Source organism: Acinetobacter haemolyticus (assembly GCF_003323815.1).
GTDB lineage: Bacteria > Pseudomonadota > Gammaproteobacteria > Pseudomonadales > Moraxellaceae > Acinetobacter > Acinetobacter haemolyticus.
Genome location: NZ_CP030880.1, coordinates 2,479,868 through 2,537,538, shown reverse-complemented (window position 1 = coordinate 2,537,538; position 57,671 = coordinate 2,479,868). Strand labels below are relative to the sequence as shown.

Sequence of the window (57,671 nt, the reverse complement as noted above, 5' to 3'; positions counted from 1 at the left end):
AGGCCATTACCATCTCAGCCAATCATGTATTTATGATTCTGGCTATTGTGTTTGCATTTGCCAGTATTTTGATTTGGTTAAGTCCTAAACCGAAACAAATGACTGGCGGACCAGCACCGCATTAATGTAGGTGAGATTTTATATTACTTGGATTAATTAATGTCATGCAGCGAAGCAATCTAACGGTTTGGTTGTCTATTAATAAAAATTCAAGTCGGGTACTAGATATGTTTGCGGCATTTTACGGACAATAAAAAAGCCACTTTAGTAAGTGGCTTTTTTATTTACGGTATTTTGGTGGAGGTGGCGGGAGTCGAACCCGCGTCCGCCAGCACTACACTCGAGAATACTACATGCTTAGATATCGTCTATTGTTTTAACACCTAGTGACCCGACGAACAGGGTACAAAGTGCGATCCTCTAAGTTTGGTATAAAGCCCCGAGGCTTGACTCTATACGGACTTGTGTGCGTGCGCTTCGGTCGGGTTCCTAGACCACAAGTATTCTAGGAAGCGGACAAGCTGCCCTTAGGCAGCTAGAGCGTAAGTTTCGTCGTTTGCGACTATTAAAATGCAAATTTTATTTACGAGAGAAAATGCGCTCTCGGCATGCATCTATGAGTTTCATCACCAGCGTCGAAGCCAGAGACACCCCCAAAGTACAGCGCAATCATAGCATAGATCATTAAAATTTAAATCTTAATTTCTAACCATCGAGCAAAATATGCGCTTATACCTCTATATTGTTCCTGTGTTTTATTTTTCAAGTCGCAATGCTAAATTTAGATTAGGTTTGTTGCTCAACATACAGACTCGGTTGAGTTGATTTATACTTATGTCTTCTCTAGTGGTTAGAAATGGCGTTATGGTGTTTGCTTCCGAAATTGAATAGGGGACATACCACTCCATTTTTTAAAGGCACGGGCAAAATTAGCAGGTTGGATATATCCTAAATACAGCGCAATTTCTTGTATTTCCATATCACTGCTCAGTAAAAGTCTTGTCGCTTCTTTATATTTTACTTCATCTAACAAACTGAGATAAGAAGCGCCAATCTCGTTGAGATGTCTTCTTAATGTCCGATTAGACATATGCAAACGTTGTGCAACCAAATCTAAAGATGGATAGCCTTTATGAGGTGTCAGTACTAATTCTGCTCGGACGCGCAAAGCAATATCTTGAATTCGTGCTGAAAAGCGGATTTGTTCAGCTTCGCACTGGGCTAGTGCCGATAGAAATGCACTTTGATCCGCCATTTTTGTAGGCAAATCTATGGTCTCAGAAGAATAACAAATTTGGTTTTTTTCTTGATTAAAACGTACTTTGGGTAATTGTGATAAGAAATCTTGATGATAAATAGGTTCAGACCAGTCAACCTGAAGTTCCACATTAGATAAATCATGTTCAGCTAAGGCTTGAGCAGTTTGAACAACACCAATCATCAAACATTCATAGAAAAAGCGTCTTAATATTTCAGCTTGTTCAGGATGTTGGCTTACAACTGGGTGGGTTTGTTGTATTTCAATAATTGATTTTTGGTTTTCTTCATAAAAATCAATTTTATAGTCTTTTAATCGCATATTAAAAAACTGGGTTGCAAGTTCTATGGCATTGCGCAATGACGAACTACTCATCAATGCATATCCCATTGGGCCATGTGCAGTCAGTCTAAGTTTTAATCCATATTCGTATCCTAAACCCAGATCTTTCGCTAGTGTCAGACTGACCCATGCCAGTTTTGACCATTGCATAGGTGTGATGCGAGCATCTAATTGCTTGAGTAGCGTTACAGGTATTTTACTGAGATGTAAAATCTCGGATGCAGAAAACCCTTTTTCGACCATGATCTCGAGTAATAAATGGGCATAAGAAATAGGGATACTGGCTTTTGATAGTCCATATGGATCTTTCATTTCTATTTATTCGTTGGCCGAAAATGATTGGTAGTATGTCTGAACTGCATCTCACGCTCAAGTTTTATCTCTTGGATACTCAGATCATTGTATTGATTTGAGTATTGCTAATGAGCTTACCTCATCCATTAAAAGATTCTCCTGTAGTGATTACGGGTGCTTCATCTGGAATCGGTGAAGAACTTGCCAAGCAATTCGCAGCACGTGGTTATTCATTAATTTTAGTTGCAAGACGAGTGGATAAATTAGAGCTACTTGCGACGGCTTTGCGCGAAAAATATCAAGTAGAAGTCAACTTACGACCATGTGATCTAGCTGATCGTGAACAAAGAACTATCTTTCGAAAAGAATTAGAAAAAATGGATATTTCCATTCTCTGTAATAACGCAGGGTTTGCCACTTTTGGTCGATTGCATGAATTGGATGCTGATCGTGAACGAGAGGAAACCGAGGTGAATGTCGTTGCCGTACAGGATTTAACATTGGCTGTACTTCCTCACATGATTCAACGCCGAAGTGGGGCGATTCTGATTGTTGGTTCTACCTCAGGTCATCAACCAACGCCTGCAAATGCAACGTATGCAGCGACAAAAGCCTTTGCAAATTCATTTGCTGAATCTTTACATAGCGAGTTAAACGGAACAGGTGTGACTTGTACATTGTTAGCTCCGGGTCCCACGATCACAGGGTTCAATGAGGTTGCAGGTATCTCAAACATTGATGGTATAGGCGGAAGTCTAGTATGGGTGACAGCAGAGCGTGTTGCCAAAGAAGCGATTCAAGGGATGGCATGTAATCGAAGAATTGTGATTCCGGGATTGATTGCCCAAGCACAAACTTTGGGAGGCCGATATACGCCACGCATCATTTTATTACCGATATTAAAACAAGTATTTTCGAGGTTAAAAGCATGAGACAACTAATCCATGATTTGAGTACACCGATTGGTTTGGCAAACCTCGGCAAAAAACTCTATCACAATGCCCAATACCTGACGGCTGTCGTGGAAGTTGATCAAAAGAAAATGGCACGCTGGCTGCCATCAGGTATGAAATTGGCACAACCTGCCAGAGCAGATTTGTTCTGTGCTTACTTTCCAGAAAATGTATATACAGGGGCTTACCATGAAGCAGGTTTATTCGTACATATTCAGGTGGGTAATAAAATAGGCATTTTTTGCCCGTGGATGATTTTGAATGATGATCGCGCCATGATTATCGGACGTGAGCTATTGGGTTATCCCAAAAAAATAGGCGAAATTGCTTGGGAAAATGATGGCACTCGTATTCTCGCAAAAGCCTCTCGTCGTGGTACGACACTCATTGAAATGAATGCAAAGCTTGGAGATGTTATTGCTCATGCGCCACCGATTTTAGGCTTGCCTCATCGTAATATCACGGGCGGTTTGGGTTTGGCATTACCTAGAGAAGTTCGATTCACACCTAAAGAGCATCCGATTGAGGTACGCCGAGTCGAAATGAAGTTACGCTATACAGGTACAGAGCACGATCCATTGCATGAAATGGGCTTGGGTGAGGTCGTTGACGCACGTATTCACCGTTGTGATTTATCGGGTGGTTTGATTCCACCAATTCAACTTCCACGTTTTAGAACACCACTTTTTCTGATGCGTCAGTTTAATCCACGTGTTTTATAGAGTGAGGATCAGCGATGTTTACAAATACGATCAATCCTAGAGGCTTAAAACCAACGCCTCAGCAGATTTCGGCAAGTATCGACTTTCCAGTTAGGCGTTTAGATTTAACTTTCTCAGATGAAATTCCAGAGTTTTGGTTTGCAAACAATGCATTTTTAACCTGCTTTTTAGCGGCTTTGTCCAGTGCTTTTCCAGATGGAGAGCGGCAATTCATTCATAGTGTACGTAATTATCAATCGCAGATTGAAGATCCAATTTTATCAAAACAGGTCAGGGCATTTATTGGTCAGGAAGCACATCACGGCAAAGAGCATGATCAGTTAAATGATTTGATGCGAAAACGTGGTTATCCGATTGATCGAATTTATAAACGTTTCAAGAAAATGAATAAGATGATGCAACAGACTTTTAGTCCTGCACATCAATTGGCTTCAACCGTATGTATGGAACATCTCACTGCAATAATGGCGGATTACTTTATCAGTAAAAATACTCAAGATTTAGATAAATTTGATCTGGGTTTACGCAAAATTTGGGCATGGCATGCCATTGAGGAAACTGAGCACAAAGCAGTGGCTTTTGATGTTTATCAATCCTTGGTCAATCGTCCTTATTTTTTAAGATTGGTCATGCTTGAAACTACATTTTTCTTTATGTTCATTACCAGTAGGGGCACGCTAGAGTTATTGAAGCATTCTGGACAAAGCACAAATTTGAAAAATTGGAATGTAGGTTTACGTTTTTTATTTGGGCGAAACGGACTTGTACGTCAAATCAGCCAAGATTATTTCGATTTTTTTGCGCTCGACTTCCATCCATGGCAACACGATAACCGAGTGATGGCTGAACAGTTAAAACGCAAATATCAAATTATTTAAGCTTAGTCATCATTTTATAAATAGGTCTATTCGATGAAAAAATCACAAACGCAAACGCTTAGCCCTTTGCAACAACCACTTAAATTGGCGTGTGGTATCAGCATTCCAAACCGAATTGCAAAATCAGCGATGAGTGAACAGTTGGCTGATCGACATGGTTCGCCAACCATTGACCTGCAACAACTTTATGCTGCATGGGCGAGAGGTGGTACAGGGCTGTTAATCACAGGCAATGTCATGATCGATGATCGTGCCTTTGTTGAGCCTAGAAATGTGGTCCTCGAAGATGAAAGATTCTTACAGGCAAACACATTATGGGCGCAAGCTGCACAGGCGAATGGCAGCAAGATCATTATGCAAATTAATCATCCTGGTCGAGTTGCCGTTTTACCCTTGCTAAAAAAACCGATCGCACCCTCCGCAGTTGGATTGGATTTACCCATGATGAGGCTGCTTCGTATGCCGCGTGCAATGAGTGAAACAGAAATTTTGGAGCAGATTCAACGTTTTGCCAATACCGCTGCATTAGCAATAAAAGCAGGTTTTGATGGCGTGCAAATCCATGCCGCACATGGCTACTTGTTATCACAATTTTTATCACCTTTATCCAACGTTCGTACTGATCAATGGGGTGGAAATCCTGAAAACAGACGACGAATGTTAATTGAAACTGTTCGCGCTGTGCGAGCTGCAATTGGTAAAAATAAAATCTTAAGTGTCAAATTAAACTCGGCTGATTTTCAAAAAGGCGGTTTGACTCAAGAGGAATCATTACAAATCGCCTTGGCATTAGAGGCAGAAGCAATTGATTTACTCGAAGTTTCAGGAGGTAACTACGAATCGCCTGCGCAACTTGGTTATGCACCAGAACGCCAAGCACAAAGAGATGCCTACTTTCTTGATTATGCAACTGCATTACGTAAAAACAGTCAATTGCCTTTGATGCTCACAGGTGGATTACGCAATGTTGAATTGATGAATAGGATTGTGGCAGAAGGGACAGTGGATTTGATTGGTTTGGCACGACCATTTGCGTTGCAACCCGATTTAGCCAAACAACTATTGGCAGGAAAGTCTGTAAAAGAACCAGCAATAATTCCCCATCTTGGCTATAAACCTGTAGATGCCTATCTACAACTGGCTTGGCATGCGGCTCAATTTCGCCGTATTAGCAGTGGTCAGCAACCTAAAGCCATTAAAGGATTAATTAAAACACTGGTCGCGTTTGGCCCACGTATGGGATGGAATATATTGACACAGGATTAGTGGATCGGTGGTTTATTACAAAAGCTTTTAGTCTTTTATCTTTTGAGGAATGAGACTGTCATTTCAGGACAAGTTGCTTGTTTAAGATATGAACGACATTGACAAGATCACACTACGTAGCTATTTTGCCTTATAAGTTCTTTTTTGGAACTTGTTGAATTTAGCTAAAACTGTTGAGGTGAACAGCAATGTCGTCAGTGTTGAAAGAAAAATCAAAGCAAAAAACACCTGCATCATTTCCAGTACGTCGTATGGACTATGAGTTTCAGGATATGCCTAAGTATTGGTGTAATAACGAGCCAACTTTTACGCATTATTTCACTGGCTTATCTACGCTATTTCCAGAAGGTGAGTCTTATTTCGTCCGTTCAGTTCGAGCTTTAAGAGCTGAGGTTAAAAATAATGAGCAGCTTGATCGTGATATTGGAGCTTTCATTGGTCAGGAAGCGATGCATTCCAAAGAGCATCATGCCTTTCATCAGAGTGCGCAGCAATATGGTTTAGACCCTGAATCATTAGAAAAAATGACAGGTATTGTTCTAAAAGCGATTGAACGTACTTTTCCTAAAAAGTGGAATTTATTGGTCACCGTTGGTCTAGAACACTACACCGCCGTTTTGGTGGTGGAAATGATGAAAGACGTGAACGAATTAATGACAGATGAAACCATCCGCAATTTATGGTTATGGCATAGTGTCGAAGAAACTGAACATAAAGCAGTTGCCTATGATATGTATGAATATCTGTATGGTAAGGGCTTAGATGCTTATATTCCTCGTATTGCTATTTTTACCTTTAGTTTAGCCATGATTACGGTGATGTCGACGCTATATCAGGTGGTACTTTTAAAACGTGATCGTCAATTATTTAATTTAAATTCTTGGCGTAAATTTATGCATCATGGTAGAGAAAAATATAAAGTTTTTATTCCAAAATTTTTAGATTATTACCGCTTTGATTTTCATCCGAATGATACAGATGAATCTGAAATCGTGGCGCAAACCAAAATAAAAATTGGTTTGTCTCCAGAACAATCGACCTTTATTCATTAAAAAAAATCTTTAGTTTTTTCATCAGATAGGTAACAGGTATGAATCCATCAAATATGACTGGTTTAGAACTTATGCAAGCATTTCAGCAAGGCTTAGTGCCAGCTCCGGGTATTGCGAAAACCATGGGGATGGACGGTGTTGGGGAGGTTGAGTTTGGTCGTATCGTTTTTGTTGCGACGGCAGATGAGCGTCATACCAATCCACTAGGTGGTGTGCATGGTGGTTTTGCTGCGACAGTACTCGATTCTGTCACAGGATGCGCGTGCTATACCGTATTGGCAGCAGGTGAAGGATACGGCACGACTGATTTAGCAATCAAAATGTGTCGCCCAATGCCGTTTAATAAGAAACTCATCGCTGAAGGGAAAGTGATCAATTTTGGGCGTAACTTAGTCATTTCAGAGGGCTATCTTCGAGATGAAGAAGGTAAATTGTATGCCCATGCAACAGCGACTAATATGATTATTCGTCAAAAATAATCAATTAAAAAAGAAGGTGTAAAAACCTTCTTTTTTCAATTTAGCAATTCAATTGTTAAAAGATAAATAAAGCGTTTTTGATGAATTGAGAATAAAAATGATGTCTAAACAAATTCAATCACATATTCCAGTTACGATTACAGGGCGAATGCTGCCAAATAGTCGTAAAACTAATCGTGGGTTTAAAGATCATGCCATCGGTTTATTGACAAAGGGTTTAGGGCGAATCATGGGTGTTGCTCGTCCGAATCAAAATATTCCGTACCCGAGCCCAGATTTTTATCAAGCCATTAATAATCCTTTTCCATTTAAAGGCACTCATTTTGGCATCATGATTGCTGATTTGCCTGCACCACATTATTTTCTAAGTTTTGCTTCAATTCTTGGCATGCTTGGATTAAAAGTGGTAGATGCTGATGCTTTCGTTGATCCCAAAGATGGACCACTCAATACAGCAGTTTTGGTCCATGGTACGGCTTTAGCAAATAAAAATGCGTTTTCGAGCTATTCGATCCAGCATGATATGCAATTCGATCCACAACATAATTTAATTAGATTTGGTGAGAATGCAGAAATATCAGGACAGTATCCTCATTTTCGATTGATAAGTCGTAGGGAGGATTTTGCTGTTGATTTAAAGCTTACAGCTACAGGTGCCAATTCTTGGTTTGCTCACAGTGCGATTTACCAGCACATGAGTCTGTTGATGAATTATCAGGGTGAAATTACCTATCAGGATCAGACGCAACAGGTATCAGGTTTAGCCACGTGGGAACATTGGAAAGCACCTTCATTGGCTTATCCATTGAATAAAACCATTCCAAAATGGTTGAAGATCCCAGCAGATTTTTTTACCTATCAAGTTTTGACAATTGATGCAACCACACAGCTCTTATTGGGTTACGTGACTGTTTTAGACCACTCGATTGCAGCATTTGCGATGTTAAGACAAGCAGATGGAACAGCAGTTCATTTAGATGCAGACGTACATTTTGAAGTCTTGAGTTTACAAGCCGAAGTCGCTCAGGGACAAGATGGCAGTTTAATGAGTTTACCTGAAACATTTAGATGGCAAGTCATCGATAAGCATAAAAACTTACTTTTCGATATCCAAGCTACTGTCGATACGCCAATGCTTTTTGGTCTAGCGACTGGTTATGTTGGTGGATATCACTGGCATGGTAGTAGATCAGGAGTTGCTACGCAGGGACGTGGTTATATTGAGTATATTGATCGGCGTGACTAATCTGATCGTGATTAAAACATCAACCCAAAGGAAAGAAAAATAATGGTTACTTTACATCAGTGGGAAATTTCACCTTTTTGTCAAAAAGTAGCAAGAATGTTGAAATTTAAAGGGATTGAATTTGAAACCATCAATTATAACGGTGTGTTGGGGGCTAAAGTGCCAATGTTGAGTAAGGTCGGAAAAGTGCCAGTACTCGATATTAATGGACAGCGTATTCAAGACAGTACCCGTATCGCACGTTATCTAGATGAAGCTTATCCTGACTTACCACTTCTTTATCCGCTAGATCCGATACAAAAAGCTTATGCTGAGTTGTGGGAAGACTGGGCAGATGAATTATTGTATTTCTATGAGATCCACTTTCGAGTGAGTGATGCCGATGCTTTAGATCATGCTGTAGCAATCAGTGCGCAAGGTCGTCCGAAGCATGAAGTGATTTTAATGAAACCTTTGTTGAAGTCCGCACTCAGTTTTCAACTGAAAATGCAAGGCACAGGACGTATGGCAAAAGCCGATATTGAAGCAGAGTTTATTCGTCATTTAGAACGTATAGAGCTGGTGCTGAGTGCTAAGGGTTGGTTAGTCGGGGAGCAAAAAACAGTGGCCGATATTGCAGTTGCTTCACAGCTTTTAGAGATTGTTCGAACCAGTAAAGTGTGGGGAGCAAAAATTAACAGCTATTCAAATATTTCTGCTTGGATAAAACAGATATGAGTACGCGAGTCGCTGTTGTCGTTGGAGTCGGGGCAGAACAAGGGATAGGCGCTGCTGTATCACGACGTTTTGCTCAATCTAGTCTAAAGGTTTATGTGGTAGGACGAACGCTCAATAAATTACAAGCAGTGACTCAAACGATTGCTGAGCAAGGCGGGAGTGCTGTCGCTTATTGTTTAGATGCCGAAAATGATCAACAGATTCAATCTCTATTTGACATGATCATTGCAAATAATGAACAGCTAGAAGTTGTTGCTCATAATGTGGGTGGCAATATTCCATCTTTGTTTTTAAAAACGCAGTTATCCTTTTTCTCAAAAATGTGGCGCTCGACTTTTTTGTCTGCTTATTTGGTTTCGCAGTCTTGTTTGAAGATTTTTGAACAGCAACAAAAAGGAACTCTGATTTTCACAGGTGCGAGCGCATCGATGCGCGGCAAACCGTTTTTTGCTGCATTTACCATGGGTAAATCGGCATTACGTGCTTATGCACTTAATTTAGCAAGTCTATATAGGTCGAAAAATATACATATTGCACATGTTGTGGTGGATGGCATGGTCGATGGTGATCGCGTTAATAAAGCCTTATTTGGACTTGGACGTTTAGCAAGATTAACGCGTGGTACAGGCGGATTAAATATCGAGGCAATTGCAGATAATTATTTAATGTTATATCAGCAGAGCAATGATTTATGGACACATGAATTAGATTTACGTCCGTATCAGGAGCGCTTCTAAGATGAATAAGTTAGGACGATTATTTAAATCATCACAAAATGCTCAACCCTGTATGGTAGTCTTTGGTGAAAATATTGAGTTGTTGAGCCAAGCCTTTATCAATCTTGATTCAGATCATCCACTGCATATTTTTCAAGTGACACATGATCCATCTCAGCACGATTTAAAAATTATCAGTTCTGAAAATCAAAGCACTATTATTCGATTGAATGTCTTGCTGAGTGGCTCATTAAAAAGTTTAGTCAAATGTATTCAACAACAGGGCTATAAGATTGAATTATGTATTATCCAGCCGAAGTTTGGGTGTACTGATCATATCAATACTGTATCTTCTGAAATGATTGAAAACTATTGGCAAGTTACAGGTCTAAATGCAGTCAGTATTTCGCAAGCTATGATTGCAAACATGCTTAAACAGCAACATGGAACAGTGATTTTCCTTGGTGCAAGATCAATGGGTGCGGAAAAGAAAGCAGATTTATTGACGATGAGTATGTTTGCCAGTATTCGAGCCTTATCACAGTCATTGGCAAGAGAGTTTCATCCTAAAGGAATTCATGTGGCTTACTGCACATTAGAAAAATGGGATGATCAGGATCAAAAGTTGATGCAATCGATTGCTCAAGTGTGTTGGCATCTACATCAACAGCCGAAATCAACTTGGTCACAGGAACTCAGTTTGACCAGTTAATTGGCGGCGAAAATTATAATTGACCTATGAAAAGAGCAAATGTGAAATAACATTTGCTCTTTTTTTGAGGAATGAAATGGATAATTAGAAGAATCCAGCAGGTTTGGTTGAGTAGCTCACCAAAAGATTCTTGGTTTGTTGATAATGATCTAACATCATGCGGTGGTTTTCACGACCAATGCCTGATTTTTTATATCCACCAAATGCCGCATGTGCAGGATAAATATGATAGCAGTTGGTCCATACACGACCTGCTTCTACCGCGCGACCTGCACGATATGATGTATGCGCAGAACGAGCCCAAACACCTGCACCCAGACCATAGATAGTTTCATTTGCGATTTGAATCGCTTCATCAAAGTCTTTAAATGTCGTTACTGACAGCACAGGACCAAAAATTTCTTCTTGGAAAATTTGCATGCTGTTATGACCTTTAAACACTGTTGGTTCGATATAGAAACCTTCACCAACTTCTTGTCTCGCACTACCGCCTGTCAACAGCTCAGCACCTTCTTCACGCCCTGTACTGATGCAGCGTAAAATTTTCTCTTGTTGTTCAAGGGAAGCTTGAGCACCAATCATGGTTTCAGTATCTAAAGGATGTCCTACCTTGATTCGCTTGACGCGCTCAATGGCTTTTTCTAAAAATGCATCTGCAATGCTTTCTTGAACCAAGGCACGAGATGGGCAGGTACATACTTCACCTTGGTTTAAGGCAAACATGGCAAAGCCTTCTAGCGCTTTATTTAGGAAATCATCTTCTTTATCCATAATATCTTCAAAGAAAATGTTCGGAGATTTACCACCCAGTTCGAGTGTGACGGGAATAATATTTTCTGTCGCATATTGCATAATCAACTGTCCAACTTGGGTTGAACCTGTAAATGCAATTTTAGCGATACGTGGACTGGTTGCGAGAGGACGACCGACTTCAGCACCATAGCCATTGATGACGTTCAACACACCTGCTGGTAAAAGATCTTGAATGAGTTCGAGAACCAATAAAATTCCAACTGGAGTTTGTTCAGCCGGTTTTAAAACCACGCAATTTCCTGCCGCAAGCGCAGGAGCAAGTTTCCAAGCTGCCATCAAAATCGGGAAGTTCCATGGGATAATTTGGCCGACCACACCCAACGGCTCATGGAAATGATAGGCAATGGTATCTTCATCAATTTCTGAAATGCCGCCTTCTTGTGCGCGGATACACCCTGCAAAGTAACGGAAATGGTCAATTGCCAATGGAATATCCGCTGCTAAGGTTTCACGAACAGGTTTTCCATTGTCCCAAGTCTCTGCCACCGCAAGCATTTCAAGGTTTGCTTCCATGCGATCAGCAATTTTAAGTAAGATATTTGAACGGAATGTTGGAGAGCTTTTATTCCATTCTGCTTTAGCTTTGTGTGCTGCATCTAGTGCCAGTTCAATGTCTTCGACAGAAGAACGCGGTATCTTTGTAAACACTTTGCCATCGACAGGCGAAACGTTATCGAAGTATTCTCCTCTAGTAGGAGCGACCCATTGACCACCAATGAAATTTTCATACTGTGGTTTAAACTGGACTTTTGAATTAGGTTGATTCGGATCGATGTAACGCATATAAATATTCCTTTGCTTATAATTGATCTTAAGCATCTACAGCTTTGGTATAAGGTACTTTTGTACGCTATTTCACTAGGATAGATCGGTGAAGGTTGGAGAAAGGTTGGAAACCATGCTCAAGTGTGAGGGATACACAAATGTTTACAAAACAAGAGCTAATACGGCAAAGACAGTCTATTGATCAGTTAAAGCAACAAAATAGTTTGTCTCCCCAAAGCGCTGAGAAACTAGAGCAGAGTATTGCGAGTTCTTGGCAGCGATCTGTATCGTCTTCAATTCCAAAAGAGCGCCTTGCAGCACCTTTACTCAATCAAAATAAGAAAAATTCAAGTAGTTTGGATAAGGCTTTAAATGCTTGTGCTAACGAGTTAAGTCATATTGCAGCGCAGTCATCGATGGTGATCGCTGTGGGGGATGTTGGAAGTACCATTATATGGACAGCTTCAAGTACGCAAATGCAAAGTGCTGCTGAAAAGGTACATTTTATCGCGGGTGGGCAGTGGGCAGAGGAGGTCGTCGGTACCAATGCCTTAGCGTTATCACTTAAAACGCAACAATCCAGCTGTGTGTTTTCAAATGAACACTATATGGAGTCGATTCATGATTGGGTTTGTTATGCCGCACCGATCATTGATCCGTATTCTAAGCAAGTCTTAGGCGTAGTGGATTTATCGACTACATGGAAAAAGCACAATAGTTTAGGCGTATTAGCTGTCGAACGTTGCGCCTCGATTATTCAAACGGCACTGATCGAACAGCAACGACAACATTTATACATTCGTGCTTTTTCGACACCGCAGATTTTCTTTAATGGTAAATCGCTGGTGCTTACGCCACGCCAAATTGAGATTTTGGCAATATTGGTATTGTGTCCAAATGGCTTAAATCTAGAAAAATTGCATCAAGCTTTATATGGTGAACGTAAAGTGAGTATCGGCACTTTAAAAGCTGAAATGTCGCAACTGAGAGATATCTTAGGTGGAATGCTAGGTTCAAGACCATACCGTCTATTGGCAGATGTAGAAGCAGATTTTCTTTTGGCTGAACAAGCACTTGATTCTGGATATGTGGCTTCTGCATTACAGTTATATAAAGGTGTTTTTCTCGCTAAAACTGAAAGCCCATTTTTATGTGCATGGCGAGATTGTTTAGAGTCGCGTTTGAGTGATGCGATTTTTAAAACCACAGAAACGGATTTACTATTGAAACACGTGGCTCATTTTCCTGAAGCAATCGATGCCGTTGAGCGTCTGATGGAATTATTACCTGCTGAGCATCCTGCACATCAATCACTGACTAAATTTAGAGATATGCCTTAAATATTGGTTTTCATAAATTAATATCGAGGCGATTATATGCTTTTAAATAAGGAGGGATAAATATAACTCAAAGCATTTATTTCGCTTTGCTCGTCTTGAAATGAGAATGAATAGTAGACTGTTTATATTCCATAGTGCTTTAAAATAGGTATCACGAAAAAAACTCAATGTTTTGCTATCTAAATAGCGAGAACAAAGACTGGTGTTCTCGCTATTTTTAATCGATCAAATCAAAATGAGCTTTCTATAGTATTTTTATATATTTTACCGTCTTTCATAATGATCTTAAAATTGTTTTCAGGGTCTTCTACTAATCGAATATTCTCTAGTGGATTACCATTGACGAGTATTAAATCAGCATATGCACCCTCTGATATTTCCCCTAATTTTCCATCTTGATAAGGATTTCTTTTGCCACTTAGATATAAGAGTTGAGCATTGTCATAAGTTGCCATTTTTAAGACTTGATATGGGGAGAACCATCTTGTCATTTTAGCGAGTTGCTTGCCTTGCTTTACCGCCAAAGAAGGATCGAATAGACAATCTGTTCCCCATGCTAATTTCACATTATATTTTTTCGCAAGATTGTAGGCATTATCAGTGCCTTTCGTCATTTCAAGTTGTTTTTTTCTATTTGCCGATCCTTCAGGAAAAGGAATCGCTTCCTCATCATCTAAAAAGGGTTGTAGACTCCACCAAACCCCTTTTTCAGCCATCAGTTTGGCAGTTTTGTCATCGATCAGTTGCCCATGTTCAATAGATTTTACACCTGCGTTGATCGCTGTTCTAATTGCATGAGGGGTATAAGCATGAACAGTTACATAGGTTCCCCAATTTGAAGCAGCATCTACAGCAGCTTTGAACTCTGCTTCGGTGTATTGGCTGACATCCAAAGGATCATAATTAGAGGAGACACCTCCACCAGCCATGAGCTTTAATTGGGTCGCACCCTGACGTAATTGTTCACGGGAACGGATGAGAACTTGATCTGCACCATCAGCGATTACAGCCATACCATTTCGTTCTTGATATGAAAGTTCTCCTATTTTTCGAGGAACGTCAGTAGGGAATCCAAAATCACCATGTCCACCAGTTTGAGAAATAAAAGCACCACTCGCAAAAACTCGAGGGCCATTAACCAAGCCGTGATCTATCGCTTTTGCCAAAGAGAGTGCACCACCACCCATATCTCGTACGGTAGTAAAACCTCGTAATAATTGCTTTTCGGCAGCGTGTGCAGCAAATAAATTGATGAATGCATAATCAGACAAGATCGCTTGTTGTTGAGGAATACTTTCAAACATGAGGTGAGCATGGTTATCAATTAATCCTGGAATTAAATATTGACCTTTTCCATCTATAATTTTTGTAGAACCACTCTTATTTGTCATGATGGGTGTGTTACTAATTTTTTTGATTAAATTACCTTCTATTAATACATTGCCTTTAACGATTTTATTGTCCTTACCGTTGAAAATATTAACATTATTGATTAATACAACGGTTTTGACCTCATTCGCAAAAGCGGTATTACTTATCAATGCAAAAACCATCAACCAAAGGATTGTTTTCATCTCTTTAAACTTGTTGAAAAATAACATGATATTCATTGGCTTTTACTGCTCTAATAATTGGAAGTTTAAAGATAACATGGCTGATAATATTTAATAAATAGGCCTTTGATAGTCATAGGATTTATTATGTAATAAGCTGTGAATTATATTTATATCTTTGGATTGTCCTAGTGTCTTATGCACTTAACTTTTCAATTTTATTTGGAATAATGGGTTGCCGTAGAGTTTAGACATCAGCAAGAAATCTTGATATGAGTTGTTAAGTTGATGCTTATTCTAATTCAACGAGTATTGAAATAAAAAAAGGGAATATCGTTGCAGAGATATTCCCAAAAAAGTAAGCCTGTCGTCGGAGTGCTTTGGCTTACTTTTGAGAGGAAATAAATTTAAAGTGCAGCTTTGAAAATCTCAACCACTTGAGCGTGGGTGGCTTTACGAGGATTGGTTAACATACAGGCATCTTTTTGTGCATTTTCAGCCATGATGGCAAGATCTTCGGTTTTCACACCAAGTTCGGTCAAACCAGAAGGAATACCAATCGAAGCGGAGAGTTCTCGAATCGCATCTATTGCGGCGTATGCTGCTTCCGTTTCAGTAAAACCTTCCGTGTTGATCCCCATCAATTCTGCAATTTTTGCATAACGATCTTGGCAAGCAATCAGGTTGAATTCGCAAACATGGGGTAAAAGCACCGCATTACATACGCCGTGTGGAAGATTATAGAAACCACCTAGTTGATGTGCCATTGCATGCACATAACCGAGAGAAGCATTGTTAAACGCCATACCCGCTAAATATTGTGCATAACTCATGGCATCACGCGCTTCAATATTTTCACCATTGGCAACAGCAGGGCGTAACCATTGACTAATCATACTAATCGCTTTTTCTGCACAAGCATCTGTAATCGGATTTGCAGCGGTAGAAACATAAGCCTCGACAGCGTGGGTTAATGCATCCATCCCAGTTGCAGCAGTTAAACCCGCAGGTTTAGCGACCATGAGTTTAGGATCATCAATCGCGATCAGCGGCGTACAACGCCAATCAACGATTGCCATTTTGACATGGGTATCAGTATTGGTAATGATACAAAAACGGGTCATTTCAGAGGCTGTTCCTGCCGTAGTATTGATTGCGATGAGTGGTGTCATTGGCACGGTACTTTTATCAATACCTTCATAATCACGAATATGCCCACCGCCAGCAGTAACTAAGCCGATGCCTTTGGCGCAATCATGTGAAGAGCCGCCGCCGAGAGAAACAATAAAATCACAACCATTGTCGTTATATGCTTGTACACCATTGTGGACATTGATATCGGTTGGGTTTGGTTCAGCACCTGCAAAGATATGGCTATCAACACCAGCATTTTTTAAATATTCTGAAATAGTTGCCGCCACACCAAATTTAAATAATCCTTCGTCGGTGACAATGAGTGCTTTTTTAGCACCAAGATTTTGAGCTTTGATTCCAATTTCTTTGGCACAGCCAGGTCCAAAAAGTGAGACGCAAGGGATATAAAAACCGTTAGTTTGATCTGCAATATTCTTAAAAGCCATGGAGCGATTCCTTCTTCCATAATCCATTGTTTGTTATGCAGTGATTTCATCACTGTAGGCTTAGTATGCAGGGGGTGAAAATTTTTCCTACCTACCAAATACCTACCAAACGATGTCAGATAGTAGAATCATGATTTGATTATGAAAGTTTTAAAAAAAGATATGATTTTGGAATGAATCGCACTCAAAGTTAATGATTATGCAACAAAGCCTTTCATCTCTATGCGGTTATGTAATATTTAGTAGTTTATCCTGAAAATAAAAAAACGCACTGTACAATCAAAATTCACTCTTTTTTCACACTTAACTTAATACGTTAAAAAATATAGTAAAGCATAAATATTTAATCACATTTCTTCTTAATTCAAGTTGAAGGCAAAGGAGTAACCATGACTCTATTATTGATATTGCTTAGCTTGTTGATTCAGTTTGCTGTGTTGTGGGCTGTATTTTATTTCAAACTAAATCAAACAATCGGTAGTCTCGTTTCTGTTGCAGTTGCAGTCATCTGTGCTGTGTTTATTACACCGTGGAGTTTATTGGTTGGTATACCGATTATTCTAATGAGTATCGTGATATTAATTCCTGCACTACGTGAAGCACTGATTAGTCGCCCCGCATTTAATCTTCTCTCCAATGCGATGCCAAGTATGAGTACGACAGAAAGAGAAGCGTTAGAAGCAGGTACCAGTTGGTGGGAAAAAGAGCTATTTATGGGGGAGCCTGATTGGGAGAAATTTGATCAATATCCTTATCCAAAGCTTTCAACTGAAGAACAATCTTTTTTAGACAATGAAGTTGAGCAACTGTGTTCAATGCTAGATGAATGGCAAATTCATCATCACCAAAAAGATTTGCCGCCAGAAGTTTGGCAGTTTATTAAAGATAAAGGGTTTCTTGGTTTAATTATTCCAAGAACATTTGGTGGTAAAGAGTTTTCCGCTTTTGCGCAAAGTCGCATTATGAGTAAGATTGCGTCACGATCTTTAACCGCAGCAGTAAGCTGTATGGTCCCTAACTCTTTGGGTCCGGGCGAGTTGTTGTTGCACTACGGAACCACTGAACAGAAACAGCGTTATTTGCCGGGCTTAGCTGACGGTACAGAAGTGCCTTGTTTTGGTTTAACCAGTCCTGAAGCGGGTTCTGACGCAGGTGCAATTCCAGATACAGGTATCGTGTGTTATGGAAACCATGATGGTAAAGAAGTCCTTGGTTTAAAAATGAATTTTTCTAAACGCTGGATTACTTTGGCTCCAATTGCAACGGTGATTGGTCTGGCATTTAAGCTCTACGATCCAGATGGCTTGTTGGGAGATAAAAACAAAGTTGAATATGGAATTACGTGTGCCTTAATTCCGTCCAGCCATGAAGGAATTAAAATCGGGGCAAGACATCATCCCGGTGCCCCTTTTATGAATGGTACGGTTGAAGGGACTGATATCTTTATCCCGATCGACTGGATTATTGGTGGTCAAGAGAATGCTGGTAAAGGCTGGCGTATGTTGATGGAGTGTCTCGGTGTTGGACGCGGCATTTCATTGCCTGCATTAGCGACGGCTGCAGGGGAGATGGGTTATCTTTTAGTGGGTGCTTTTGCGAGTATCCGACAACAATTTAAAATCTCCGTTGGGCATTTTGAGGGTGTACAAGAAGCGACCAGTGATATTGCAAGTGATGCTTATATGCTGGAATCATTTAGATATCTAGTGACATGTGGACTCAATCAGGGTGGAACGCCAGCAGTAATGACTGCCATGGCGAAGTATTACGCTACCGAAACCATGAGAAAAGTGATTAATCATGGTATGGATGTGGTCGGTGGTCGTGCAATTCAGCTTGGACCACGTAACTTCCTTGCGTTGACCTATCAGTCTATTCCAGTGGCTATCACGGTTGAAGGTGCCAATATTTTGACACGTTCATTGATGATTTTTGGTCAAGGTTCGATGAGATGTCATCCATACTTGTTTGAAGAATTGCAATTGTTGCAATCAGAAGATAAAGCGGCGGCACTTAAACAATTTAGTCCATTGTTGTTTAAGCATTTGGCTTATACCTTTAATCGTGGTGCCAAAGCGGTGGCATTTGCTATCACGGGAGGATCTCGTGAAGGCTCTAAGCAAGCTGACGATTTTTCAAAACCGTATTATGCGGTGATCAATCGAATGAGTGCTGATTTTGCACTGACCGCAGATATGGCATTGGGTATTTTAGCTGGTGATTTGAAACGCAAAGAAATGCTTTCGGGTCGCTTGGCGGATATCCATTCGCATCTATTTATTGCGACAGCGATTTTAAAATACTATGAAAATGGTCAACGTACAGCGTCTGATCAAAAACATGCTGAATTGGCATTGAATAAAGCCTTGTTTAATGCACAGGAAGCATTTTTCGGATTCTATGATAACTTCCCAATGAAAATTGCCGCGAAGTTGGTGAAATTGGTATGTTTCCCATTTGGTCGCCCAATTGCTAAACCATCTGATCAGTTGAAGCAGGACGTGGCTCAATTGTTGTTACAGGAAACGCCATTTAGAGCAGAGCTGAAAAAACATGTGTATTACAACACTGATGAAAGTGATGTGATGGGGCGCATGGAGTCTACTTTCCAAATGTTGTTAGCAATACAACCGCTTTGGAATAAGTTTAAAAAAGCAGAATCCAAAGATCAGTTTAAAGGGCTGTCATTTGAGGAGCATATTGCAGATGCCGTTGCTGTCGGTTTTATTAATACCACAGAGGCAGAACAGCTGTTGAAATACAATGCTAAACGTTATGACAGTATGCTGACGGATGTTTTTGATGAACATTTAGAAAAGGATCTGCCCTTAGAAAATCCACATTTAAAAACTTAGTCTAAATTAACATTGGAGCTACCAAGCCGTTTGATGCCATATCGTATCAAGCGGCTTTTCACTTGATAGGGACTTAAGTTTTATATGTAGAAAGTAAAATACTGGTTTCACTATTGTAAATCCCTGAAATATTGCGGATACGTTCAAGTGCCTTATCGAAGTTGATTAAACTGTCAGATTCTAACTCCACCAAAATGTCCCATTTACCATTGGTGGTATGTAAGCGTTCAACGGCGGATTCTAAGCGTAGTTCACGTATTACAGCTTGGGCTTTGGTACCTTCCACCATAATGCTCATCCATGCTCGAATCACATTTCTTTCAGCGTTGGGACGAAAGCGAATGGTATAGCCTGTAATGACACCCGTAGATTCCATGTATTCAATGCGCTTTTGCACAGTTGCTCGTGAGACACGTGCTTTGGCCGCCAAGTCGGTAATGGACATGCGTGCATTGTCTTTCAGTAATCCTAGAATAATATGATCTATATTGTTCATTTTGATATTTTCTATGCGCAAATTGATAAAAATTAATTCATTTTAATCATTAAAAGCAATTTTGTGAATCAATTTGATTCTTAATAATAATCAGTATATGAAGCCCAAAACATTTTTGGCGTGATGTGGCTGCGCAGAATGTGCATCAGGGATGACAGGGCAGGAAACCCTAAATAAAAAGGGAATCTGTAAAAAACAGGGATAATTGATTAATTAAGGAACAGATGATGTCTTTATCATATACGGATCAAAATAGCGGTGCTTGGCAAACCTACCTCACTCAAATTGATCGAGTGGCGCCATATCTTGACGCAGACCTAAGCAATTTTATTAATACGTTGAAAACGCCTAAGCGTACATTAATCGTTGATGTTCCTATTGTTATGGATGATGGTTCGATCCGTCATTTCGAAGGTTATCGTGTTCAACACAATTTATCTCGCGGTCCTGGTAAAGGCGGTATTCGTTATCATCAAGATGTTGAGCTCAATGAAGTCATGGCCTTATCTGCATGGATGACCATTAAAACCGCCGTACTTAATCTCCCATTCGGTGGTGCAAAAGGTGGCATCCGTGTCAATCCAAAAGAATTGTCCCCGCGTGAGTTAGAGCGTTTAACTCGCCGTTTTACCAGTGAAATCAGTCCCATCATTGGTCCTCAAATTGATATTCCTGCGCCAGATGTCGGTACCAATGCCAACATTATGGGTTGGATGATGGACACCTATTCAAGTATTAAAGGCCATACAGTTACAGGTGTAGTGACGGGCAAACCTGTGCATTTAGGTGGTTCTCTAGGTCGTGTACGTGCGACAGGTCGTGGTGTATTTGTGACTGGTTTAGAGGTTGCAAAGCGTATTGGCTTAACGATTGAAGGTACCAAAGTTGCTGTACAAGGCTTTGGTAATGTGGGTAATGAAGCCGCTTATTTATTTAGTCATGCTGGTGCAAAAGTGGTGTGTGTACAAGACCACACAGGCACGATTTTTAATGCAGATGGTTTAAATGTAAAAGCATTACAAAAGCATGTCACTGAACATGGTGGTGTGATGGGATTTGCTGAGGCAACGGTCATTTCGAATGATGAGTTCTGGAATGTCGATATGGACATTCTGATTCCTGCGGCATTAGAAGGTCAGATTACAGTTGAGCGTGCTCAGAAACTAAAAGCCAAAATTGTATTGGAAGGTGCCAATGGTCCAACCTATCCAGAAGCAGATGATGTGTTCATCACACGAAATATTGTCGTGGTCCCAGATGTGATTTGTAACGCTGGTGGTGTGACCGTCAGTTATTTCGAATGGGTTCAAGACATGGCGAGTTATTTCTGGACCGAAGATGAAATCAATGAACGCCTCGATAAATTAATGATTCAAGCAACGGCAGATGTTTGGGAAATCGCACAGCATAAGGCATGTAGTTTACGTACCGCTGCTTATATTTTGGCATGTGAGCGTATTTTAAAAGCGCGTAAAGAACGCGGTATTTTCCCAGGTTAATAAATTTAGTACATCAGCTTAAAACTGGGCTGTGATATTTAAAAACAGCCCAATGATCAAACAGGAAGTGAGTAAATAAAATGAGTAATGTCACGATTACACGTAGCAACTTTAATGACTGGATGGTTCCGGTTTTTGCACCAGCAAATTTCATTTTAGTGCGTGGTGAAGGCTCTCGTCTGTGGGATCAAAATGATAAAGAATATGTTGATTTTGCAGGTGGAATTGCCGTCAATGCATTAGGACATGCACATCCTGTGGCAGTCAACGCCTTAACTGAACAAGCACAGAAGCTTTGGCATATTGGCAATGGCTACACTAATGAACCAGTTTTACGCCTTGCTAAACAACTGGTGGATAGTACCTTTGCAGATAAAGTATTTTTCTGTAACTCGGGTGCAGAAGCCAACGAAGCCGCATTAAAACTGGCTCGAAAAATTGGTTTGCTCAGTGGCAATCCTAACAAAAAGAATATCGTTGCATTTAAAAATGCTTTTCACGGTCGTACCTTATTTACGGTTACGGCAGGCGGTCAACCGAAATATTCACAAGATTTTGCGCCATTGCCTGAAGGTATTGAACATACCGCATTCAATGATTTAGAAGCTGCGAAAGCAGTGATTAATGAAAATACCTGTGCGGTGATTGTTGAACCAATCCAAGGTGAGGGTGGTGTTGTTCCTGCTGATCTTGAGTTCTTAAAAGGTCTACGTACGCTGTGTGATGAAAAAGGTGCAGTGCTGATTTTTGATGAAGTACAAACTGGTGTTGGTCGTACAGGTTCGCTCTACGCTTATATGAATACAGGGGTAACGCCAGATATTTTAACCACCGCAAAAGCATTGGGTGGCGGTTTCCCAATTGGTGCCATGATCACGACAGATAAATACGCCAATATGTATGCGGTGGGTGATCACGGTACAACCTATGGTGGTAATCCATTGGCCTGTGCTGTTGCTGGTGCTGTATTTGAGTTCATCAATACGCCTGAAGTCCTAGAGGGCGTGAAACAACGTCATCAATATTTCGTAGATGCGTTAAATAAATTGAATGCTGAATATGATTTGTTTAAGGAAATCCGAGGTCAAGGCTTATTGATTGGCTGTGTGCTTAAAGATGAATATGCAGGCAAAGCAAAAAACATCGTCACCTTGGCAGGTGAAGAAGGTCTTTTAGCACTCGTCGCTGGTGCAGATGTGGTGCGTTTTACGCCGTCATTGATTATCTCTCAACAAGATATTGATGAAGGTCTAAGTCGTTTTGCTCGTGCTTTAGCACGTCTTTAATCCATTTGTGAGCATCTAACCATGATGATTGTTAGACATGCAGCGCATCGGGATTTAGATGATATTTATCGTTTAGCGCAACGAGCAGGAGAGACAGGCATTGGTCTGACCTCCTTGCCACGAAATAAAGAAATCTTGGCTGAACGTATTACCCGGACAGCCAATACCTTGGCTGGTTTAGCCGAAAAGTCAGATGAGAGCTATTTATTTGTACTTGAGGACACCACTCTGCAAAAAATTGTGGGTGTGAGTGCGATTGAAGTTGCGGTGGGTTTAAACGAGCCCTTCTATAACTTCCGTGTGGCCACACAGGTGCATGCTTCGAAAACCTTAAATGTATATAAGGCCTTAGATACACTGTTTCTGAGTAATGACCATACGGGTTGTAGCGAACTGTGTACGTTGTTCCTTGATCCTGATTATCGTAAAAATCAAAACGGCAAATTTTTATCAAAGGTACGCTTTCTCTTTATCGCCGCATTTCAGTCGCACTTTAAAGCAAGACTGATTGCGGAGATGCGTGGTTATTCTGATCAAAATGGACATTCACCATTTTGGGATGCCTTGGGATATCACTTCTTTAATATGGATTTTGCGACCGCAGATTATTTGAGTGGCATTGGACAAAAAGTTTTTATTGCTGAATTGATGCCAAGATTTCCGGTTTATGTGGATTTATTACCCGCCGATGCTCGTGCAGTCATTGCCGAAGTTCATCCTCAAACACTTCCAGCAGCTAAAGTATTGATGTCAGAAGGGCTTCAATATCAAGGCTATGTCGATATTTTTGATGCGGGACCAACCTTAGAAGCCAACACTGCCGATCTACGTGCAGTGAAGGAAAGTCGTTTACTCACAGTCAAAATCACTGAGCAAATTGAAACGACAGATATTCACTATTTGGTTGCCAATGACCAATACCAAGATTATTGCGTGCTGTTGATCAATAACTGCGTCTCAGAGGGCGATACTTTAATGATCACACCAGCACAAGCTCAAGCACTCCATGTTAGCGAACAGGACGAAGTGCGAGTTTTAGCATTAGATAAAATGGAGAATCACTAATGTCACAAGGTGCATTATTAATCAATGGTGCTTGGGTACAGGGAAAAGGTACAAGCTTTATTAAAACCAATCCTGTGAGCAATCAACAGATTTGGGCGGGTCACGAAGCCAATCTTGTTGATGTTGATACAGCGTGTGCGGCAGCAAGAGACGCTTTCCCTGCATGGGCACGACTTGGATTAGAACGACGTATTGAGATTATTGAACGTTTTGCGAGTTTACTTGAACAAAATAAAAATCAACTGGCTCAAGTGATTAGTCAAGAAACCAGTAAACCACTTTGGGAAACCTTGACTGAAGTCCAATCGATGATTGGGAAAGTCGCGATTTCAATTCGTGCTTATCATCAACGTACGGGTTTTAGTGAAACTGAAATGCCAGATGGCATCGCATCATTGCGTCATCGCCCTCATGGGGTACTCGCTGTATTTGGTCCCTATAATTTCCCCGGGCATCTACCGAATGGTCATATCGTGCCTGCATTAATTGCGGGTAATACGGTGGTATTTAAGCCAAGTGAGCTTACGCCATGGACAGCAGAAGAAACTGCAAAATTGTGGCAACAGGCTGGATTACCAAAGGGGGTGCTCAACCTTGTGCAAGGTGGTCGCACCACAGGTGAGGCTTTAGCTGCTGCTGAACAAATTGACGGTTTACTGTTTACAGGTAGCGCCAACACTGGCTATCACTTGCATAAACAAATGGCAGGTGCACCTGAAAAAATTCTAGCCCTTGAGATGGGCGGAAATAATGCCTTAATTATTGATGAAGCAACGGATATTGATGCAGTGGTGAATCTAGCCATCCAATCCGCTTTCGTGTCTGCGGGACAACGTTGTACCTGTGCACGTCGTATTATTGTGAAACACGGCGTCAATGGCGATGCATTTATTCAACGTTTTGTTGAAGTCGCAAAAAACTTAGTGATCGGTGCTTGGGATGCAGAACCACAACCATTTATGGGTGGGGTAATCTCAGCGCATGCTGCAGATCAGATGATGGCAGCACAAAGCAAACTGATTGCTTTGGGAGCAAAGCCATTACTTGAAATGACCCGTCCTCAAGCTGACAGTTCATTACTTACCGCTGGCATCTTAGATGTAAGTGAAGTGAATGCAATCCCAGATGATGAATACTTTGGTCCATTGACAACGATCTATCGTTATCACGATTTTGATGAAGCACTCAAAATAGCGAATAACACACGTTTTGGTTTGGCTGTTGGTTTGGTTTCACCTGATCGAGAGTTATTTGATCGTGTGCTGATCGAAGCACGCGCTGGCATCGTGAACTGGAATAAACCATTAACGGGTGCTTCTAGTGCTGCACCATTTGGCGGTGTCGGTGCATCTGGTAACCATCGTGCAAGTGCATTTTATGCAGCAGATTATAGTGCGTGGCCGATGGCTTCACTGGAAAGTGATCACGTTACACTACCTTCAAAATTATCACCGGGCATTGTGCTCTAAGTTAAATCGTGCCGTGACGATAGGGAGAAAAAAATGTCAGGTTATGAAATCAATTTTGATGGTTTAGTTGGACCAACCCACCACTATGCAGGCTTATCTTTTGGTAATGTTGCATCGACCAAAAATCGCAATAACGCATCGAATCCGAAATTAGCTGCCAAGCAAGGCTTAAAGAAAATGAAAGCCCTTGCGGATTTAGGGCTTAAGCAAGGGGTGTTTGCACCACAAGAGCGTCCACATGTTCCAACCTTACGCCGTTTAGGTTTTACTGGTAGTGATATTGAGGTGATTGCACAAGCAATGCGAACAGCACCTGCATTGTTATCTTCACTCAGTTCAGCATCTTCTATGTGGACTGCAAACTCATGTACCGTGTCACCATCGGCTGATAGCGCGGACGGACGTGTACATTTTACAGCTGCAAATCTAAATAATAAGTTCCATCGCTCAATCGAGCATCATACGACAACGCGAATTCTTAAAGCGATGTTCGATAATGATATATATTTCGCGCATCATGACGCCTTACCAGATGCAGCACTATTTGGTGATGAGGGGGCAGCCAATCATAACCGTCTAGGCGGTGGATATGAGCAAGCTGGCGTTCAAGTTTTTGTTTACGGACAGCAACAGCTCGGTGGTACGGTTGCACCGAAGAAATTCCCTGCACGTCAAACCCGTGAAGCGAGTGAGGCGATTGCACGTTTACACCGTTTAGATGCAAAACGGACGATATTTATTCAACAGAATCCTGACGTGATTGATCAAGGTGTATTTCATAACGATGTGATAGCGGTCAGCAACCAACAGGTACTTTTCCATCATCAACATGCGTTTTTGAATCAAACACAAGCCTTGGATGAAATTCGCCAGAAAATGGCAGGGATTGAGCAAGAGTTTATTTCGATCGAAGTCCCTGAAAACCGTGTGACGGTTGAGGATGCTGTTGCGACATATTTATTCAATAGCCAGATTCTGACACGAGCAGATGGTGGGATGAGTATCGTTGTACCTGAAGAGTCTCGTCAAAACAAAGCGGTTTGGAGCTATTTGAATGACATGATTCAGATGGGCACACCTATTGATGACATCAAGGTGTTTGATCTGCGTGAAAGTATGCGTAATGGCGGTGGACCAGCATGTTTGCGTTTACGTGTTGCGGTCAATCAAAAAGAGTTAGCAGCAGTTAATCCAAATTTATTTATGAATGACGACCTGTTTAAAACACTCAATCAATGGGTAGATCAACATTATCGTGATGAATTAACGCAGGATGATTTAGCAGATCCAAGTTTGTTGATTGAGAGTCGTACAGCATTAGATGAATTAACCCAAATTTTAGGTTTAGGGTCTGTTTATCACTTTCAACGCTAATCTTCGTAGTTAAAAGATTGATATGGATTTTCCTCAAATCCGAATGCTCACACTGGCATTGGATTTGAGGTGGTTAAACGAGGGAGTGATGGCATATGGTTGATCTACTAGAGTTGACTCTTGCGCAGCAAACACCTGAACACACTCAAGGTGAAACAGCTGAATTTACTTGGCAATGGCTCGGTGAAGGGGTGTTGGTCTGCACGCCTAAAACACACTATAACAAAGCCATCATACTGTCTGCTGGTGTGCATGGGAATGAAACGGCACCGATTGAATTACTTGCAAAGATGATTCAAGACTTGTTTGCATGTCGTTTGCGTTTAACAGAACGGGTACTTTTTGTTTTTGGCAATACGCAAGCGATTCGCAAAGGTGTGCGTTATTTAGAAAATGATATGAACCGCATGTTTTGTGGTGCTTATCAGCAATTAACGATGGATGATGAAACCCAACGGGCTGCATTGCTAGAGCAAGTCACAACGCAATTTTTTCAACAAAGCAATGTTAATGCCCAACACTATCATTATGATTTGCATACTGCAATTCGAGCTTCATTACTTCCTGTATTTGCTTTATTTCCTTATCAAACGCAACCTTACGATGATTTTCTGATTGAAAGTCTCAATGCTGCAGATCTTGATGCTTTGGTCTATCACAATGCTGTGGGTAAAACCTTTACACATTTTACTGCTGAGCATTTCCATGCAGCGAGCAGTACTTTGGAGTTGGGTAAGGCCAAACCATTTGGTCAAAATGACTTAGCTGAGTTTTCAGCGATTGATCAAGTGCTTCGCGCTGTAATTACAGGTGGAGTTTTACCTACACGGCAAAAAAAGACTATTCGCCAATTTAAAGTTGTGGATTCAATTTTAAAACAAAGTGAGAACTTTCAACTACAGCTCGATGCAGGTGCCCCTAATTTTTCAACCTTTCAAAAAGGCGATGTAATCGCGACTCAAGAGGCTGGAAATTATATTGCACACGATCAGCAAGTTTGGATTTTATTTCCAAATCCAAACGTAAAAGTTGGATTAAGGGCTGGGCTTGTCCTCAAAGAAATGATGTAGATAAAAACCAGTCTTCATATTTAAAGCGGTTCAAGGAAATGATGTACATGGAGTTTGAATATGGATATTCAGTAGAAACAAATAATTGAAAAGTGAAGGATTCTCTCAATCATCCTTTTTAAAAATCGAAACAGCAAGGACAAGTTGTCATAAGAATACAATTGGAGTAATTGTGTATGAGTAATAACAATGAGAAGACATTTCTGACAGGAGATGTCTTGAGTGGGGACTATGCACCCCAGCAAGAGTCATCTCAGCAATCGAATGTTTCATCATCTGGTGTGGTGGTTGGACAACCATTAAAACGAGCTATGACCAAGCGTCATTTGGTGATGCTCTCATTAGGTGGCGCGATTGGAACAGGACTGTTTCTTGGATCGGGAGATGTCATTTCTCAAGCTGGGCCTTTTGGGGCTGTTTTAGCTTACTTACTCGGTGGTGTTATTGCCTATATGGTGATGTTATGTCTCGGAGAGTTGGCTGTACACATGCCTGTTTCTGGGGCTTTTGGTGAATACGCTCGCACCTATATTGGTCCGGGTACAGGTTACATGGTGACTTGGTTGTATTGGTTGACATGGACTGCCACCCTCGGTACAGAATTTACTGCCGCGGCATTGCTTATGCAGGAATGGTTTCCTTCGGTTTCGATGTGGATATGGACATTAATATTTGCAGGTTTAGTTTTTGCACTCAATGTGAGTTCGACTCGTTTTTTTGCTGAGTCAGAGTTTTGGTTATCACTTGTTAAAGTGTTGACGATTATTTGCTTTATTGGTTTGGGGCTTGTGGCGATCTTTGGTTTTATTCCTTATCAAGGTCATGAATCAGCGCCATTGTTTAGTAAATTGACAGAACATGGTTGGTTCCCTCAAGGTATTTTCCCAATTTTTGCCACGATGCTGATCGTAAATTTTGCCTTTTCCGGCACTGAGTTAATTGGTGTGGCTGCAGGTGAAGCAGAAGATCCAGCCAAAACTGTACCGAAAGCAATTAATGCTGCGATTTGGCGCTTACTGATTTTCTTTGTGGGTACGATAGTGGTGATTTGTGCCTTACTTCCATTTGAAATGGCAGGCCTCAATGCCAGTGGTATTAGTAGCAGCCCATTTGTGACGGTATTTAATTTTATTGGGATTCCGTATGCAGAAGATATTATTCGTTTTGTGATTATTACCGCGTTACTTTCTGCAGCAAACTCAGGGTTATTTGCTGCATCTCGCATGATGTGGTCGCTCTCCATTCAAAAACAATTACCTAAAGTGTTTTCTACGCTCACTGCTTCGGGTACACCGATTATTGCAATTGTAGTCACCATGTTCGGTGCAATTCCTGGACTATTATCAGAGCATTTCGCACCAGAAACGATTTTTAAGAACTTGTTGGGTGTCGCTGCATTTACCATGGTAGTGGTGTGGATTACGATTTGTGTTAGCCAGTTTAACTTCCGTAGACAATGGATCAAATCAGGTAAAACCGTTAAGGATCTGAAATTTGCTGCGCCATTGTTTCCTTTGACACCGATTTTAGGTGGCGTATTCTGCGTGATTACCTGCTTGAGTATGGTGGCTGATCCATCAATGCAAGTTGGTTTTGTCTGCTGTCTATTATTCATCATTGCATGTTATGCAAGTTACTATTTCTTTTATAAGGATAAATTGTCTTAAATGATCCATCATGCTCAAGTACGTATACGGGAGATAAGGTTTTAATGTATGCGTACTTTGCTTGTTAAACTTTTGCACCATTATAACTTCATTTTGGTCTTTATTTTGCCATACTATTTAGTCTCTAAATAATGATGCACTTTATATACAACCAGATAAATACAGTTTCAGAGCTTGATTAGTGTAAATTATTACAAGGCCAAAGTTCAGTGATGGATGGACTTGAGCAATGAAGATTAGATATTTGACGGTGAAGTGAACGAGTACGGTATGACAGTAAATCCAATTAAAATCAAAAAACCTTTGTATATCCCTTATGCTGGAAACGCGCTTTTAGAATTACCTTTGTTAAATAAAGGTTCTGCTTTTACTGAAGACGAACGTGAACGATTCAATTTACATGGTTTGATCCCTAACAATATTGAAAATATTGAAGAACAGACACAGCGTTCGTATCAGCAGTATTTATCTTTTGGCAGCGACTTAAATAAACATATTTATTTAAGAAACATCCAAGATACTAACGAAACGCTTTTTTATAATTTATTAAGTCAACATTTAGATGAAATGTTGCCCATTATCTATACCCCTACTGTAGGCGAGGCTTGTCAACGCTTCTCTGATATTTATCGTCGTCATCGCGGTATTTTTATTTCTTATGGTGAGAAAGAATATATCGATCAGATTATTCATAATGTGAATAAGCGTAATGTTAAAGTTATCGTGATCACGGATGGTGAGCGTATTCTCGGTTTGGGGGATCAAGGGATCGGCGGTATGGGGATTCCGATTGGAAAGCTGTCGCTATATACAGCATGTGGTGGGATTAGTCCTGCCTATACATTGCCGATCACCATTGATGTGGGAACCAATAACCAAGCATTATTAAATGATCCGATTTATATGGGGTTGAAGAGTCCGCGGATTACAGGTGAGGAATATTACCAGTTTGTAGAAAAAATTATTTCTGCAATTCGTAAACGCTGGCCTAATGTGCTTATCCAGTTTGAAGATTTTGCGCAACATAATGCGATGCCTTTACTTAATCAGTATCGTGATAGGATTTGTTGCTTTAATGACGATATTCAAGGTACGGCAGCAGTCACCGTTGCGACACTGATTGCAGCTTCACGTGCACAAGGTAAACAACTTAAAGATCAGACTATTACCTTTGTCGGTGCAGGTTCTGCAGGTTGTGGTATTGCTGAGCATATTGTACGACAAATGATCGATGAAGGCTTAAGCGATCATGAGGCGCGTTCACGGATTTTTATGGTGGATCGCTTTGGTTTGATGACTGATCAACAAGCAAATTTATTAGATTTCCAGAAAAAATTGGCAACCCCAGTCGCTGCGATTCAATCATGGGAAGGATTAAGTGACAATATTGCCTTGTTGGATGTGGTGAAGAATGCCAAACCGAGCATTTTGATTGGCGTATCTGGACAGGCTGGATTATTTAGCGAAGAAGTGATTAAGACTTTAGCTAAATATTATAAGCATCCAATTATCTTGCCATTGTCGAATCCAACCTCCCAAGTTGAGGCGCAACCTAAAGATATCATTGAATGGACACAAGGTTCAGCGATTGTAGCAACAGGTAGTCCGTTTGCTCCCGTGTATTATGAAGGCAAACCTTATTCGATTGCACAATGCAATAACTCATATATTTTCCCTGGGATTGGACTGGGTGTGCTCGCTTGTGGAGCGACACATATTAGTGACTCAATGTTGATGGCAGCAAGTACTGCTTTGGCGGATTGTTCTCCTCGACTGAAAAACCCAACAGCTGACTTGTTGCCAAATATTAATGATATTCAACAGGTTTCAAAGTTTATTGCCTTTAAAGTAGCAAAAGCAGCGATGGCAGATGGCTTGGCTGTTCCGATGAGTAATGATCTACTCAAGACGGTGATCGATGATAACTTCTGGACACCTGAATATCGTCATTATCGTCGGGTAACCTTCTAATCCTTTTTTAAATAGAAAGTGACCTCCGAAGTGGAGGTCACTTTTTTGGGAAAAATGATCTATTCTCCGTAATCTAAACCATACTTCTCAACTCATTCGCCGTGTTATGCAATAGCGGGAGGACGTGTTGAATTAAATAATCTTCTTGGACGCGATTGGTCTGTGACATGCAGTTTAATGCTGCAATTGCTTGACCTTGAGCATTGAGAACAGGGACAGCAATCGCGATCACGCCGAGCTCATGTTCTTCTTTGGACAAACAATAATCCGAGCTTGCAATGTGTTGTAAACGTTCCAAGAATGCAGCTTCATTTGTTTCTGTGAATGCAGTTAAACGTTTTAATCCGTATTTCTGTACCCAATTTTTTTGCTGTTCTTGTGATAAAGCCGCTAATAAAACCTTACCTGTTGATGTGGCATGTGCAGGCAAACGGTGCCCAAGATGCATTCCAAAAGGGCTGACTCTGAGATTATCTTGCTGAGGTAAATAACTCCGTGCAATAGGGACAACTTCATTTTCATCCAAAACAACGATGGAAAAAGTGAGTGTTGTTTGTGCACATAAGAGATTTAGAAAAGACTGAGTAATTTTGGGTAAATGTGCGGAGCTTAAATATGAACTTGAAAAGCGTAAGACTCGATGCGTAAGCCAGTAGTAATGCTCATCAGTTTCTAAATAGCCAAGATATTTTAACGTCTTCAGATACCGTCTTGCTGCTGTTCGGCTAATCCCTGTACGTTCAGCGACCTGTGTGACATTTAAGCGTTGGCGGTCTACACCAAAAGCTTCTAATAAACTTAGTCCTTTACCTAAACCTGCAATGTAGTCTTCTTGCCGAATTTGTTCATTTAAATAGGGATGCTGCAAATAATCATCTGGGTGAGGCATTTGAACTTCCTTGTTCTAGATCAGTTTTGTCCGAATATCGGACATGCATAATGATATGCGGTTAATTTCGATTTTCATATATAGATGCCGTACCACGCAAGCAGTAATTTAAAAGCTAAGGAATTTGCAAGGATGTGGTTATGGAAATCGTTAAAACGAAAGTTGCAATTATTGGTTCTGGACCTGCGGGTTTATTACTTGGACAGCTTTTATATAAAGCGGGTATTGATCATGTGATCATTGAACAGCGTAGTGCTGAGTATGTAGCATCTCGTATTCGTGCAGGTATTTTAGAGCAAGTATCTGTTGATTTGTTAGAACAAGCAGGTGTTGATCAAAACTTAAAGGCGAAAGGATTACCACACTCAGGTATTGAGATTTTGACCAACGGACAAAAACATCGTGTTGATTTGTCTTCATTGACTGAGGGAAAACAAGTCACCGTCTATGGTCAAACTGAAGTAACCAAAGATTTAATGCAAGCACGTGAACATGCTGAACTAACTTCCTTCTATGAGGCGGAACAAGTACAAGTTGATGACTTCTACAGCAAACCTAAAGTTACGTTCCATTATCACGGAAAAGACTATCAAATAGAATGCGACTTCATTGCAGGTTGTGATGGCTATCATGGTGTTTGTCGTGCCAGTGTGCCAGAAGATAAAATTAAGACCTTTGAAAAAGTGTATCCATTTGGCTGGCTGGGCGTTTTAGCCGATGTACCCCCAGTTGCGGATGAGCTGATATATGTGCAATCTGAACGCGGTTTTGCTTTATGTAGTATGCGTTCAGAAACACGTAGCCGTTACTACTTACAAGTACCACTGACAGATCATGTTGAGGATTGGTCTGATGAGCGATTTTGGGAAGAGTTGAAACGCCGTTTAGATCCTGAAAGTCGTGAAAAGCTAGTGACTGGTATATCCATTGAGAAAAGTATTGCACCATTACGTAGTTTTGTGACAGAACCAATGCGTTTTGGCCAACTTTTCTTAGCCGGCGATGCTGCACACATTGTACCTCCTACCGGAGCTAAAGGATTAAATCTGGCTGCTTCAGATATTGCTTATTTATCGAGTGCATTGGTCGAGTATTATCATGAAGGTTCGGAGCAAGGGATCAATGAATACTCTGAAAAGTGTTTGCAACGAGTGTGGAAAGCAGAACGATTTTCTTGGTGGATGACCCATCTATTGCATCGTTTTGAAACCGAAAGTGAGTTCGACCATAAAATTAAACAGGCTGAATTAAGCTACATATTAACTTCTCAGGCAGGACAGACCACGTTGGCAGAAAATTATGTCGGCTTGCCGTACGAAATTAAACCTTTGAATCATCTTCAGCCAGTAGGGTAGTTATTAAGCTATAAAGAGAGCATTCACGCTCTCTTTATATTTTTTATTCAAGACTAAAACTTAAATCAGTTTTATGGTTTACAACTAAAGTTTTCGGCTTTTTCACTATCGCCTTGACCATTATAGCGAGCAATCAGTGGATAAGGACAAAGTGGACGCGTACGATCAGGTGCCCAGTCTTGCGGTAGTTCAGTATTCACTTGACCACTTGGGTTATCTGCACCACGTGCAGTCGCAATGATTTTGTCAGGTGCTTGCCCATATTCCACCCAGTTGACTAAAGCAGTCAATGCATCAAATTGGTCGGTCGCAATGCCATCACGGGTATGGTTCATGCCCGGAACTCTAAAGAAACGTGCAAATTCAAGTGCTGTACCTTTTGCATCATTTTCATAGCGTTGGAGTAGTTGATCGTACCAATTTTGGGTGTCATCCACAGAGAAAACACCGTCTGCTGTGCCTTGCACCACAATCATTTTTCCACCGTGATTTCGGAGTTTATCCAGATTAAGTTCATCGGGTGGCATCATGAATGACATCGAACTTTCGGTATACACCTCATTGGTTGCCGAGAGTTTTGGATAGTCGGTATCGAAGTTATAATTAAAGGCAAATTGTCTAGAGTTTTGAGCCACAGTTGGGTCTGGCGGAACCTGAAAAATAATACCGACGGCAACTGGGTCACGCGCTGTTCCCACCGAAGATTCAAATTTCCAGCTTGCCCAGTTACTTCCGATTAAACCGGGGTCGAAAGGTTGAGTTGCATAAAGTGCTTGTCCAGCAGAGTTTACGGGACCACGGTAAATGTTGGCGAATACATCAATTTGTTCGGTACTTAAACAAGTAGCATCTCTTGTGCTTGAGCAAACGGGTACATGCTGATGAATATCAAAAGCCGTACGGCAAGCCTCGACATCTTGGACCAAGCCATCTTCAACACCGTCTAAGGCATCGCATCGATCTAAAATTGCTTTTGCTAATACTTTACGCTCTGAAAGGGTAAGGGCGGTACTTAGGTCATTTTCATCTGTTGCGACACGACGAAGCTGTTGTGCTGTATAGAGTTGAGCTGCGGCTGCACGAGGTAAATGAAAACCCGGTGTGCTTGCTAAAATTCCATCATATTGATTGCCTAAACGAGTTGCGGCAATCATGGCATGACGCCCGCCATTAGATGTGCCGCCTGCATAGGAGCGGTCTGGAAATTTACCATATGCTGTTTTAATTAGATTTTTTGCCATAGGTGTAAGCTTGGTAATCGCACCGTAGCCGTAGTTAATTCTTGTTTCTGGATCTAAACCAAACATTGGATTTTGGGAGGCATTATGTCCAGCGTCGGAAGAAATAACCGCGAAACCATCATGTAGCGCATTGGTGAGTGGACCACCGCTGCCAACCTGACCCGTTGCAGGCACAAGATTACCATCAGTTCCACCATTGCCTTGATAGAGAAAACGGCCATTCCAATCAACAGGTAGACGCATTTCAAAACCAATTTGATAGGTTTGTCCATCGACACGGCTTACCCGTTGATCCATATAACCTTGGACCAAGCAATGAGCACCAATCGGTTTGTTGGCGACAGTCAATGTACCTTCCTCTTGACGCGTAGCTGAGCTAATGACCGTATTGTTGTATTGAAAACCGAGTAAGTCTGAACAACTTCCTGTCAGTTTTGTACCCACAGCAGGTGATAACTGAGGTGGCTTGATTGTTGAGTGCGTTGATGTGTCATCACTATCACTATCACTTCCACAGCCTGCCAAAGCACCAAGTATGGCGAGTACTAAAGCGGAGTAGGTCAAAATTCGTTTATTGTTAGAGTCATTCATTTATTCATATCCTTATTGAATGAATGGTTGCAATTAATCTAAAACCATAAAATTAGCGGTACTTCGTGCAATCATTTTGTGGTTTTGCCAAGCTTCACTTTCGAGATTCAGTACGGTTTTGCCTTGTTTAATGAATCGGCATTTTGTAATGACTTCGCCCACAGCGCAGGGTCTTAAAAAATCCATCGTTAAGTTGATGGTGGTGGCGGGTTTATGATCATTGGCGAGATATGCAAAAAGTCCCATCACGTCATCAAGCATGGCGCAGATCATGCCGCCTTCAATGGTGCCGCGTGGATTGGTAAAGCTTTCGAGGGCTGTATAATGGATGGTGAGTTCATTGTTTTTGTCATTCCAATGCAGATTATGTCCGCCTAAATGGTGATGGATGGGCGGCAAGTGTTCTAAAGTTTTCTGATCCATAATATGATTCCATGCTTCATGATGAATTTTCCTCAATAAAAAGAGGCTCTATGCACGACAGAACCTCTGGTTTTGAATTATTTAAACTTCCATGTGTAATCAATGTTGAAACGGGTTTCATTTGAAGGTTTGATGTTGGCAGTGGAAAGCATATTGTTGTCATAAATGGCGTAGCGCGCGCGTAACCCTAGATTTTTTAACCAGCCACTTTGAACGGTGTAACCTAAATCAAAGTCTGTTTCTCGTTCCTTTAGATTGGTTCCACCTAAGTTGGGTGCATAAATATTGTGACCTGTAGTGTAACGGGTCATAAAACGTAGACCTGGTACATAATCTTTAAAGTCATATTCATATCGGAAGCTATAGACTTTCTCTTTGGGATTTAAAAACTCGCCTGGCCATGTATCGATGAGTAGTCCAGTTTCTCCGCCCATCAAATACGGAAAGGCGGTGTCGCCTTGATGTTGAAAGCTTCCAATAATAAATTTATGGTTTTGATGTTTGAGTTCGAAATACGCATGATAAAGATCATTATCGACTAACCCCGCTTTTGCCTGTCCATCATCGCGGCTACGGTAATAGCGTAATTGCGAACTAAGATCGGTGGTGTCATTAATTTTGAATTGATGTGAAACCCCAAACATCACTTGGTTATAAAGATCATCAACGTCCATGTAAAAAGCAGTCAGCTTAATTGTAGGGTGCAATTGATAATCACCACCTGCATAAAATAATTGATCTGTTTCAGCACTTTTAAATCGTCCATTTACCCCTGAAATTTTCATTTTTTCATGATTAGTGGAGTCACGATGGTTGACGCGATTAATGTAAGCTGCTTGTAAGTCAAAATCTTGAAGGTCTTTGGATTCAATTGAGAGACCACGGTAGGTCTGTGGCAATAAACGGGCAGGTGAGGCAACTAGAACAGGGTTCATCGGTCTTAAGGTACCAACTTTAAGTTCAGTTTGGCTCATTTTCGCTTTTGCTGTGACACCAATTTGCCCGTAAGAGTCAGCAGGTTCATTGGTGACCGTATTTCTAAGTAAATTGCCTGTACCTGCATGTTCGGCATCGGCATCGAGTTTAAAGCCTGCTGTTGCAAGAATGTCTAGCCCAAAACCAATGGTTCCCTCGGTGTAGCCCGAGTTTGCTTTGAGAATAAATCCTTGTGTCCAATCTTTTGCGGCAGGATATTTTGACTCTTTTTGATAGTCACGATCGAAATAAAAATTTCGTGTGGTGAGTTCTACTGAACTGTTATCAATGAAGTCGCCTGCATAGACTGAACTCGTAAGCATTAGGGTGGAGTAGATCCATAGTTTCGACATGGTATTTCTTCCTGAAAATAGTATTGTTGTTTTCAAACCAGACTTGATTGTTCTGTCTGCCTTGTTTCGCTTCTAAATCGAATTATTTTCCGAGTAGTTTACGGGCAACGATTTCTTTCATAATCTCGTTGGTTCCTCCATAAATTTTTTGTACCCGCGCATCCACAAAAAAGCGTGAAATCGGATATTCCTGCATATAACCGTAGCCACCAAAAAGCTGAAGTAATTGATCAATCACCTCACATTGGACGTCTGTGATAAAGCATTTCAATGCGGCAACTTGGGTCACATTTAACTGGTGTTGTTGATACAGTGCGGCACATTGGTCTACAAAAGCTTGGGCAGCTTCGGCTTTGATGTGTGCATTTGCGAGCACAAAGCGCGTGTTTTGCATTTGACTTAAGGGTTGACCGAAAGCTTTACGCTCCAGTACATAGTCTTTGGTGAGGTCGATGGCGCCTAAAATTGATCCCAAAGCCATCATAGAAATGCTCAAACGTTCACGAGGTAACTCTTGCATTAAATAAGCAAAGCCTTGTCCTTCTTCACCTAAACGTTGACTTGCAGGCACATAAACATCATCAAAAAACAGTTCAGCTGTATCTTGGGCATGTAGTCCAATTTTTTGTAAAGAGCGACCTTTTTTAACGCCGCCTAAAGCAGCATCGACTAAAAAAATCGAAATGCCTTTTGCTTTGGCTTGCGGATCAGTTTTCGCTACCAGAACGATCAGGTCGGCATGCAATCCATTTGAGATAAAGGTTTTTGAACCATTCACACGATAGTGCTCATTTTCTAAAATGGCTTGAGTACGTATCGCTTGTAAGTCTGAACCCGCATTCGCTTCGGTCATGGCAATTGCAGTGACGACTTCACCTGTCACCATTTTCGGTAGCCAATAACGTTTTTGTTCTTCGGTTCCAATATTTTGTAGGTAAGGAGAGACCAGCTCATTTTGCCCGCCAATGGCAACTGCCAAAGATGCAAAGCCCGCTTGAGCCGTTTCTTGAACCAGCATGAGGGAGTAATGAACAGGAGCACCATAGCCGCCATATTCCTCGGATACATCGACGCACAAAAAGCCATTTTTCCCAAGACGAAGCCATAGATCACGTGGAATCAGGCCATCGTGTTCCCACTGTTCGTAATACGGAGCAACCTGTTCTCTTAAGAACCTGCGATAGCTGTCTCGAAATAGTTCAAATTCTGTATCGTGTGGCATGTTGAACCTTTTTTTAGGCAAAAGTGAGGCTAAGGCCCAAACCGAAGTTTGAGCTTCCTTTTTTATTTCAATTGCTTATTGCTTTAAGGTGGGTACCCGAATAATCAGTGGGTTTTCGGCCTGTTTTTGATAAAGTTCATCAATTAAAGCAGCACGACGCTTGGTAATATTGCCTTGATTGAGGTTGCCTTTATCGGTCACTTCACCTGCATCGAGTTGAGGTGGCTCGGTCATTAAATAAAGCATTGAGACTGTATTTGAGCTACCGGTCGCATCTTTATTAAAGGTGGTTAAAAATTGGCGGAACCATTGCTGGACTTTAGGATGCTGTAGTATCTCTGCTGCAGAATGTTCGCCCAGCTTAAGGCCAGCTTGTTGAGCACAAGCATCTAGTTTTGGAAAAATCAAAAAGCCAACCGCATTTAGGTTTGAACCTGTAATACAAACATCTTGAACCAGTAAATTACCTTGAATGAGTACTTTGTTGCGTAGTGTGCCCACATTCACAAAAGTCCCCGTATTGAGTTTAAAGTCTTCGGCAATTCGTCCGTCGTACATCAGACCTTTAGTTGGATCATTCACATCGACTAAACGAACGGCATCACCAGTATGGAAAAAGCCTTCATCATCAAACACAGTGCTTTGTTGGTCTGCTTTTAAACGCCAATAGCCTTTCATGACATGTTTGCCACGAACGCAAAACTCAAGTTTGTCACCACATGGCACCAGCTTAATTTCACAACCTGGAGCAGGGTAGCCAATAAAGCCGGCCATCACGCGTGGGCCAGTGGTAAAAGCGCAAGAAGGAGCAGTTTCAGTCATGCCCAGTCCACTCATGATGCGAATTTTTTCTCCGCAATGTTGCTGAGCAATGTTATCGAGCCTGTTCCAGCCCGCTTCTGAAAGGGCTGCACCTGCAAAGAATAAAATTTTAACTTTAGCAAAAAAGCGCTCTCTTAATTCTTCATCTTTTTCTAACGCTTCGGTGAGTTCTTCCCAACCTTTTGGCACATTTAAATAAACGGTTGGAGAAATTTCTTTGAGGTTACGAATGGTTTCGTCAAATTTTCCTGCAACGGGTTTGCCGTCATCAATGTAAATGGTACCGCCGTTATAGAGCGCAATACCGACATTGTGACTGCCACCAAATGTGTGGTGCCAAGACAGCCAGTCGAGTAGGACAGGCGGTGTTTCTTCAAACTCAGGGAAAGTCTGCAATAGCATTTGCTGATTAACACACAACATTAAATGCGTGGTCGGTACAGCTTTAGGCAATTTGGTTGAACCTGATGTAAATAAGAATTTAGCAATCTGGTTTTCATCAAGGGTTTGATAAAACTCTTGAACATTTGAAACTGACGTATCTAATAGCGATTGAAAAGATGTGCAGATCTGATCGCCTACAATTCCTTTATTGGTCACCACTTCAATGTCGGATGTAATACATGCCTGAATCGCTTTAGTAAAAGCTTGTCCATCGCTGGCATAGACCATACCAGGTGTGAGTACTTCAAACACATGTTTGAGTTTGCCATAGTCTTGAGAAATAAGAGAGTAGGCAGGGGAAATAGCCGAGAAAGGCACACCCGCCAGCATGGCACCCATAGAGAGTGTTAAATGTTCGAGATCATTACCACTTAAAATGACCAGTGGTCTTTCTTGACTTAAATTACGATCATGTAAAGCCTGAGCAATGTGCCATGCACGTTGTAGAACTTCTGCATAACTCAGTTTGACCCATTCACCTTGAGCATTTCGTTTTGCCGCAAAAATATGGTCTGGTTTGGTTTGGGCAAAATGAATTAACCGATCTGTCAGTTTTTGTGGATACGGTTTTAATTGCTCTTTTGGGCTGATATAGAGCGTGTCATCTTTATGGTGATAATGAATATCATGTTGCCCTAATTTTACGAACCGTTCGCGGTCTTGTGATTGAGTGGCATTCATTTGCATTTCTTTCACTCCATGGAAAGCGCATCACTGCGCTTTATTTTTTTGCATCATGCAATTTTTATTTAATATGTCGGTATTCGCATTAGCCTGACTAAATCGGGTAATGACGTGATTGGGTTTGAATGGTAATCCAGCGTAGTTCGGTAAATTCGGCAACAGAGACTTTACTACCAAAACGTCCGTAACCACTCGATTTTGTTCCACCAAATGGCATTTGAGCTTCGTCATGTACGGTTGCGCCGTTAATGTGACAAATACCCGAATCAATTTGTTGAGCCACTTCCAGTGCTTGTGAAATATTTTGACTAAACACTGCCGAAGAAAGGCCGAACTCGCTGTCATTTGCCAGTACTACGCCTTCTTCAATGCTTGAAAAACGTTGAACTGTGCATACAGGTCCAAATGATTCTTCGCGGTAAAGCAGCATGTCAGGTTTAATATTGAGTACCAGCGTCGGTTGCATGGTGGTGTCTTCAATATGAATACCTAAAGGTAAGTCAGCACCTTTGTTTTGAGCATCTTCCAACAAATGCTGAATACGGTTTGCAGCGCGGCGACTTTCTAAAACACCGAGTACATTGTCTTTTGAGGTTGGATTACCTGCTCGAATAGAGCGAGTTTTTTCAATCAGTTTTTCAATAAATTGGTCGGCAATTTTGTCTTGAACCAAAACACGTTCGGTCGACATACAAATTTGCCCCTGATTAAAGAATGCGCCAAAAGCAACAGCATTTACGGCTTCATTAATGTCTGCGTCATTTAAAACCACGACAGGGGCCTTACCACCCAATTCAAGTAAAACAGGTTTTAAATATTTAGCCGCAGTCTCGGCAATAATTTTTCCGACTTTGGTTGAACCGGTAAAATTAATGCGCTTCACTGCTGGATGAGACACTAAGCGCTCCACAATTTGTGGTGCATCTTCGGCGGCATGCGTAATCACATTCACGACACCTTCACCCAGACCTGCTTCATGTAACACTTCACCAATGAGACGATGTGTTGCTGGGCAGGCTTCCGATGCTTTTAACACAACCGTGTTGCCACAAGCCAAAGGCATAGCAAGTGCACGTGTTGCCAAAATGACAGGCGCATTCCAAGGTGCAATTCCTACAATCACACCACAAGGAACTCGCACACCCATCGCAAGATTGCCTGGCACATCTGATGGAATCAGACTTCCGTCAATTTGTGTGGTCATGGCTGCGGCTTCACGTAACATGTTGGCAGCAAGGTGAACGTTAAACCCATACCATGTCGCAGTTGAACCTGTTTCTTGCATTCCAGTTTCAATGAATTGCTCGGTTTTTTGGTCCATTAAGTCGGCTGCTTTTAATAAGCGTAAACGGCGTTCGGTAGGCGAGAGTTTCGACCATACTTTGAAAGCTTGTTGTGCCGAATCGATTGCACGATCAACATCTTCCAAAGTTGCAGCAGCGGCTTTGCTCGCTACTGATCCATCAATGGGACTGATACGCTCAAAAGTTGCCTGATTTGATGCATCAACAGATTGACCGTGAATAAGTAACTGTACATTTTGCATGGGTTGTGTCCTTACATTGCCATTAAAGAATCAAAAGTTAACCAGTACGTTTATAACTCTGTAAACCCGGTTTAATTGATTTTTCATCTAAAAATTGTTTCAGACCTTGTTGACGACCATTTTCGGTATCGCGGTGGATACATTGATCTAGCTTGGCATATAAGTAATCTTCGTTTTGATCCCAAGTCAGTTCACGACAACGCTTAAAGCCATTTTTAGCGGTTCGAAGTACCACAGGATTTTTCTCAAGTAAGCAATTCGCAAGTTCCGTTACTTCGGCTTTTAGCTGTGCTAAAGGTACACTTTTATTCACTAATCCCATAGTTTCAGCATCTTTACCACCAAATGTTTTACCCGTCATGATGTAGTACAAAGATGCGCGATGCCCTACGGTATCTGCCATTGCTTTACTTACAAGGTTACCCGGTGGGATCCCCCAGTTGATTTCAGATAAACCGAAGGTCGCTTCATCTGCTGCAATCGCAAGATCACAAGCGACTAAAGGTGAGAAACCGCCTCCAAAACACCAGCCGTTGACCATGGCAATGGTTGGTTTTGAATACATGCGAAGAAGTTGCCACTGCCAACGACATGAGTCACGGCGAATGCGTTCTTGAAAAATCTCAGGTTGAGTGTCGACTTCACGGAAATATTCCTTCAAATCCATACCCGCTGTCCAAGAGTCTCCAGCACCTGTGAGCACCAGAACTTTAGCATCTTGATCAAGCTCAAGAGCCTCAAGCACATCAATCATTTCACGGTTAAGTGTTGGACTCATGGCATTCTTTTTTTCTGGGCGATTTAAGGTAACCCATGCGATTCCATTTTCAATATTAACCTCTACGGTTTCCCAGCGATTTTCATATGTCATGGTCATACTCCTTGAAATGACATTAGCGTGTTCTGTGATTTAATTTAATATCAGTTAAACTTACATTCAAGTCTTTTTTAATATTTTGATTAAATATTTTTTAAACATATGAAATTTAAAATAAATAGTTTATATATTAATTTTTTTATAAAATATATTGAAAAAAATATTGCATTTTAAGTAAGTTTAACTGATATTTTTAGGGTGTTTAATAAACAATACACAAAAAGGGCTGAATGGATAGATTGGTCGAAAAAGGATAAGGTAATGGAAAAAGTATTTGGACAGTCGGGCAGTGCAAAATTAACCTTACTGCTCTGTTTTGCAATCGCAATTTTTGAAGGTTTTGACCTTCAATCAATGGGTGTCGCCGCACCACGTATGCGGGCGGAATTTATGTTAGACAATGCTCAAATGGCTTGGGCATTTAGTGCTGCAATTCTTGGAACACTTCCAGGTGCAATTTTGGGTGGTCGATTAGCAGATATTGTAGGTAGAAAAAAAATTCTGATCTTAAGCATTTTATTATTTGGAATTATGTCGTTACTCACAGCTTTTGCGGCTGATTATAATTTACTATTGCTGATTCGCTTTTTAACTGGTTTGGGGATGGGTGGTGCGTTACCTATTATGATTACCATGGCATCTGAGGCTGTGTCAGATCAATATAAGGGAACAGCAGTCAGTGTGATGTATAGTGGTATTCCGTTTGGAGGTTTGCTCACTTCGGTTGTGGCAATGTTATTGGCAGGGGATAGTGAATGGCGGCATATTTTTTATATTGGCGGCATTGCTCCCATTTTATTGATTCCTTTAATTATTAAATATTTGCCAGAATCAAGTGATTATTTAAAGCGTAAAACACAACATCAAACAGCCATTCCATTTTTTGAGGTTTTATTTGCAAAAGAACGTCGTATGTCTACGATTCAGATATGGATTAGTTTCTTTTGTACACTCGTTGTATTGTACTTCTTACTGAATTGGTTGCCATTGTTGATGGGCGCGCAAGGTCTGTCAAAGTTCGAAGCCAATTATGTTCAAATGGGTTATAACATCGGCGGAATTTTTGGATCGATCTTAATGGGCATGATGCTCGATAAGCTACGTATGAGCTTTGTGATTAAATTAATTTATACTGGCATATTACTGTCATTATGCTGTTTATCTATTTCTCCAACAGTTGCTTTACTTGTCCTTTCAGCAGTGGGGTGTGGTCTATTCATTGTCGGTGGGCAGTCTGCCTTATATGGTCTTGCTGCGATGTATTATCCAACTGAAATGCGTGGTACTGGGGTTGGTTCAGCAGTTGCAATCGGTCGGATAGGTTCATTTGCAGGACCTTTGATGGCAGGCTTCCTATTATCACTTGGTCAAAGTTCAACAATCGTGATTGGTGCAAGTATCCCCGTTATTCTTATTGCTGCGATTTCTGCTTTGTTGCTTGTCAAAAAGCCTAAACAGCCTGTACATTTAGTACAAAGCACAAGTGCTCAGTAAGTTGCAACTTTAGTAAAGTATGGAGCAGTAGCTTCATACTTTTTGTTTTTTTTATGATGAATGATGATTTATGGCACGTTCAAATATAGTTCCAACAACAATTCAAGATGAACCTAGACTAAGTTATATGATCGCCCGTGTTGATCGTATTATTAGTAAACATTTAACAGAGCAATTAAAACCATTGGACATTAGCCTGCCACAGTTTACAGCATTATCTGTGTTGGCATCTAAGCGTAATTTATCTAATGCTAAACTTGCTGAACGCTCCTTTATTAAACCCCAATCGGCAAATAAAATTCTTCAAGATTTATTTAGTAATGGATGGATTGAAAAAACGCCAGATCCGACTCATGGGCGTCGTATTTTGGTGACACTGACGGATCAGGGGCTAAATAAGTTACATGAGTGCAATATTGTGGTTGAAAAAATCGAAGAGCAAATGCTGCAAGGTATTGATATTAACTTGGCTTATTTGATTCGAAATAACTTAGAACAGATGGTAAGTAATTTAAAAATGGATGAATAAACAACTTATGATTTGAGTAACTTTAAAACTGCATTGCAAGAACAGTTACACATCCCATACCCGGTGTATACATACCCTACAATTTATACCGCTTTCGGCTATGGGAAAATAATTGTAATTGTTTACTTTTTTATTATTTGGGTGTTGGTTGTGAAGTATATTTTTTTATCAAGTATTTTGTTTTTTGGACTTGTCGGCTGTACTTCGATTACGACAATGTCATCTGAACAATTTAATCAACTTAGCACGACACAACTTCCATTTTCTGGCAATTGGTCAGGGCAAGTCGGAGAAGCATCCGCGGTACTACATTTAAATCGTCAAGGCCATGGAAAACTTTGTATTGATAATAGCAAAGAAGTCATGTCGTACCGAGTAAAATTAGTGAATGACGTGCTCTATAGCGATCAAGGTCTAAAGTTTAACGTAAAATCGATCAATGCATCACAAGCCAATCTGCATATGCGTATGCTCGGATTGGGTGTAACATTTGAATTAAATAAAGATGATGCATTAAACAATGTAACGTCTAATTGTAAAACGTTTATAAATTCCTAAACGATTTAGTGTCTATTCATCTAATCTGTCAAAATCTAAAATCATTTAACCTTTGCTGCCAATAAAGAGTTATTTATGTTATCAGCGCACGTTCATGCATTTGCTTTATTTTTCTCATTGCTAAATCCTTTCCTAATGAGTGTTTATATGGTGGGGATGATTCGCAATACCGATGCTAAGATATTTAACAAGGCCTTGATTCAGGGGAGTTTTATTGCTTTAGCTGTATTTATATTGTTTGCTTGGGGTGGGGAAAGTATTTTTAGTCGTTATTTGAATGTGCGTTTTGAATCATTCCAAATCTTTGGTGGTTTAATCTTTTTGGTCATTGGCTATCGTTATGTGTTCCAAGGTGCGGAAACAATTGGTGAAATGCGCGGTGCGCCCGAACATCTTGCTGGAACTATTGCGATGCCATTTATGATCGGCCCAGGAACGATTAGTGCTGCTGTTGTTACAGGGGTTACTGTGCCTTTTATTAGCGCGGTTGCTGTGATTACACTCACTTTATTTTTGACCTGTAGTATTTTGATTTTAATGAAATATGGGCATGATCATTTACGATATAAACATGCCAAATACATTGACCGCTATTTTGATATTGTTGGTCGTTTATCTGCATTGCTGATTGGTACGATTGCGGTAGATATGATTGTCAATGGAGTAACAGGTCTTATCCAATCAACACAATAAAAAAATAGATAATTGAAACATCGATTTTAGGGATTAAATTGAGAGACTAAATCAATGAAATTTAGTCTCTCTTTCTACTAATTATGGCGCATAATATTCAATAAGAAAGAACGCTTTTTTTGTGAGTCCTTGTCTATGAATCCATTAGACCAAATGAATCAAATTCCTGATGATCAATCAGAGCTCACGATGTCAGTACTGATGACACCTGACATGGCCAACTTTTCAGGCAATGTTCATGGTGGTGCGATTCTAAAGTTGTTGGATCAAGTGGCGTATGCATGTGCCAGTCGTTATTCAGGAAGTTATGTTGTTACGCTGTCAGTAGATAAAGTAAATTTCAAAGAACCTATTTATGTGGGTGAGTTGGTCACATTCTTAGCAAGTATCAACCATGTAGGACGTACCTCAATGGAGGTCGGGATCCGAGTGGAAGCACAAAATATTCAAGATCGTACGATACGACACACCAATACTTGCTATTTCACAATGGTTGCGGTCGATGAGGAGCGTAAACCGAAACAAGTTCCGCCTTTAAACTTAAACACAGACTGGAAACGTTGCCGTTTTGAGGCTGCTGAACAACGCAAAGAAATGCGTTTACAAGAGGTGCATCAGCCTTCATGTAGTATTTTTAAGTCCTCTTCTTAAAAATGATATCTATAAAAAAGATCGAACCGCAGCATGGTTCGATCTTTTTTTTGTTTATTATGAAATAGGGTCAAATCATAATAAACCGATTTAAAAGCAGAGGTAAGTTTTAAATCTATGTCGTATTAGTTTGCAACTGGTGCTGATGCTGGAGCAGCTTCACTTGATGCATCAGTAGCTGGTTGTTCTTGAGTAGAAACAACAACACGCTCGTCAGTCTGAGCTTCAGTTTGCACTTCATCAGCAGTTGCAGCGAAAGTTGTAGCCGCAGCAAGTGTAAGTGTTGTCGCAAGAAGAGTTTTGATAAGTTTCATTGTTGGCATCCTTAATTTCAGTTTCAATAAAAACAGCCTAAATTTGTAGATTAACCACGAATCTAGACATGTGCTCCATGCTATGTGCCAAAGTTAATTGCGGCAATGTTCTTAACAATCTATTACGTTGATCTTAACAATTCGCAAAGTTACTCATGTTTATGTACTTACTCTGTAAACCCTGAGCAAAGAATTCAGAATTAAAATGTATGAAAATATGTTTTTTTGGATAAAAAATAAACTAATTATTTACGCAGATTAAACATTTAATAAGAGTTGATAAGATTAACTTAATTGGATAATTCATTTATATTTTAATTTTAAATATGGATATTAGATCGCTAATGTGATTTATATCACTTTATGCTTTATTAATGTGGTTATTTTAAAGTTTGTAATTTTGAGAGGAAAATTTTATTTCTACAATTTTCCGCATTACAATTCCTTAAATTCTTATTCTTGAGTATGTCGTGAAAATTATTGCTCGCAAAGCAGTTCCAACTCATATTATTTCTGGTTTTTTAGGGGCGGGTAAAACCACGCTATTGCATCATTTATTGACCCAAAAACCGAAAAATGAGGTTTGGGCAATTCTCATGAATGAATTTGGGCAAATTGGTGTTGATCAACAACTGATCACACAGCAGTCAGGTTATGCAGTCAAGGAATTATTAGGTGGCTGCTTGTGTTGCAGTAGTCAGTTGCCTATGCAGATCGCGTTATCTCGATTACTGAGTGAAAGTAAACCAGATCGACTGTTTATTGAACCAACTGGGTTGGGGCATCCAGCGCAACTTTTGGAGCAGTTGACTGAACCACATTGGCACAGTAGCTTGGATATGCGTGCATTGGTGGTCGTGGTTGATGGTAGCCGTTTACATGACAAACCATGGGTGCAACAGCATCTTTATACCCATCAATTAAAGGCTGCACAAGTCGTTGTAATTTCGCACAAAGACGGTATGAATGATGATGATCAGCAAGCCTATATTCAATTAAAACAAGAATATCAAACTTATGTGCAGTCTTGGATTGAAGCTGAAAATGGGCAAGTTCCACTTTTACAGCTTGATTTACCTTTAGTGCCAGTGCAACGCAAAGTTCAGCCGTTACTGCGTCAGCAAATGACTCAGCAAAATCAGAGCGAGACGCAAGAAATCAAACAGCTCCCTTATCATTATGTAGAAACAGCTCAAGGCTATACCGTAGCCGGATGGAAGCTGCCGAAACGATGGCAATTCAAGTTTTATGATGTCTTAGATCTATTATGTACACAGCAGGATTGGATTCGGATCAAAGCAATCTTTTATACCGATCTGGGCTGGAAAAGTTTTAATTTTAATCCTGAGCAATTCAATTATAAATCTACAGAGGAAAGTATTGATAATCGAATCGAAGTAATTATTCAGGATTCAGTTCAACATGATTGGTTATTATTTGAAACGCAGTTGTTGGCTTGTCGCGTAGATGGCTTAGAATCAATATGAATCTCCGCATTTATTGAGCAAAATAGAGTATGCTTAGCGCCAAATTTGAGGACATGATTCATGGCGCTAAAAGCAACGATATATAAGGCAGATCTTAATATTGCCAATATGGATGATCACATTTACGCGGATTATCAATTAACACTTGCTCAACATCCTTCAGAAACCATTGAACGTTTAATGGTTCGTATTCTGGCTTATGCTCGTTATGCTGATGAGCAATTAGAATTCACCAAAGATCTATTTGAAACAGATGAGCCAGCCTTATGGCAGAAGGATTTAACGGGTTTATTAGAAAAATGGATTGAAGTGGGTTGTCCCTCTGAAGATAAAGTGAAAAAGGCAAGTGCACGATGCAAACGTGTTGCGATCGTTACTTACGGAAGTCAAGCGCAAGATTGGTGGCAAAAAAACACTAAAATCAAAACATTGAACAATGTTGAAGTTTGGCAATTGGCAGCACCAACCAGCGAAGCATTGGAACAATTGTGTGAACGAACGATGCAATTACAACTCAATATCATGGATGGGGAGTGGACTTTGTTAAGTGACAAAGGACAGATCGATATCCAATGGCAACAGTTACAATAATCTTCGATAGTATCTATTTCGTTTGGAGAGATAAAAATGAGTGCAGAATTACAAATTATTGATTTGAAAGTTGGTGAAGGTAAAGAAGCTGTCAAAGGGGCATTAATTACCACACACTACACAGGATGGTTGGAAGATGGAACACAGTTTGATTCCTCACTTGATCGTGGAAATTACTTTGAAACAGTGATCGGCACAGGACGTGTAATCAAAGGCTGGGATCAAGGCATTATGGGAATGCGGGTCGGTGGAAAACGTAAATTGATCGTACCTGCACATCTTGCGTATGGTGAGCGTAAGATGGGAAAAATTATTCCTGCCAATTCAAATCTAATTTTTGAAATTGAGCTTTTTGATGTGAAAACTCGCGACGAATAGCTTGTCTGATCGTTGATCGACATTACGTGATTTAGTTTCATGATGATTCTAAATCACGTTAAAAATCATAAATATAAGTTTAAAAAAGCTATACCGATTATTTTTATACAAGATTATGATTTTACATAATTTTTCATTTATCTGATTTTTATCACAGCCTAAGAAAAAAAGATTGATTCTATAAAATTGGCTATATATCTTTGAGATTAAAGAGCAAATTTTTTAAATGATAATAACTTGCCTAAAATCAACAGTTCTGGTCTTTCAAAAAAAATTGCTCATAAAGTTGTAATCAACGTGTGGTCCACAAACGCTGAAGGCAATTTAGATTATAAAAATGCGGTATTAAGCCAACAAGTCATAAAAAATTTTGAATGGGTAGAACAATATATGAATGATTATTTGGATATCACGGCATCTGAGCTATTGAGAGAATTACATCACTTCTTCTTGATTGATACTTATGATGGTGCTGAAACAGGTTTTTGGGTGAATGAAAAAGCATTAATTGATAAACATTATTGGCTTGATGGTGAGCATAAAGTTGAAATTGTCAGAGAACAAAGTGCAACCCATTTACATGCCCAACATAGCTATCGAATTACTTTATTGAATCAGGATGAAGGCGATGTTGTTTTATTAAATTATGATGGGGTAAACAAAAAGGTACTTACTTTTCGGCGCGGGGAGTGGGTAAATCGCATGTATAAATATTTTTATCAAAAAGAACGCCATTATTTACAACAGCTTGCTGAGCATCCCAATTTTCAAGTGATTGATTATTAAATTTTAGACATAAAAAAACCAGCTTACGCTGGGATTTTTTAGCACCAAACTTCACTTGTTGAAGAATGGTGCCCGAGGCCAGACTCGAACTGGCACGCTTTGTGGGCGGGGGATTTTAAATCCCCTGTGTCTACCGATTTCACCACTCGGGCATGAGCGCAATAATAGAGGACACTTTAAAACTTGGCAAGTATAAAACTGATTGTTTGCTTTCTTTTCAATCAATTCATGTGTTTATCGGATAAAACTAGGCTGATTTTCATCATTTATTCATCAAATTGAGATCAAAGTTTCATATCAAAGACTTATTTTTAGCTATTTGTAGTGATAAAAACTAAGGTAGCTATCCAATGACAGCAAAAATTTCACGACGGGAACTGATTCAAAAAAGTTTATTTGGTTTTGGGGCTCTATCTTTATCCGCCAGTTTAACTGGATGTAATAACAGTTCGGATAAAGAAAACCATTCGCTGAAAGTCAGTTTTGATCATGGCGTTGCAAGTGGTGATCCATTGCAGGATCGTGTCATTTTATGGACTAGATTAACGCCGAATGATGCGAGTGCACGTTTACAAGTGACTTGGCAGATTGCGTTAGATCAACAATTTAAACAAATCATCAAAACCGATAAAGTCATCACCACAGCATCGGATGACTTTACGGTAAAAGTTGATGCAACGGGTTTGAAAGCGGACCAAAGTTATTTTTATCGCTTTATATTTGGAGACAAGATTTCTCCTGTTGGGCAAACTAAGACCTTACCAACCAGTACTTCTAAAGTCAGTTTTGCGGTATGTTCATGTTCTTATTATCCAGTCGGCTATTTCCATGTGTATCGTGAGATGGCTAAGCAAAATGTAGATGTAGTGATTCATTTGGGTGACTATATTTATGAGTATGGCACAGATGGTTATGCAAAAGATGAAGCGGTTCGTAAACTTGAAGCAGATAATAATACAGAAATTCTTAAAATAGATGATTATCGCAAGCGTTATGCGCTCTATCGTAAAGATAAAGATCTGCAGGCATTGCATCATCGTCATCCATTTATTGTGATTTGGGATGATCATGAGTTAGCCAACGATGCGTGGCGAGAAGGGGCTGAGAATCATACAGAAGAAACACCAAACGCAAAGAATGAAGGTAAGTTTTTAGAAAGACAATTAGCAGCTTTACAAGCTTATTTTGAGTGGATGCCAATTCGTCCTGTCGATAATCAACATATTAAGATTTATCGTCAATTTAACTTCGGTGGGCTTGTCAATTTAATGATGTTGGATACCCGTATTATTGCGCGTGATGAACAGTTGAACTATTTAAAATTTATAAATCCAATGACAGGACAATTGGACACGGTTGCATTTCAAGCAGCTCTATTTAACTCTACCCGATCAATCTTAGGGCAAACGCAGCGAGAATGGTTACTGGGGGATAAAGAGAAAAATATAATCGGTGTAATACAAAGTTCAAATGCAACGTGGGATGTGTTGGGGCAACAAGTTTTGATGACCAAGATGCTCGTTCCAGCAGAGTTGTTACAGGCTTTAGCTGAAATTACCGCAGGTAATCCAAGTGACGATACATTAACCAAAATGCAAGCACAGATTAAAGAACTGGTCACTTTAAAGATGCGTTTAAAACAAGGTGATCCAACTTTAACGTTACAAGAAAAAGCACGTGTCCTAACGGTTGCACCTTATAACTTGGATGCATGGGATGGTTATTTTGCTGAGCGTGAAATGCTGTATGGCACTTTGGCGCAATTAAAAAAGAAAATTGTTGTGTTAGCAGGGGATACTCACAATGCGTGGTCATCTAACTTATATAGTCAAGATGGCGCTTTTGTTGGTGTTGAGCTCGCAACCAGTTCGGTATCTTCACCGGGTATGGAAAAGTATCTCAATATTCCAACCGATCAACTACAACAATTTGAATTTGCATTTACGACCTTAATCGATGAGTTGAACTATTGTAATTTAAACCAGCGTGGTTATTTGATGGTTGAGTTTGATGAAGCAAAAGTTCACTCAGAATGGATTTTCGTTGATTCAATTAAAAAAACGGAATATCAACTTGATACTGCTAGACAATATCGGTTGGATCTAGATGTGGATTTATTGCCGATTCAAACGAATCAGCAAGTCGCATAATCATTTGACTCGAAAAGCCAAGGCGTTGCACTTGGCTTTTGTTTTTTGATTTATTAAATTTCAGGTATAAAAAAACCAGCTTACGCTGGATTTTTATTGCACCAAACTTCAGTAGTTGAAGTATGGTGCCCGAGGCCAGACTCGAACTGGCACGCTTTGTGGGCGGGGGATTTTAAATCCCCTGTGTCTACCGATTTCACCACTCGGGCTTTACCAATGGAGGCGGAGGTCGGAATCGAACCGGCGTACACGGAGTTGCAGTCCGCTGCATGACCACTCTGCCACCCCGCCATCTCTTGGTGATGCACATATTAGCAATCTTTAGAAAAAAAACAATAGTGTTTCTAGCGAATATGCACATAAAAACAACATCTAAAAGAATATTGCTCAAATTATCATGTATTATTTACGCTATTGATTGATACCCACTTTGGAGATGCGCTGTGGCATTGGTTTTAGACGGTCGTGCATTAGCAACACAAATCGAAGCTGATTTGTTAGTACGTGTAGAAGCATTAAAAGCAAAATCGGGACGTACCCCAATTTTGGCAACAATCTTGGTTGGTGATGATGGTGCATCTGCAACTTATGTACGTATGAAAGGTAATGCGTGCCGCCGTGTTGGAATGGATTCACTTAAAGTAGAGCTTCCAAAAGAAACCACCACAGAACAATTATTAGCTGAAATTGAAAAATTAAATGCAAATCCTGATGTACACGGTATTTTGCTTCAACATCCTGTTCCAGAACAAATTGATGAAAGAGCATGTTTCGATGCAATTTCATTAGAAAAAGATGTCGACGGTGTAACCTGTTTAGGTTTTGGTCGTATGGCGATGGGTGAGTCTGCTTATGGTTCAGCAACGCCAGCAGGTATCATGACGATTTTGCAAGAAAACAAGATTGAAATCGCAGGTAAACATGCGGTTGTTGTTGGTCGTTCAGCGATTTTAGGTAAACCAATGGCAATGATGCTATTACAAGCCAATGCTACCGTGACGATTTGTCATTCACGTACTCAAAACCTTCCTGAGCTGGTGAAGCAAGCTGATATTATTGTGGGTGCAGTCGGTAAGGCTGAATTAATTCAGAAAGACTGGATTAAACAAGGCGCGGTTGTGGTCGATGCTGGTTTCCATCCACGTGAAGGCGGTGGCGTAGGTGATATTCAATTAGTCGGTATTGAAGAAGTTGCATCAGCTTATACACCAGTTCCTGGTGGTGTAGGTCCGATGACGATTACCACATTGATTCGCCAAACAGTAGAAGCTGCTGAAAAGGCTTTAGGTTAATATTTTAACCCCTCTAATATAGAGGGGTTTTTTTCAAGAATTAAAGAACGATGAGCTGTACATTCCAATTTGCGAAAGCGCCTGAGCAATTGCTAAAAGCACTACATGAAGTTATTCCAAATACTGATTTATTGGCTCAACAACTGCCAGAAACTCCAATTTCCTTATGGTTGATTCCACCTGTATTTCCTACTGATCGCTTAGACGATGAGGTTATTCGACGAATTTGGAATGAAACACCGTATTGGATTTTTTGTTGGGCATCGGGTTTGGCGATGGCACAGTGGTTATTGGCAGAACCCCATCACGTCAAAGATAAAGTGGTGTTAGATTTTGGGGCAGGCTCAGGTGTTGTTGCAATTGCGGCAAAGATGGCAGGCGCAAAACGAGTTATTTGCTGTGACATTGATCAAGTGAGCTTAGCGTCATGTCGTGAAAATGCATTACTGAATAATGTCGAACTTGAATATTTAGATGATTTGTATAAATCTGAACAAGTCGATGTTTTGCTTGCAGCTGATGTGCTCTATGATCAGTGTAACCGATTTTTTTTAGATGAATTTTTGAAGTTTGCGCCTGAAGTCTGGGTTGCAGATAGTCGAGTGAAAAACTTTAGCCATCCACATTATATTAAGTTGGATGAGCGGAGCGCGACAACGTGGCCTGATTTAGATGAAGCCAAAGAGTTCAGAAATGTAAGCTTTTATCGAACTAAGTGATTGGCTCTACTTGATTTAAAATATCAAAACTCAACACAATCCTATGGTATAGCATGTTAAAACATGTAGTGATTTAAGTGATCTTATAATTACACCAAATCAAACAAAATAGAGCAGGAGAGTGGCATGGATATTCAGCAAACAGATGATGGCAAACATGGTGTTTTTAAACTATTGGATGGTGAGGTGATCGCTGGCGAGATGGCTTATACATGGGCCGGCGAAGAAATGCTCATCATTGATCATACTGATGTAAATGAGGATTTTCGTGGTCAAGGTATTGGCCGACAACTTCTTGATGCATTAATCGAATTTGTGCGTCAGCGTCAGGTCAAAGTTATTCCGCTGTGTCCTTTTGCAAAATCTGTATTTGATAAAGATTCATCTATTCGTGATGTATTAAAAGCATAAGTAAAATAGGATGTATTTAGTTCTGATCTATATACATCCAGTTTCTGATGAGTTAATTATGAGCAGGTATAGCGAACAACAGTTAGCGTTGTTGGTTTAGCTTCAAGTGCCTGACGAGTTGCATAGCCAGTCGTATTATTAAAATCTGGTGAGTTCGATAGACCAAAAGTTGCGCGACTGTTACCGAGCTGAACACCATATTGTTCTTGCTTGGTTGGGTTCATGATTTCATTGGTACTGAGAATGTTTAATTTATAATTTCTCTCTGCACCGAGCACTTGTTTACAGGCATGTTGGAGTTTTTTCTCATCTAGATTTGCATTGCCACGGGCAGAAAGTGTATATGCAATTGTTGCGGAAGTTGCTGTTTTACTTTCAATTTGATAACCCTTTTCACCATTATATTGATGTGAAGTGCTCTGACACGCAGTAATTAAAAGTGTACCGCCCACAATAAAAAGTAAATTGGTTTTTTTCATTTCAATCGTCCTGTTATTTCTGGTTTTAGTATCGCATAAAATAAATTTTGAATTGTTAGGAATCTTTAAAAGTTCTGCGTTTCGTCAATTTTATATTCAAATTTAAAGAAAGAATTTTCGTTTACGAACAATTTTGCATATAATCTGCCGAGTTTTTAATTTAATGCAAAAGTCATTGCTTTATTGCGATATTGCTACCCGTTTTTCGGGCGTTTAATTTATTGCTCAAATAGGAGCTGTTGATGTCCAACAAATCCTAAAATAAGGCAGGTCTGGTTAGGTATGTCATGATCTCTACAGATAGTCAAAAAAAATATGTTGTTGCATTTGATCAAGGTACAACGAGTTCACGTGCAATCGTATTGGATCACGATGCGAATGTCATCACTATTGCTCAGCGTGAATTTACGCAAATTTACCCGCAACCAGGTTGGGTTGAGCATGATCCTATGGAAATCTGGGCGACTCAAAGCGCAGTTTGGGTTGAAGCCTTAGCACAAGCGAGCATTTCTAGTGATGAAATTGCCGCGATCGGGATTACCAACCAACGTGAAACTACGGTGATTTGGGATAAAAAAACAGGTAAGCCGATCTATAATGCGATTGTATGGCAAAGCCGACAAAGCAATGAAATTTGTAATCAGCTCCGCCAAAATGGCTGGCAAGATTATGTGCGAAAAGTAACAGGGTTAGTAATTGATCCTTACTTCTCGGCCACTAAAATCAAGTGGATTCTTGATCGTGTTGAAGGCAGCCGTGAGCGTGCAGAACGTGGTGAGCTTTTATTCGGGACGATCGATACATGGTTAATTTGGAAATTAACCAATGGTCAAGTGCATGTTACAGACTATACCAATGCCTCTCGTACGATGTTATTCAATATTGAAACTTTGCAGTGGGATGACAAGCTGCTTGAGGCTTTAGATATTCCAAAGGCAATGTTGCCTGAAGTACGCAGCTCTTCTGAAGTTTATGGTTATACGCATACCATTAGTGGTCAGGAAATTGGTATTCCAATTGCAGGTATTGCAGGTGATCAACAAGCTGCATTGTTTGGGCAGATGTGTGTTGAAGTTGGCCAAGCCAAAAATACCTATGGGACAGGTTGTTTCTTACTCATGAACACTGGTGAACGTATGGTTCAATCCGACCATGGTTTATTGACGACGATTGCTTGTGGTGCAAAAGGCGAAGTGAACTATGCGCTAGAGGGTGCTGTTTTTAATGGCGGTTCTTGTGTGCAGTGGTTACGTGATGAGTTAAAAGCGATTAATGATTCACATGACTCAGAGTATTACGCAACCAAAGTCAAAGATAGTAACGGGGTGTATGTGGTACCCGCATTTACTGGATTGGGTGCACCGTACTGGGATCCAACTGCTCGTGGTGCAATTTTAGGTATTACACGTGGCGTAAGTATTGAACATATTATCCGTGCAACCTTAGAATCTATTGCTTATCAAACACGTGATGTCTTGGATGCGATGCAACAGGATTCGGGTGAGAAATTACGAACCTTACGTGTAGATGGTGGGGTCACTGCAAACAATTTCTTAATGCAGTTCCAAGCAGATATTCTTTCTACTTCTGTAGAACGTCCTGCGATGAAAGAAACTACAGGAATGGGCGCAGCATTTTTAGCGGGTCTTGCTGTCGGTTTTTGGTCGGATTTAAACGAGTTAAAGCGTAGAATGACGATTGAAAATACTTTCACGCCAGCATGTACGCAGGAAGAAACTGAAAAACTCTACACTGGCTGGCTAAAAGCTGTAGGTCGTACCCGTGATTGGGCTGAGGATTAAGCAGAACAATCACAGCGTTATATTGATTTGAAATAGCATAGGATGGATGAGCATGAGCTTGATACTACGCCAACAAAAAACCCTTGAGCTTGTACGGGAACGTGGCTATATCAGTATTGAAGAGCTTGCTCAATATTTCGATGTGACACCACAGACGATTCGTCGTGATATTAATCAATTGGCTGATGAAGGTTTGCTGCGTCGCTATCATGGCGGCGCAGCACATGATTCAACGGTGGAAAACACGGAATATACCACCCGTGTTGGTTACATGCTTGAAGAAAAGAGAACCATTGCAGAGGCTGTGGCGGCGGCTGTACCTGACCATGCTTCGTTGTTTATTAACATCGGGACAACCACAGAAGCCATTGCACATGCATTGTTAAACCACACTGGACTAAAAATTATCACCAATAATTTAAATGTCGCGAAGATTTTGAGTACTAAAGAAGATTTTGAGGTATTGATCGCCAGTGG

General features: G+C 40.4%; 52 protein-coding genes, 3 tRNA genes and 1 other RNA gene (2 of these 56 running past the window's edge). 37 read left to right on the top strand and 19 right to left on the bottom strand.

Annotated features, from left to right (window positions below; genetic code table 11):
* On the top strand, nucleotides 1-125 hold the end of the coding sequence (locus DS737_RS11585; RefSeq protein WP_005081610.1) for a DHA2 family efflux MFS transporter permease subunit. 1,402 nt of this gene lie to the left of the window's left edge; 125 of the gene's 1,527 nt are visible here — the last part of the coding sequence; its start codon lies beyond the left edge, outside the window; it ends in the stop codon at nucleotides 123-125.
* Between the two features lie 170 nt (nucleotides 126-295).
* On the opposite strand, the gene ssrA is transcribed toward DS737_RS11585, so the two are convergent.
* Both ssrA and DS737_RS11575 read right to left on the bottom strand, forming a co-directional pair.
* Nucleotides 296-655: a transfer-messenger RNA gene (gene ssrA / locus DS737_RS11580) on the bottom strand.
* Nucleotides 656-862: 207 nt separating this feature from the next.
* Nucleotides 863-1,912 (bottom strand): AraC family transcriptional regulator, encoded by a 1,050-nt coding sequence (locus DS737_RS11575; RefSeq protein WP_113997588.1) that lies wholly within the window; start codon nucleotides 1,910-1,912, stop codon nucleotides 863-865.
* Nucleotides 1,913-2,022: 110 nt separating this feature from the next.
* Here DS737_RS11575 and DS737_RS11570 point away from each other — a divergent pair, with 110 nt between their 5' ends.
* The 10 genes from DS737_RS11570 to DS737_RS11525 all read left to right on the top strand — a co-directional run bounded on the left by DS737_RS11570 (nucleotide 2,023) and on the right by DS737_RS11525 (nucleotide 10,635).
* Nucleotides 2,023-2,826: an SDR family NAD(P)-dependent oxidoreductase gene (locus DS737_RS11570; protein ID WP_113997587.1), complete on the top strand. Its 804-nt coding sequence runs from the start codon at nucleotides 2,023-2,025 to the stop codon at nucleotides 2,824-2,826.
* Nucleotides 2,823-3,569 carry an acetoacetate decarboxylase family protein gene (locus DS737_RS11565; protein WP_113997586.1) on the top strand — a complete coding sequence of 249 codons (747 nt, stop codon included), beginning with the start codon at nucleotides 2,823-2,825 and terminating at the stop codon, nucleotides 3,567-3,569. Before DS737_RS11570 ends, DS737_RS11565 begins: the two co-directional genes overlap by 4 nt.
* Before the next feature lie 14 nt (nucleotides 3,570-3,583).
* Nucleotides 3,584-4,447, top strand: coding sequence for a metal-dependent hydrolase (locus DS737_RS11560; RefSeq protein WP_113997585.1), 864 nt, complete (start codon nucleotides 3,584-3,586; stop codon nucleotides 4,445-4,447).
* A 33-nt stretch (nucleotides 4,448-4,480) separates the two neighbouring features.
* Nucleotides 4,481-5,713 carry an NADH:flavin oxidoreductase/NADH oxidase family protein gene (locus DS737_RS11555; protein WP_113997584.1) on the top strand — a complete coding sequence of 411 codons (1,233 nt, stop codon included), beginning with the start codon at nucleotides 4,481-4,483 and terminating at the stop codon, nucleotides 5,711-5,713.
* Between the two features lie 188 nt (nucleotides 5,714-5,901).
* The gene (locus tag DS737_RS11550) at nucleotides 5,902-6,765 is read left to right on the top strand and encodes a metal-dependent hydrolase (RefSeq protein ID WP_113997583.1); all 864 of its coding nucleotides are present in this window, start codon (nucleotides 5,902-5,904) and stop codon (nucleotides 6,763-6,765) included.
* Between the two features lie 38 nt (nucleotides 6,766-6,803).
* Nucleotides 6,804-7,244, top strand: coding sequence for a PaaI family thioesterase (locus DS737_RS11545; protein WP_113997582.1), 441 nt, complete (start codon nucleotides 6,804-6,806; stop codon nucleotides 7,242-7,244).
* A gap of 97 nt (nucleotides 7,245-7,341) precedes the next feature.
* A complete protein-coding gene (locus DS737_RS11540; RefSeq protein ID WP_113997581.1) occupies nucleotides 7,342-8,490 on the top strand; it encodes a DUF6670 family protein in 1,149 nt (382 codons plus the stop codon).
* A gap of 42 nt (nucleotides 8,491-8,532) precedes the next feature.
* Nucleotides 8,533-9,207, top strand: coding sequence for a glutathione S-transferase family protein (locus DS737_RS11535; protein WP_113997580.1), 675 nt, complete (start codon nucleotides 8,533-8,535; stop codon nucleotides 9,205-9,207).
* On the top strand, nucleotides 9,204-9,944 hold the full coding sequence (locus tag DS737_RS11530) for an SDR family NAD(P)-dependent oxidoreductase (protein ID WP_113997579.1): 741 nt from the start codon (nucleotides 9,204-9,206) through the stop codon (nucleotides 9,942-9,944). The genes DS737_RS11535 and DS737_RS11530 overlap by 4 nt, the downstream gene beginning before the upstream one ends.
* Nucleotide 9,945: 1 nt before the next feature.
* Nucleotides 9,946-10,635, top strand: coding sequence for a Rossmann-fold NAD(P)-binding domain-containing protein (locus DS737_RS11525; RefSeq protein ID WP_005081642.1), 690 nt, complete (start codon nucleotides 9,946-9,948; stop codon nucleotides 10,633-10,635).
* 84 nt (nucleotides 10,636-10,719) lie between these two features.
* On the opposite strand, the gene exaC is transcribed toward DS737_RS11525, so the two are convergent.
* Nucleotides 10,720-12,231, bottom strand: coding sequence for an acetaldehyde dehydrogenase ExaC (gene exaC, locus DS737_RS11520; protein WP_113997578.1), 1,512 nt, complete (start codon nucleotides 12,229-12,231; stop codon nucleotides 10,720-10,722).
* Between the two features lie 140 nt (nucleotides 12,232-12,371).
* Between exaC and DS737_RS11515 the strand changes: the two genes are divergently transcribed.
* Nucleotides 12,372-13,553 carry a helix-turn-helix domain-containing protein gene (locus DS737_RS11515; RefSeq protein WP_005081650.1) on the top strand — a complete coding sequence of 394 codons (1,182 nt, stop codon included), beginning with the start codon at nucleotides 12,372-12,374 and terminating at the stop codon, nucleotides 13,551-13,553.
* A 230-nt stretch (nucleotides 13,554-13,783) separates the two neighbouring features.
* On the opposite strand, the gene DS737_RS11510 is transcribed toward DS737_RS11515, so the two are convergent.
* Entirely contained in the window at nucleotides 13,784-15,163 is a 1,380-nt protein-coding gene (locus DS737_RS11510; protein ID WP_005081653.1) for a metal-dependent hydrolase family protein, read from the bottom strand.
* A 350-nt stretch (nucleotides 15,164-15,513) separates the two neighbouring features.
* The gene (mdh, locus tag DS737_RS11505) at nucleotides 15,514-16,686 is read right to left on the bottom strand and encodes an iron-dependent methanol dehydrogenase (RefSeq protein ID WP_004638265.1); all 1,173 of its coding nucleotides are present in this window, start codon (nucleotides 16,684-16,686) and stop codon (nucleotides 15,514-15,516) included.
* A 389-nt stretch (nucleotides 16,687-17,075) separates the two neighbouring features.
* On the opposite strand from mdh, the gene DS737_RS11500 reads away from it, so the two are divergent.
* The gene (locus DS737_RS11500) at nucleotides 17,076-19,541 is read left to right on the top strand and encodes an acyl-CoA dehydrogenase (RefSeq protein ID WP_113997577.1); all 2,466 of its coding nucleotides are present in this window, start codon (nucleotides 17,076-17,078) and stop codon (nucleotides 19,539-19,541) included.
* 73 nt (nucleotides 19,542-19,614) lie between these two features.
* Here DS737_RS11500 and DS737_RS11495 read toward each other — a convergent pair whose 3' ends face one another.
* Nucleotides 19,615-20,037 (bottom strand): Lrp/AsnC family transcriptional regulator, encoded by a 423-nt coding sequence (locus DS737_RS11495; protein ID WP_004638267.1) that lies wholly within the window; start codon nucleotides 20,035-20,037, stop codon nucleotides 19,615-19,617.
* Nucleotides 20,038-20,261: 224 nt separating this feature from the next.
* On the opposite strand from DS737_RS11495, the gene DS737_RS11490 reads away from it, so the two are divergent.
* The 8 genes from DS737_RS11490 to DS737_RS11455 all read left to right on the top strand — a co-directional run bounded on the left by DS737_RS11490 (nucleotide 20,262) and on the right by DS737_RS11455 (nucleotide 31,438).
* Nucleotides 20,262-21,536 (top strand): Glu/Leu/Phe/Val family dehydrogenase, encoded by a 1,275-nt coding sequence (locus DS737_RS11490; RefSeq protein WP_113997576.1) that lies wholly within the window; start codon nucleotides 20,262-20,264, stop codon nucleotides 21,534-21,536.
* 80 nt (nucleotides 21,537-21,616) lie between these two features.
* Nucleotides 21,617-22,822, top strand: coding sequence for an aspartate aminotransferase family protein (locus tag DS737_RS11485; protein ID WP_004638269.1), 1,206 nt, complete (start codon nucleotides 21,617-21,619; stop codon nucleotides 22,820-22,822).
* Between the two features lie 21 nt (nucleotides 22,823-22,843).
* Nucleotides 22,844-23,887, top strand: coding sequence for an arginine N-succinyltransferase (gene astA / locus DS737_RS11480; RefSeq protein ID WP_005091276.1), 1,044 nt, complete (start codon nucleotides 22,844-22,846; stop codon nucleotides 23,885-23,887).
* On the top strand, nucleotides 23,887-25,356 hold the full coding sequence (astD, locus tag DS737_RS11475; protein ID WP_005091274.1) for a succinylglutamate-semialdehyde dehydrogenase: 1,470 nt from the start codon (nucleotides 23,887-23,889) through the stop codon (nucleotides 25,354-25,356). The genes astA and astD overlap by 1 nt, the downstream gene beginning before the upstream one ends.
* A gap of 33 nt (nucleotides 25,357-25,389) precedes the next feature.
* Nucleotides 25,390-26,730, top strand: a complete 1,341-nt coding sequence (astB, locus tag DS737_RS11470) for an N-succinylarginine dihydrolase (RefSeq protein WP_113997575.1) — start codon at nucleotides 25,390-25,392, stop codon at nucleotides 26,728-26,730.
* 95 nt (nucleotides 26,731-26,825) lie between these two features.
* A complete protein-coding gene (astE, locus tag DS737_RS11465) occupies nucleotides 26,826-27,800 on the top strand; it encodes a succinylglutamate desuccinylase (RefSeq protein ID WP_113997574.1) in 975 nt (324 codons plus the stop codon).
* 176 nt (nucleotides 27,801-27,976) lie between these two features.
* On the top strand, nucleotides 27,977-29,467 hold the full coding sequence (locus DS737_RS11460; protein ID WP_113997573.1) for an amino acid permease: 1,491 nt from the start codon (nucleotides 27,977-27,979) through the stop codon (nucleotides 29,465-29,467).
* 270 nt (nucleotides 29,468-29,737) lie between these two features.
* Entirely contained in the window at nucleotides 29,738-31,438 is a 1,701-nt protein-coding gene (locus DS737_RS11455) for an NAD-dependent malic enzyme (protein ID WP_113997572.1), read from the top strand.
* A gap of 73 nt (nucleotides 31,439-31,511) precedes the next feature.
* Here DS737_RS11455 and DS737_RS11450 read toward each other — a convergent pair whose 3' ends face one another.
* Nucleotides 31,512-32,327 carry an IclR family transcriptional regulator domain-containing protein gene (locus DS737_RS11450; protein ID WP_113997571.1) on the bottom strand — a complete coding sequence of 272 codons (816 nt, stop codon included), beginning with the start codon at nucleotides 32,325-32,327 and terminating at the stop codon, nucleotides 31,512-31,514.
* Nucleotides 32,328-32,467: 140 nt separating this feature from the next.
* On the opposite strand from DS737_RS11450, the gene pobA reads away from it, so the two are divergent.
* Nucleotides 32,468-33,682 carry a 4-hydroxybenzoate 3-monooxygenase gene (gene pobA, locus DS737_RS11445; RefSeq protein WP_113997570.1) on the top strand — a complete coding sequence of 405 codons (1,215 nt, stop codon included), beginning with the start codon at nucleotides 32,468-32,470 and terminating at the stop codon, nucleotides 33,680-33,682.
* Nucleotides 33,683-33,753: 71 nt separating this feature from the next.
* Here pobA and DS737_RS11440 read toward each other — a convergent pair whose 3' ends face one another.
* The 7 genes from DS737_RS11440 to DS737_RS11410 form a co-directional block, all read right to left on the bottom strand.
* Nucleotides 33,754-35,514: a tannase/feruloyl esterase family alpha/beta hydrolase gene (locus DS737_RS11440; RefSeq protein ID WP_113997569.1), complete on the bottom strand. Its 1,761-nt coding sequence runs from the start codon at nucleotides 35,512-35,514 to the stop codon at nucleotides 33,754-33,756.
* Nucleotides 35,515-35,547: 33 nt separating this feature from the next.
* Nucleotides 35,548-35,937, bottom strand: coding sequence for a PaaI family thioesterase (locus tag DS737_RS11435; protein WP_004638280.1), 390 nt, complete (start codon nucleotides 35,935-35,937; stop codon nucleotides 35,548-35,550).
* Nucleotides 35,938-36,014: 77 nt separating this feature from the next.
* Nucleotides 36,015-37,265 (bottom strand): OprD family porin, encoded by a 1,251-nt coding sequence (locus DS737_RS11430; RefSeq protein WP_213068174.1) that lies wholly within the window; start codon nucleotides 37,263-37,265, stop codon nucleotides 36,015-36,017.
* Nucleotides 37,266-37,347: 82 nt separating this feature from the next.
* Nucleotides 37,348-38,487 carry an acyl-CoA dehydrogenase family protein gene (locus DS737_RS11425; protein ID WP_113997567.1) on the bottom strand — a complete coding sequence of 380 codons (1,140 nt, stop codon included), beginning with the start codon at nucleotides 38,485-38,487 and terminating at the stop codon, nucleotides 37,348-37,350.
* 75 nt (nucleotides 38,488-38,562) lie between these two features.
* Entirely contained in the window at nucleotides 38,563-40,449 is a 1,887-nt protein-coding gene (locus DS737_RS11420; RefSeq protein ID WP_171287589.1) for a feruloyl-CoA synthase, read from the bottom strand.
* A gap of 82 nt (nucleotides 40,450-40,531) precedes the next feature.
* Nucleotides 40,532-41,983 (bottom strand): aldehyde dehydrogenase, encoded by a 1,452-nt coding sequence (locus tag DS737_RS11415; protein ID WP_113997565.1) that lies wholly within the window; start codon nucleotides 41,981-41,983, stop codon nucleotides 40,532-40,534.
* 37 nt (nucleotides 41,984-42,020) lie between these two features.
* Nucleotides 42,021-42,860 (bottom strand): p-hydroxycinnamoyl CoA hydratase/lyase, encoded by an 840-nt coding sequence (locus DS737_RS11410; RefSeq protein WP_004638285.1) that lies wholly within the window; start codon nucleotides 42,858-42,860, stop codon nucleotides 42,021-42,023.
* A gap of 261 nt (nucleotides 42,861-43,121) precedes the next feature.
* Here DS737_RS11410 and mhpT point away from each other — a divergent pair, with 261 nt between their 5' ends.
* The 5 genes from mhpT (at nucleotide 43,122) to DS737_RS11385 (ending at nucleotide 46,785) form a co-directional block, all read left to right on the top strand.
* Nucleotides 43,122-44,354 (top strand): 3-(3-hydroxy-phenyl)propionate transporter MhpT, encoded by a 1,233-nt coding sequence (gene mhpT / locus DS737_RS11405; protein WP_005081692.1) that lies wholly within the window; start codon nucleotides 43,122-43,124, stop codon nucleotides 44,352-44,354.
* 70 nt (nucleotides 44,355-44,424) lie between these two features.
* A complete protein-coding gene (locus DS737_RS11400; protein ID WP_005081694.1) occupies nucleotides 44,425-44,883 on the top strand; it encodes a MarR family winged helix-turn-helix transcriptional regulator in 459 nt (152 codons plus the stop codon).
* A gap of 150 nt (nucleotides 44,884-45,033) precedes the next feature.
* Nucleotides 45,034-45,441, top strand: a complete 408-nt coding sequence (locus DS737_RS11395; RefSeq protein WP_407641391.1) for a J517_1871 family lipoprotein — start codon at nucleotides 45,034-45,036, stop codon at nucleotides 45,439-45,441.
* 75 nt (nucleotides 45,442-45,516) lie between these two features.
* Complete coding sequence (locus tag DS737_RS11390) at nucleotides 45,517-46,134, top strand: MarC family protein (RefSeq protein ID WP_004638289.1); 618 nt, start codon at nucleotides 45,517-45,519, stop codon at nucleotides 46,132-46,134.
* Nucleotides 46,135-46,269: 135 nt separating this feature from the next.
* Nucleotides 46,270-46,785 (top strand): acyl-CoA thioesterase, encoded by a 516-nt coding sequence (locus tag DS737_RS11385; RefSeq protein WP_004638290.1) that lies wholly within the window; start codon nucleotides 46,270-46,272, stop codon nucleotides 46,783-46,785.
* Between the two features lie 125 nt (nucleotides 46,786-46,910).
* On the opposite strand, the gene DS737_RS11380 is transcribed toward DS737_RS11385, so the two are convergent.
* Complete coding sequence (locus DS737_RS11380; RefSeq protein WP_005081698.1) at nucleotides 46,911-47,099, bottom strand: hypothetical protein; 189 nt, start codon at nucleotides 47,097-47,099, stop codon at nucleotides 46,911-46,913.
* Nucleotides 47,100-47,569: 470 nt separating this feature from the next.
* On the opposite strand from DS737_RS11380, the gene DS737_RS11375 reads away from it, so the two are divergent.
* The 4 genes from DS737_RS11375 to DS737_RS11360 all read left to right on the top strand — a co-directional run bounded on the left by DS737_RS11375 (nucleotide 47,570) and on the right by DS737_RS11360 (nucleotide 50,341).
* Nucleotides 47,570-48,586 (top strand): CobW family GTP-binding protein, encoded by a 1,017-nt coding sequence (locus tag DS737_RS11375; RefSeq protein WP_113997564.1) that lies wholly within the window; start codon nucleotides 47,570-47,572, stop codon nucleotides 48,584-48,586.
* Between the two features lie 60 nt (nucleotides 48,587-48,646).
* On the top strand, nucleotides 48,647-49,177 hold the full coding sequence (locus tag DS737_RS11370; RefSeq protein ID WP_005081702.1) for a YaeQ family protein: 531 nt from the start codon (nucleotides 48,647-48,649) through the stop codon (nucleotides 49,175-49,177).
* Between the two features lie 36 nt (nucleotides 49,178-49,213).
* Nucleotides 49,214-49,555, top strand: coding sequence for an FKBP-type peptidyl-prolyl cis-trans isomerase (locus DS737_RS11365; protein WP_004638294.1), 342 nt, complete (start codon nucleotides 49,214-49,216; stop codon nucleotides 49,553-49,555).
* Between the two features lie 390 nt (nucleotides 49,556-49,945).
* Complete coding sequence (locus DS737_RS11360) at nucleotides 49,946-50,341, top strand: hypothetical protein (protein WP_026056310.1); 396 nt, start codon at nucleotides 49,946-49,948, stop codon at nucleotides 50,339-50,341.
* 66 nt (nucleotides 50,342-50,407) lie between these two features.
* On the opposite strand, the gene DS737_RS11355 is transcribed toward DS737_RS11360, so the two are convergent.
* Nucleotides 50,408-50,493 (bottom strand) — tRNA-Leu (locus DS737_RS11355).
* Between the two features lie 198 nt (nucleotides 50,494-50,691).
* On the opposite strand from DS737_RS11355, the gene DS737_RS11350 reads away from it, so the two are divergent.
* Entirely contained in the window at nucleotides 50,692-52,491 is a 1,800-nt protein-coding gene (locus DS737_RS11350) for an alkaline phosphatase D family protein (protein ID WP_113997563.1), read from the top strand.
* Between the two features lie 123 nt (nucleotides 52,492-52,614).
* Here the strand turns inward: DS737_RS11350 and DS737_RS11345 are convergent.
* Nucleotides 52,615-52,700, bottom strand: a tRNA-Leu gene (locus tag DS737_RS11345).
* Nucleotides 52,701-52,708: 8 nt separating this feature from the next.
* Nucleotides 52,709-52,782 (bottom strand) — tRNA-Cys (locus tag DS737_RS11340).
* 152 nt (nucleotides 52,783-52,934) lie between these two features.
* Between DS737_RS11340 and folD the strand changes: the two genes are divergently transcribed.
* The 3 genes from folD (at nucleotide 52,935) to DS737_RS11325 (ending at nucleotide 54,913) form a co-directional block, all read left to right on the top strand.
* Complete coding sequence (gene folD, locus DS737_RS11335; protein ID WP_005081710.1) at nucleotides 52,935-53,783, top strand: bifunctional methylenetetrahydrofolate dehydrogenase/methenyltetrahydrofolate cyclohydrolase FolD; 849 nt, start codon at nucleotides 52,935-52,937, stop codon at nucleotides 53,781-53,783.
* Between the two features lie 50 nt (nucleotides 53,784-53,833).
* Complete coding sequence (locus DS737_RS11330) at nucleotides 53,834-54,502, top strand: class I SAM-dependent methyltransferase (RefSeq protein WP_005081711.1); 669 nt, start codon at nucleotides 53,834-53,836, stop codon at nucleotides 54,500-54,502.
* Nucleotides 54,503-54,628: 126 nt separating this feature from the next.
* On the top strand, nucleotides 54,629-54,913 hold the full coding sequence (locus DS737_RS11325; RefSeq protein WP_005081713.1) for a GNAT family N-acetyltransferase: 285 nt from the start codon (nucleotides 54,629-54,631) through the stop codon (nucleotides 54,911-54,913).
* Nucleotides 54,914-54,969: 56 nt separating this feature from the next.
* Here the strand turns inward: DS737_RS11325 and DS737_RS11320 are convergent, their stop codons facing one another.
* Entirely contained in the window at nucleotides 54,970-55,392 is a 423-nt protein-coding gene (locus DS737_RS11320) for a hypothetical protein (protein ID WP_004638300.1), read from the bottom strand.
* A gap of 287 nt (nucleotides 55,393-55,679) precedes the next feature.
* Here DS737_RS11320 and glpK point away from each other — a divergent pair, with 287 nt between their 5' ends.
* Both glpK and DS737_RS11310 read left to right on the top strand, forming a co-directional pair.
* Nucleotides 55,680-57,194, top strand: a complete 1,515-nt coding sequence (glpK, locus tag DS737_RS11315; RefSeq protein WP_005081717.1) for a glycerol kinase GlpK — start codon at nucleotides 55,680-55,682, stop codon at nucleotides 57,192-57,194.
* 52 nt (nucleotides 57,195-57,246) lie between these two features.
* Nucleotides 57,247-57,671: the 5' portion of a DeoR/GlpR family DNA-binding transcription regulator gene (locus DS737_RS11310; protein WP_005081720.1), read on the top strand. The gene runs 334 nt beyond the window's last position; 425 of the gene's 759 nt are visible here — the first part of the coding sequence; its start codon is at nucleotides 57,247-57,249; its stop codon lies off the right edge, out of view.

Bases quoted from the DNA above. Each gene is read 5' to 3' on its own strand.
- DS737_RS11425 (WP_113997567.1), bottom strand. From the start codon at position 38,487: ATGCCACACGATACAGAATTTGAACTATTTCGAGACAGCTATCGCAGG.
- DS737_RS11440 (WP_113997569.1), bottom strand. From the start codon at position 35,514: ATGAATGACTCTAACAATAAACGAATTTTGACCTACTCCGCTTTAGTA.
- DS737_RS11550 (WP_113997583.1), top strand. From the start codon at position 5,902: ATGTCGTCAGTGTTGAAAGAAAAATCAAAGCAAAAAACACCTGCATCA.
- DS737_RS11460 (WP_113997573.1), top strand. From the start codon at position 27,977: ATGAGTAATAACAATGAGAAGACATTTCTGACAGGAGATGTCTTGAGT.
- DS737_RS11325 (WP_005081713.1), top strand. From the start codon at position 54,629: ATGGATATTCAGCAAACAGATGATGGCAAACATGGTGTTTTTAAACTA.
- DS737_RS11545 (WP_113997582.1), top strand. From the start codon at position 6,804: ATGAATCCATCAAATATGACTGGTTTAGAACTTATGCAAGCATTTCAG.
- DS737_RS11525 (WP_005081642.1), top strand. From the start codon at position 9,946: ATGAATAAGTTAGGACGATTATTTAAATCATCACAAAATGCTCAACCC.
- astE (WP_113997574.1), top strand. From the start codon at position 26,826: ATGGTTGATCTACTAGAGTTGACTCTTGCGCAGCAAACACCTGAACAC.
- astB (WP_113997575.1), top strand. From the start codon at position 25,390: ATGTCAGGTTATGAAATCAATTTTGATGGTTTAGTTGGACCAACCCAC.
- DS737_RS11540 (WP_113997581.1), top strand. From the start codon at position 7,342: ATGATGTCTAAACAAATTCAATCACATATTCCAGTTACGATTACAGGG.
- DS737_RS11565 (WP_113997586.1), top strand. From the start codon at position 2,823: ATGAGACAACTAATCCATGATTTGAGTACACCGATTGGTTTGGCAAAC.
- DS737_RS11370 (WP_005081702.1), top strand. From the start codon at position 48,647: ATGGCGCTAAAAGCAACGATATATAAGGCAGATCTTAATATTGCCAAT.
- DS737_RS11330 (WP_005081711.1), top strand. From the start codon at position 53,834: ATGAGCTGTACATTCCAATTTGCGAAAGCGCCTGAGCAATTGCTAAAA.
- DS737_RS11410 (WP_004638285.1), bottom strand. From the start codon at position 42,860: ATGACCATGACATATGAAAATCGCTGGGAAACCGTAGAGGTTAATATT.
- DS737_RS11570 (WP_113997587.1), top strand. From the start codon at position 2,023: ATGAGCTTACCTCATCCATTAAAAGATTCTCCTGTAGTGATTACGGGT.
- DS737_RS11365 (WP_004638294.1), top strand. From the start codon at position 49,214: ATGAGTGCAGAATTACAAATTATTGATTTGAAAGTTGGTGAAGGTAAA.
- DS737_RS11320 (WP_004638300.1), bottom strand. From the start codon at position 55,392: ATGAAAAAAACCAATTTACTTTTTATTGTGGGCGGTACACTTTTAATT.
- DS737_RS11485 (WP_004638269.1), top strand. From the start codon at position 21,617: ATGAGTAATGTCACGATTACACGTAGCAACTTTAATGACTGGATGGTT.
- DS737_RS11415 (WP_113997565.1), bottom strand. From the start codon at position 41,983: ATGCAAAATGTACAGTTACTTATTCACGGTCAATCTGTTGATGCATCA.
- DS737_RS11360 (WP_026056310.1), top strand. From the start codon at position 49,946: ATGAATGATTATTTGGATATCACGGCATCTGAGCTATTGAGAGAATTA.
- astD (WP_005091274.1), top strand. From the start codon at position 23,887: ATGTCACAAGGTGCATTATTAATCAATGGTGCTTGGGTACAGGGAAAA.
- DS737_RS11390 (WP_004638289.1), top strand. From the start codon at position 45,517: ATGTTATCAGCGCACGTTCATGCATTTGCTTTATTTTTCTCATTGCTA.
- glpK (WP_005081717.1), top strand. From the start codon at position 55,680: ATGATCTCTACAGATAGTCAAAAAAAATATGTTGTTGCATTTGATCAA.
- DS737_RS11560 (WP_113997585.1), top strand. From the start codon at position 3,584: ATGTTTACAAATACGATCAATCCTAGAGGCTTAAAACCAACGCCTCAG.
- DS737_RS11575 (WP_113997588.1), bottom strand. From the start codon at position 1,912: ATGAAAGATCCATATGGACTATCAAAAGCCAGTATCCCTATTTCTTAT.
- mhpT (WP_005081692.1), top strand. From the start codon at position 43,122: ATGGAAAAAGTATTTGGACAGTCGGGCAGTGCAAAATTAACCTTACTG.
- DS737_RS11450 (WP_113997571.1), bottom strand. From the start codon at position 32,327: ATGCCTCACCCAGATGATTATTTGCAGCATCCCTATTTAAATGAACAA.
- DS737_RS11435 (WP_004638280.1), bottom strand. From the start codon at position 35,937: ATGGATCAGAAAACTTTAGAACACTTGCCGCCCATCCATCACCATTTA.
- DS737_RS11380 (WP_005081698.1), bottom strand. From the start codon at position 47,099: ATGAAACTTATCAAAACTCTTCTTGCGACAACACTTACACTTGCTGCG.
- DS737_RS11535 (WP_113997580.1), top strand. From the start codon at position 8,533: ATGGTTACTTTACATCAGTGGGAAATTTCACCTTTTTGTCAAAAAGTA.
- DS737_RS11555 (WP_113997584.1), top strand. From the start codon at position 4,481: ATGAAAAAATCACAAACGCAAACGCTTAGCCCTTTGCAACAACCACTT.
- DS737_RS11400 (WP_005081694.1), top strand. From the start codon at position 44,425: ATGGCACGTTCAAATATAGTTCCAACAACAATTCAAGATGAACCTAGA.
- pobA (WP_113997570.1), top strand. From the start codon at position 32,468: ATGGAAATCGTTAAAACGAAAGTTGCAATTATTGGTTCTGGACCTGCG.
- DS737_RS11495 (WP_004638267.1), bottom strand. From the start codon at position 20,037: ATGAACAATATAGATCATATTATTCTAGGATTACTGAAAGACAATGCA.
- DS737_RS11510 (WP_005081653.1), bottom strand. From the start codon at position 15,163: ATGAATATCATGTTATTTTTCAACAAGTTTAAAGAGATGAAAACAATC.
- DS737_RS11490 (WP_113997576.1), top strand. From the start codon at position 20,262: ATGATGTCTTTATCATATACGGATCAAAATAGCGGTGCTTGGCAAACC.
- DS737_RS11350 (WP_113997563.1), top strand. From the start codon at position 50,692: ATGACAGCAAAAATTTCACGACGGGAACTGATTCAAAAAAGTTTATTT.
- astA (WP_005091276.1), top strand. From the start codon at position 22,844: ATGATGATTGTTAGACATGCAGCGCATCGGGATTTAGATGATATTTAT.
- DS737_RS11515 (WP_005081650.1), top strand. From the start codon at position 12,372: ATGTTTACAAAACAAGAGCTAATACGGCAAAGACAGTCTATTGATCAG.
- DS737_RS11455 (WP_113997572.1), top strand. From the start codon at position 29,738: ATGACAGTAAATCCAATTAAAATCAAAAAACCTTTGTATATCCCTTAT.
- DS737_RS11500 (WP_113997577.1), top strand. From the start codon at position 17,076: ATGACTCTATTATTGATATTGCTTAGCTTGTTGATTCAGTTTGCTGTG.
- DS737_RS11385 (WP_004638290.1), top strand. From the start codon at position 46,270: ATGAATCCATTAGACCAAATGAATCAAATTCCTGATGATCAATCAGAG.
- DS737_RS11430 (WP_213068174.1), bottom strand. From the start codon at position 37,265: ATGTCGAAACTATGGATCTACTCCACCCTAATGCTTACGAGTTCAGTC.
- DS737_RS11530 (WP_113997579.1), top strand. From the start codon at position 9,204: ATGAGTACGCGAGTCGCTGTTGTCGTTGGAGTCGGGGCAGAACAAGGG.
- exaC (WP_113997578.1), bottom strand. From the start codon at position 12,231: ATGCGTTACATCGATCCGAATCAACCTAATTCAAAAGTCCAGTTTAAA.
- mdh (WP_004638265.1), bottom strand. From the start codon at position 16,686: ATGGCTTTTAAGAATATTGCAGATCAAACTAACGGTTTTTATATCCCT.